The sequence below is a fragment of the Winogradskyella pacifica genome (assembly GCF_003386275.1).
Taxonomy (GTDB): Bacteria; Bacteroidota; Bacteroidia; order Flavobacteriales; family Flavobacteriaceae; genus Winogradskyella; species Winogradskyella pacifica.
This window is the reverse complement of sequence record NZ_QREI01000008.1, coordinates 1-57,671: the sequence shown is the minus strand read 5'-3', so window position 1 is coordinate 57,671 and position 57,671 is coordinate 1. Positions and strand designations below refer to the sequence as shown.

45 protein-coding genes and 3 tRNA genes (1 of these 48 running past the window's edge) are annotated in these 57,671 nt (G+C 33.5%); 21 read left to right on the top strand and 27 right to left on the bottom strand.

Annotation, left to right across the window (positions count from 1 at the left end; translation table 11 throughout):
• Positions 1-558 carry the start of a tetratricopeptide repeat protein gene (locus tag DFQ09_RS15050; protein ID WP_115811793.1) on the bottom strand. The gene continues 1,080 nt to the left of window position 1, outside the view, so the window shows 558 of its 1,638 coding nt (coding positions 1-558); its start codon is at positions 556-558; its stop codon lies off the left edge, out of view.
• Between the two features lie 751 nt (positions 559-1,309).
• Between DFQ09_RS15050 and DFQ09_RS15045 the strand changes: the two genes are divergently transcribed.
• Together DFQ09_RS15045 and tssD are read left to right on the top strand one after the other, a co-directional pair.
• On the top strand, positions 1,310-1,999 hold the full coding sequence (locus DFQ09_RS15045; protein WP_115811791.1) for a hypothetical protein: 690 nt from the start codon (positions 1,310-1,312) through the stop codon (positions 1,997-1,999).
• 17 nt (positions 2,000-2,016) lie between these two features.
• Positions 2,017-2,409 (top strand): type VI secretion system tube protein TssD, encoded by a 393-nt coding sequence (tssD, locus tag DFQ09_RS15040; RefSeq protein ID WP_115811789.1) that lies wholly within the window; start codon positions 2,017-2,019, stop codon positions 2,407-2,409.
• Between the two features lie 147 nt (positions 2,410-2,556).
• On the opposite strand, the gene DFQ09_RS15035 is transcribed toward tssD, so the two are convergent.
• Positions 2,557-2,952 carry a hypothetical protein gene (locus DFQ09_RS15035; protein WP_020894857.1) on the bottom strand — a complete coding sequence of 132 codons (396 nt, stop codon included), beginning with the start codon at positions 2,950-2,952 and terminating at the stop codon, positions 2,557-2,559.
• Between the two features lie 149 nt (positions 2,953-3,101).
• Here DFQ09_RS15035 and DFQ09_RS15030 point away from each other — a divergent pair, with 149 nt between their 5' ends.
• Positions 3,102-4,094, top strand: coding sequence for a hypothetical protein (locus DFQ09_RS15030; protein ID WP_115811787.1), 993 nt, complete (start codon positions 3,102-3,104; stop codon positions 4,092-4,094).
• A 72-nt stretch (positions 4,095-4,166) separates the two neighbouring features.
• Here the strand turns inward: DFQ09_RS15030 and DFQ09_RS15025 are convergent, their stop codons facing one another.
• The 10 genes from DFQ09_RS15025 to DFQ09_RS14980 form a co-directional block, all read right to left on the bottom strand.
• Positions 4,167-4,802, bottom strand: a complete 636-nt coding sequence (locus DFQ09_RS15025) for a response regulator transcription factor (protein WP_115811785.1) — start codon at positions 4,800-4,802, stop codon at positions 4,167-4,169.
• A 6-nt stretch (positions 4,803-4,808) separates the two neighbouring features.
• Positions 4,809-6,716, bottom strand: a complete 1,908-nt coding sequence (locus DFQ09_RS15020; RefSeq protein WP_245940370.1) for a tetratricopeptide repeat-containing sensor histidine kinase — start codon at positions 6,714-6,716, stop codon at positions 4,809-4,811.
• An 80-nt stretch (positions 6,717-6,796) separates the two neighbouring features.
• The gene (locus DFQ09_RS15015) at positions 6,797-9,040 is read right to left on the bottom strand and encodes a tetratricopeptide repeat protein (protein WP_115811781.1); all 2,244 of its coding nucleotides are present in this window, start codon (positions 9,038-9,040) and stop codon (positions 6,797-6,799) included.
• Entirely contained in the window at positions 9,037-9,696 is a 660-nt protein-coding gene (locus tag DFQ09_RS15010) for a DUF1266 domain-containing protein (RefSeq protein ID WP_181897195.1), read from the bottom strand. The genes DFQ09_RS15015 and DFQ09_RS15010 overlap by 4 nt, the downstream gene beginning before the upstream one ends.
• 4 nt (positions 9,697-9,700) lie before the next feature.
• Entirely contained in the window at positions 9,701-12,235 is a 2,535-nt protein-coding gene (locus tag DFQ09_RS15005; protein ID WP_115811777.1) for a hypothetical protein, read from the bottom strand.
• Between the two features lie 42 nt (positions 12,236-12,277).
• Positions 12,278-13,324 (bottom strand): SMI1/KNR4 family protein, encoded by a 1,047-nt coding sequence (locus DFQ09_RS15000; protein WP_115811775.1) that lies wholly within the window; start codon positions 13,322-13,324, stop codon positions 12,278-12,280.
• A gap of 91 nt (positions 13,325-13,415) precedes the next feature.
• A complete protein-coding gene (locus tag DFQ09_RS14995) occupies positions 13,416-13,832 on the bottom strand; it encodes a hypothetical protein (RefSeq protein ID WP_115811773.1) in 417 nt (138 codons plus the stop codon).
• A 60-nt stretch (positions 13,833-13,892) separates the two neighbouring features.
• The gene (locus DFQ09_RS14990) at positions 13,893-15,026 is read right to left on the bottom strand and encodes an adenylosuccinate synthetase (RefSeq protein ID WP_115811771.1); all 1,134 of its coding nucleotides are present in this window, start codon (positions 15,024-15,026) and stop codon (positions 13,893-13,895) included.
• A complete protein-coding gene (locus DFQ09_RS14985) occupies positions 15,027-15,893 on the bottom strand; it encodes a hypothetical protein (protein ID WP_115811769.1) in 867 nt (288 codons plus the stop codon).
• Between the two features lie 2 nt (positions 15,894-15,895).
• On the bottom strand, positions 15,896-16,246 hold the full coding sequence (locus DFQ09_RS14980; RefSeq protein ID WP_115811767.1) for a hypothetical protein: 351 nt from the start codon (positions 16,244-16,246) through the stop codon (positions 15,896-15,898).
• A gap of 162 nt (positions 16,247-16,408) precedes the next feature.
• Between DFQ09_RS14980 and DFQ09_RS14975 the strand changes: the two genes are divergently transcribed.
• The 10 genes from DFQ09_RS14975 (at position 16,409) to DFQ09_RS14930 (ending at position 24,654) form a co-directional block, all read left to right on the top strand.
• Positions 16,409-17,314, top strand: coding sequence for a DUF6892 domain-containing protein (locus tag DFQ09_RS14975; protein ID WP_115811765.1), 906 nt, complete (start codon positions 16,409-16,411; stop codon positions 17,312-17,314).
• 174 nt (positions 17,315-17,488) lie between these two features.
• Entirely contained in the window at positions 17,489-18,130 is a 642-nt protein-coding gene (locus DFQ09_RS14970; protein WP_115811763.1) for a hypothetical protein, read from the top strand.
• Between the two features lie 57 nt (positions 18,131-18,187).
• A complete protein-coding gene (locus tag DFQ09_RS14965; protein ID WP_115811761.1) occupies positions 18,188-19,444 on the top strand; it encodes a hypothetical protein in 1,257 nt (418 codons plus the stop codon).
• A gap of 242 nt (positions 19,445-19,686) precedes the next feature.
• Entirely contained in the window at positions 19,687-20,838 is a 1,152-nt protein-coding gene (locus DFQ09_RS14960) for a hypothetical protein (RefSeq protein ID WP_115811759.1), read from the top strand.
• A gap of 93 nt (positions 20,839-20,931) precedes the next feature.
• Entirely contained in the window at positions 20,932-21,681 is a 750-nt protein-coding gene (locus DFQ09_RS14955; RefSeq protein ID WP_115811757.1) for a DUF1963 domain-containing protein, read from the top strand.
• Between the two features lie 10 nt (positions 21,682-21,691).
• Positions 21,692-22,117 (top strand): DUF2262 domain-containing protein, encoded by a 426-nt coding sequence (locus tag DFQ09_RS14950; RefSeq protein ID WP_115811755.1) that lies wholly within the window; start codon positions 21,692-21,694, stop codon positions 22,115-22,117.
• A gap of 11 nt (positions 22,118-22,128) precedes the next feature.
• Positions 22,129-22,836, top strand: coding sequence for a DUF1963 domain-containing protein (locus DFQ09_RS14945; protein WP_115811753.1), 708 nt, complete (start codon positions 22,129-22,131; stop codon positions 22,834-22,836).
• 66 nt (positions 22,837-22,902) lie between these two features.
• Positions 22,903-23,658 (top strand): DUF2314 domain-containing protein, encoded by a 756-nt coding sequence (locus tag DFQ09_RS14940; RefSeq protein WP_115811751.1) that lies wholly within the window; start codon positions 22,903-22,905, stop codon positions 23,656-23,658.
• Positions 23,659-23,695: 37 nt separating this feature from the next.
• Positions 23,696-24,205, top strand: a complete 510-nt coding sequence (locus tag DFQ09_RS14935; RefSeq protein WP_115811749.1) for an endonuclease V — start codon at positions 23,696-23,698, stop codon at positions 24,203-24,205.
• Positions 24,206-24,222: 17 nt separating this feature from the next.
• The gene (locus DFQ09_RS14930) at positions 24,223-24,654 is read left to right on the top strand and encodes a hypothetical protein (RefSeq protein WP_115811747.1); all 432 of its coding nucleotides are present in this window, start codon (positions 24,223-24,225) and stop codon (positions 24,652-24,654) included.
• A gap of 79 nt (positions 24,655-24,733) precedes the next feature.
• On the opposite strand, the gene DFQ09_RS14925 is transcribed toward DFQ09_RS14930, so the two are convergent.
• The 11 genes from DFQ09_RS14925 to DFQ09_RS14875 form a co-directional block, all read right to left on the bottom strand.
• Complete coding sequence (locus DFQ09_RS14925; protein ID WP_115811745.1) at positions 24,734-25,504, bottom strand: hypothetical protein; 771 nt, start codon at positions 25,502-25,504, stop codon at positions 24,734-24,736.
• A gap of 53 nt (positions 25,505-25,557) precedes the next feature.
• On the bottom strand, positions 25,558-25,932 hold the full coding sequence (locus DFQ09_RS14920; protein WP_245940369.1) for a hypothetical protein: 375 nt from the start codon (positions 25,930-25,932) through the stop codon (positions 25,558-25,560).
• Between the two features lie 76 nt (positions 25,933-26,008).
• The gene (locus tag DFQ09_RS14915; protein WP_115811742.1) at positions 26,009-26,632 is read right to left on the bottom strand and encodes a hypothetical protein; all 624 of its coding nucleotides are present in this window, start codon (positions 26,630-26,632) and stop codon (positions 26,009-26,011) included.
• Positions 26,633-26,845: 213 nt separating this feature from the next.
• The gene (locus DFQ09_RS14910; protein ID WP_115811740.1) at positions 26,846-27,481 is read right to left on the bottom strand and encodes a DUF1444 family protein; all 636 of its coding nucleotides are present in this window, start codon (positions 27,479-27,481) and stop codon (positions 26,846-26,848) included.
• Positions 27,482-27,663: 182 nt separating this feature from the next.
• Positions 27,664-28,278, bottom strand: coding sequence for a DUF1444 family protein (locus DFQ09_RS14905; RefSeq protein WP_115811738.1), 615 nt, complete (start codon positions 28,276-28,278; stop codon positions 27,664-27,666).
• Positions 28,279-28,477: 199 nt separating this feature from the next.
• Positions 28,478-29,179: a hypothetical protein gene (locus DFQ09_RS14900; protein ID WP_115811736.1), complete on the bottom strand. Its 702-nt coding sequence runs from the start codon at positions 29,177-29,179 to the stop codon at positions 28,478-28,480.
• Positions 29,180-29,269: 90 nt separating this feature from the next.
• A complete protein-coding gene (locus DFQ09_RS14895) occupies positions 29,270-29,887 on the bottom strand; it encodes a hypothetical protein (RefSeq protein ID WP_115811734.1) in 618 nt (205 codons plus the stop codon).
• Between the two features lie 179 nt (positions 29,888-30,066).
• Complete coding sequence (locus tag DFQ09_RS14890; RefSeq protein ID WP_115811732.1) at positions 30,067-30,582, bottom strand: GNAT family N-acetyltransferase; 516 nt, start codon at positions 30,580-30,582, stop codon at positions 30,067-30,069.
• A 78-nt stretch (positions 30,583-30,660) separates the two neighbouring features.
• Positions 30,661-30,981: a hypothetical protein gene (locus tag DFQ09_RS14885; protein ID WP_115811730.1), complete on the bottom strand. Its 321-nt coding sequence runs from the start codon at positions 30,979-30,981 to the stop codon at positions 30,661-30,663.
• A gap of 16 nt (positions 30,982-30,997) precedes the next feature.
• Positions 30,998-31,411 carry a hypothetical protein gene (locus tag DFQ09_RS14880; RefSeq protein WP_115811728.1) on the bottom strand — a complete coding sequence of 138 codons (414 nt, stop codon included), beginning with the start codon at positions 31,409-31,411 and terminating at the stop codon, positions 30,998-31,000.
• A gap of 119 nt (positions 31,412-31,530) precedes the next feature.
• Positions 31,531-36,534, bottom strand: coding sequence for a DUF4132 domain-containing protein (locus tag DFQ09_RS14875; RefSeq protein ID WP_115811726.1), 5,004 nt, complete (start codon positions 36,532-36,534; stop codon positions 31,531-31,533).
• Positions 36,535-36,753: 219 nt separating this feature from the next.
• Here DFQ09_RS14875 and DFQ09_RS14870 point away from each other — a divergent pair, with 219 nt between their 5' ends.
• Both DFQ09_RS14870 and DFQ09_RS14865 read left to right on the top strand, forming a co-directional pair.
• Positions 36,754-39,267, top strand: coding sequence for a leucine-rich repeat domain-containing protein (locus DFQ09_RS14870; RefSeq protein ID WP_115811724.1), 2,514 nt, complete (start codon positions 36,754-36,756; stop codon positions 39,265-39,267).
• A gap of 78 nt (positions 39,268-39,345) precedes the next feature.
• A complete protein-coding gene (locus DFQ09_RS14865) occupies positions 39,346-41,871 on the top strand; it encodes a leucine-rich repeat domain-containing protein (RefSeq protein WP_115811722.1) in 2,526 nt (841 codons plus the stop codon).
• Between the two features lie 54 nt (positions 41,872-41,925).
• On the opposite strand, the gene DFQ09_RS14860 is transcribed toward DFQ09_RS14865, so the two are convergent.
• The 4 genes from DFQ09_RS14860 to DFQ09_RS14845 all read right to left on the bottom strand — a co-directional run bounded on the left by DFQ09_RS14860 (position 41,926) and on the right by DFQ09_RS14845 (position 44,503).
• Positions 41,926-41,998 (bottom strand) — tRNA-Gly (locus DFQ09_RS14860).
• A 173-nt stretch (positions 41,999-42,171) separates the two neighbouring features.
• Positions 42,172-42,253, bottom strand: a tRNA-Tyr gene (locus DFQ09_RS14855).
• 57 nt (positions 42,254-42,310) lie between these two features.
• A tRNA-Gly gene (locus tag DFQ09_RS14850) sits at positions 42,311-42,383 on the bottom strand.
• Positions 42,384-42,751: 368 nt separating this feature from the next.
• Entirely contained in the window at positions 42,752-44,503 is a 1,752-nt protein-coding gene (locus DFQ09_RS14845; protein WP_115811720.1) for a hypothetical protein, read from the bottom strand.
• Positions 44,504-45,106: 603 nt separating this feature from the next.
• Between DFQ09_RS14845 and DFQ09_RS14840 the strand changes: the two genes are divergently transcribed.
• From DFQ09_RS14840 to DFQ09_RS14815, 6 genes are all read left to right on the top strand, one after another.
• The gene (locus tag DFQ09_RS14840; protein WP_115811718.1) at positions 45,107-48,172 is read left to right on the top strand and encodes a T9SS-dependent choice-of-anchor J family protein; all 3,066 of its coding nucleotides are present in this window, start codon (positions 45,107-45,109) and stop codon (positions 48,170-48,172) included.
• A 129-nt stretch (positions 48,173-48,301) separates the two neighbouring features.
• A complete protein-coding gene (locus DFQ09_RS14835; RefSeq protein ID WP_115811716.1) occupies positions 48,302-52,318 on the top strand; it encodes a choice-of-anchor L domain-containing protein in 4,017 nt (1,338 codons plus the stop codon).
• 29 nt (positions 52,319-52,347) lie between these two features.
• On the top strand, positions 52,348-53,253 hold the full coding sequence (locus DFQ09_RS14830) for a PorP/SprF family type IX secretion system membrane protein (RefSeq protein WP_115811714.1): 906 nt from the start codon (positions 52,348-52,350) through the stop codon (positions 53,251-53,253).
• A gap of 20 nt (positions 53,254-53,273) precedes the next feature.
• Positions 53,274-55,181, top strand: a complete 1,908-nt coding sequence (locus tag DFQ09_RS14825; protein ID WP_115811712.1) for an OmpA family protein — start codon at positions 53,274-53,276, stop codon at positions 55,179-55,181.
• A 15-nt stretch (positions 55,182-55,196) separates the two neighbouring features.
• Positions 55,197-55,391, top strand: coding sequence for an SAP domain-containing protein (locus tag DFQ09_RS14820; RefSeq protein ID WP_115811710.1), 195 nt, complete (start codon positions 55,197-55,199; stop codon positions 55,389-55,391).
• 171 nt (positions 55,392-55,562) lie between these two features.
• Positions 55,563-57,671: choice-of-anchor L domain-containing protein (locus DFQ09_RS14815; protein WP_245940368.1), on the top strand; the 2,109-nt coding region annotated here is incomplete at its 3' end.

Genomic DNA, 57,671 nt, shown 5'->3' with positions numbered 1-57,671 from the left:
AATATCACCAATAATAGCGATTGATGGCTTATGTTGTAGCATTTCATTTGCTTCCTTCAAATAATTCGTTGCCTCATCCAATCTGTTAAGTTGGTTGGCAACAATACCTAAGTTAACGGCATAAATACCAATTTTAATACTTTCATTATGTTCTTTTGCTTGTACATATGCTTTTAAAAAATATTCTTGAGCCTTAAGCAAATCACCTTCTTTACTATAAAGGATGGCAATATTGTTTAAAACTATCATCTCTTCATTATTATCCAAATGTTTTAACGCAATGGTATATGCTTCGAGATAATTGTCTAGCGCTTCGCCGTAATCCAACATAGCATAATAGTTGGTGCCAATATTATTTAAGGCCAAAAATTGCTGTTTATACCATTGGTTTTCCTCGGCAACAGTTCGTACATTAGTTAGTATCTCTAGCGATAGCGGATATTGCATTTCAATCCGAGCCTCAATCCCTTTCCTTAATAAACTGTCTAATTGTGCAGTGTTTTGGGAGGATAGTAAAGGGCAAAAAAATAATATAAAATAGTTGCTAAAAAAACGCATAGGATTTAGGATAGACCAACATTAGTAAAAGATAAATGTAAGGATAATATTAATTATACAATAAATCTATTTACTCTCCTCCGCTGATTATGTAGGGAAAACGAGATTATTATCAAATACAATTTTTGTTTAAAAACAAGAAGTAGTATGGATCATTAAAAACGAGCATCAAATTTTATTAAAAAAATAATTTGTGTGTGTAAAGTGTGTGTGATTCTGAAAACTTGCATGAAATAATTTTAATTATTAACTGATATTTGATCATAATTTGTGGGTGGGAGAGATCTGTTTTTAACGCGTATTAAAAAAGCGTACCTCTTTATTATTAAGGTTTATAGAACTATTTGTTAAAAACACAAAAGCCTCAACATTGCCATTAAGGCTTTTTGTGATCGCACCAGGATTAGAACTTAGGTCCGCCTGCTTAGAAGGCAAAAAAAAAAAGCAAGTCTATTGTTAACCGAACAGCATTGAAATTATGTATCCGTATGTTAATTAGGCTTATGGTTCTTTTATTTGCTTCATTACTCATTCAATTATTCGTTCTAAATTAAGCTTTAAAAAATTTCAACATTTAATTTCGCTTAACCTTTACACTACGATCCTTTAAAGCGTCTAAACCCAATTTTGTAGATGTTACTTGGTGTGATATGGTTTGTAAAAAAAATGATAATGATACAATATCCCTGAATACGGTTAGAAAAGTATGTGTTTAAATGTTCAATTTTGTAAGGAATAAAAATTTACAATTATGGATTTTAAAACAATGTTACAGTTACCTGTATTAGATACTAATGAGGTTTTAGCAATAGTACAAGAAATAGCAGATATAGAAAGAAAAGAAGAAAGACCGCGCATGCCTAAGGTTGCAATCTCTACACATTCTGATACTGCTTCTGGATTTTTTGTAAACTATGATGCAGAAAAAAAAGTAGTTTTATTATGTGATATTTATGATCGCGATGCACAATTTCAATATATAGAAGTCCATTCTATTTCTTCTATTTCTTTGAGCAACATAAATAAGCATGCCTACCTTTTATCGGATGGAAACATTCCTTTTACTCCAGATGCTGATGATATACCAACGGTACTTCAGCTTAAAAAAGATATTAAAAATTTAGAATTAGAAATTAAAGTCGCTTTAGATAAAGAAATTTCTATAGTTTATGTGCATGATGGAACTCCAGAAGATTTGGATAAGTTTTATGCTTCAAAAGTTGTACCGTTATTAAAAGATACACTTTTTAAAATAGCAACAGATCACTTAGCAAAAGCAGCGTTTACAGAGGCCATTTCCACTATTAACTTCTGTTTGGGGAGCGAGAATAACTTAATAAGGGATAAAGAGGTTGTTACTGTCACCATAGATACTTCTAAAGGTTTAAAGAGTTTTATTAAAGCGAAACAGCTGCAAGATCAAATCGAAAAATTTTTATAACACTAAAACAAAACAATATGCAAGACTCTAACGTGGTTAGCCGAATAGAATTATTAATAAGAAAAGATAATAATACAGAAAAAGCTTTTGTCTTAAGTCATTGTGACTATAGTTTTAATAATGATTATTATACTGAAGAAAAAAAACCGATAGACGTAAATTTTTCAGGGACAACAAAAATGGTTAATGATCCTTTATTTATGGCATGGATTTCTAACCAACCTGGAGAATGGTCTGGTAGCGCTAAGGTTTATCATAGAGATCAAGAAATAGCTTCTGTAGTTATAGAGTTTGATAAGGCGACTGTGGTCAGTTTTAGTCAGTCTTTTTCTGAATATAATGCGCATAGCGATGCATACTTTAGTATGGTTATGAAGGGTGTAACGTTTAATACTGTGAGATTAAACTAGTAAAAAGTTTCCCCATAAATACAGAAAAGCCTTTAAGAAATTAACTTAAAGGCTTTTCTGTATTCTACTAAGAGTCATTTATTACCTCATAAAAAAAGGAGAAAACCAATCTTAGCTTCTCCTTGTTTTCTGATCATAGCTTTAAAACTATAAATTATTTTCTAAATATTCACGGATTGTTAAATCTATAAAATAACCACTGTGGTGACCACCCCAACATGCTGTTAAAGAAAATACACCATCCTCTAATTTTAATTCTTTTTTAGCTTCAGCACCTTCATTTGGGATGCAGTATACTTCAATAGAAGTCACACTTTCTGCCATGGCCTCTTTACCCATATCGTCTTTACAAACCAATTTTATACCATCTGTAAGGCGCTGTAAACATACACTTGGCACAAACTTTATAAAATCTAATTCAAAGGTGTCCCAATTAATATGTATTGGCAATTCTTTACCCACGATTTCATTAATTTCTTGTTGGTAATCAGCTAAATATTGATCTTCTATAGATTTTGCTGCTCTTTTTTCTTGTAATCCCATAATCGTTATTTTAATTTAATTAATACTTCAAAGGTATTGGAAGTAATAGGTTGAAAAACACCCTGAATAAGGGAATAAAAAAACTCACTGAATTCCGTGAGTGCTTTGCTAATAGATTGCTCTACATTTAAGTTTCAAACTTAAAAGCAATGAAAATTACAATTATATCTATTATTTGTCTTCTAGTATTAGTACTCATTTTAGCGGGATGCTCCAAATATATTGGAATTCCTAAAAAAAAAGCAGCACGTAATTTAGAAGCATATTTACAAAACAAATACAAAGGAAAATTGGCTTATAGTGATTTAAGTCTATTTTTTAATGCCGCAACTATGGATCCTAATATGTATGGGATGCTAATTTATGATAAGGACATTCCGGAAATAGAATTTTATACGCATCTTAATCTTAAAAATATATTAGAAAACGACACTTTACCCATGTATCCTATTGCAGACGCAATGACTGTGGATGATTTATATAAACGTGCCCTAACACGTTATGAAACCAGACAAGCGGTGATTGCCGATTTTAAAGAAGAAATTCCTGAAATAAAGTTTTCTACAGAAATTATTGATTTAAATTTTAAGACAGATATAAAACCAAATGAACTGGAAGCTATCGTGGCACGTTTTATAGATAGGTTAAGTCAATCTATTGAAGAGTTAGAATCGGCCTATCAATTTAGTTTACGAATTAGAACAACTAGTCATCCAGAAGGTTTTATGATTATTCCGTTAGAAGTTGAAGACAGTAAATGGCATGCTAAACCAATGTTATTGTCCGAAAAAGCAGTTGGTTTTGAAACTTTAAAAACAATGATTCTAAAAAACATACAGGCTAAATTAGAAACACCATATCCTTATTATAAAACAACGGAGCACAGTAAAATATATATGGATAAATCGACTTTGTCTAGAGGGGCTTGGGTACAGTATTTAGAAGATAAACGGATTGTAAATAAAGGAAAAGGTAAATGGAGAAATCCACAAACAGGACTTTACGTTGTGTATTTTGATTTAGAAACTAAATTTATCTATCGTGGTGAATTATTAACTGATGAGAATGATACCATGTCTTACCGTGAAGAATTAAGACAAATCTTGGACACCGTTGAAGCGGAAGGGATTAGAATAAAATAACAGGGTTCTAATAAACGTTTTTAAGAGTACATCACATCGGCTTGAATTTTAGTATACAAGCCAATGTTTCTATTAATCAAACAGGCCAGATTCAATGGCATATTTTACAGCACCTGTTGTGGTTTTAGAGCCTGTTTTTAAGAGAATATTTTTCCGATGGGTTTCTACTGTATTGACAGAAATAAATAATTTTTCTGAAATTTCCTTTGAGGTCAGTTCATCTCCTAAAAGGGTTAAAACTTCTTTTTCACGCGGAGATAATTCTATGTTTTTATACTTTTTTCGCTCAAACACACTTTCCAAATAGCGTTGTTTTATAATCTCCGAAAAATACTGTTCATCATTTAATACTGTCCTAACCGCTTTTTGTAATTCTTCTTTACTGGTAAATTTCGGGACAAAACCATCCGCGCCTTTTTGTATCACTTTATGCACGGTTCTATGATTGTCTAACATACTCAACATTATAATTTTTACATTATTATGTTTTTTCTTTAGTTCTGTAAGTAGCTGTATGCCATCCATTTTTGGCATACTTATATCGCTAATAATTAAATCAATTTCAAACTGATTGAGTAATCTAAGTACTTGCTTTCCTTCGGTTGCTAAATGCACGTCACCTATTTCTTGCATATCGCTTAAAATGGTATTAATACCTTCAAGGAACATTAAGTGGTCGTCTGCTATTATTATATTTGCTTTTTTCACAATGTATTAGTTTATGGGAATGTCTATAGTTATTGAGGTGCCATGCCCAGAATTACTATCAATATCTAAAGTGCCCTTTACTTTTTGTAAACGTTCCTTAATATTTCGGAGTCCTATGCCTTGTTTTTTATTTTTTTGAAAGCCTATACCATCATCATTAACTACAATATTTAAATGATCTTTATGCTTGGTGAGTTGCACATCTACATGCGAGGCTTCTGCATGTTTTAAAATATTATTAATTAATTCTTGAACAATGCGATAAGCATCCGCCAAAAGTTCTTCTGATAACAAATCAATGTCTTCTTCAGGAAAGAAAAAGGTTTGAATTTTAATATCTGATCTTTTTGTGATCTGATCAATAAAATCACTTAAGAAACTTGTAAAACCTATTTTTGAAAAGGGCAGTGGGTGTAATTGATGCGACAGACTACGCACATCGATACATGCATTGTTTATGGCTGCTGCAATACGTTTAGATTTAGGATCTTCTTTCTGGTGCTCTGTATAATGCTCATAAGCAATTTTTATACTTGCCAAATCACTTCCAATGCCATCATGAATTTCGCGAGCTAAGCGCGATCGTTCCTCTTCTTGTCCTTCTTGGTACCGCTCTATAACAGATAATTTATGATCATTTATCATTTTTTTTAGCTGCTGTTTGGCATTTTCTTCTTGTTGTAAACTCAATTCTTTTTGCGCATGTAAACGCTGAATGTAGAAAAGTCTTAGTATTATTAAGGTGAGTAGTACAAATATAAATCCAGCAATAAGTGCATTTCTAATGAGTTTTTGTCGTTTTACAGTAAGTTCTACTTTTTGTAATTCGGCTTCACTTAGTTTTTGTTCTTTTTCTAAAAGTTGAATTCGGGCTTCTTTTAACTCTGCTTCATAGCGTTCTTGAATTGTTACGACGTATTTCTCCTTATCTAAGGAATTCTGATCAGCAACACTTGTAACTCCTTTTTTATAAAATTCTAATGCTTTTTTGTAATTGTTTTCTTTTTGATAGAGTTGCGCTAAATTTTTATAAATATCAGATTTATATTGTAATAATGATTGTTCTTCTCCAATGGCTAAGGCGCGTTGAAAATAATTTATAGCCGATTTGGTATTCCCTAATTTACTTTCACAAAGCCCCAAATCGTTTAATACAATAGCAATGTCTGAGTTGAATTTAACTTCTTCTAATAACCCCAATGTTTTCTTTAAAGCCATTATGGCTTCTGTACATTTACCTTCTACGACCAACATTTGGGATAAATTAATATTTACATAGGCAACAACCGCTTTATTTCCTTCTTTTAATCTGTAGTCTAAAACAGTTTGATAATGTTTTCGTGCCTGATCAAATTTACCTTCTTCTTTGAGGATATTTGCAAAGTTGAATAGGGTAGTGAGTACACCATCATCATCGCCAATAGTTCGATACAAATCTGCAGCTCTATCTAAATTTTCGGCAGATTTTTTATAATCCTTTTGGAGTAAATATAAAGTCGCAATATTTTGATAAGCGTTAGCCTCTTGTACTTGATTACTCGTTCGTCTTGCATACCGCAAACACTCCATATAGTTGTCGATGGATTTTGGGTATTCTCCCAAACTTTTATAGGCAGAGGCTAGTATATTATAACAAGCGGCTAAGCCTTTTTCTATACGTAATTCTTTAAGTAGCGCAATGGTTTCATAGGTGTACTTTATTGTGTTTTTGTAATCGCCAGTAATGTTACCCAAATTACCTAAGGCATATAGTGCTCTAGCTTCTTGAAGGTTTTCATTTAAACGCCTACTTTCTTTAAGCCATTGGAGTGCTGCTTCCTTTGCTATTTGCGGTTTAGTATGCACATGCTCACCATAGACATTAGATAATGAGTCTAATATAATGCTATCTGTATTTTGAGCAGAGGTCGACAAAGTTATGCCTAGAACAAGGCAGACAGAGACAATAAAAGATGTAGGGAACAACGTCATTAAATGGTGTAAACTTAATACCTTTAGGTGAAATAAGACGTGATAATGCTAGATTTGACATTTTTTAACAATTCCAATTCCTCTTCACCAAAATCTTCATCGTATTGTAAAAGTTGTTCTAATACATTGTGTAGCAAAAAATCGTCCGACGAGAAATGGGTTTTTATATGTGTTAGTTGATCATATAAGGCCTGAACTGATGGTTGGTCTTTACTTAAAAACATAGCGCTGTATTTGATATAACCTTCTATATCTTCTAATTGTTGAGAGAGTAATTTATGGCTCCTCAACATCATATTATATTCATCTTTCGGGAAATCAAAAAAGGTGTAATCGGGATAACTTTGTATGGAATGCTGAAGTGTTTCTAAGGCTTTTTTCGGCTCGTTTTCTTCATTGTAGAAATTGTAAAGCTTAAAAAACGTTTTGTAATCACTTGCTTCTGGGGCTTGTTCCTTTGCAGTTTTGTAAGCCGATAAGGCTTCTGCATTATCAAAACTATCTTCGGCACAACTCGCTACCATTTTAAGATAAAATGCTTTATTATTTGCCATATGTGCAGCTTGACTAAGATTGCCTATTGCGGCATCAAAATTCTTCAGAATCCAGTGGATTAAACCATTGTTTCTAAAGTCTATAAAAGTTGTTGGCATTTTAACCAAATCCGCTTCAGAGGCTGGTGCTAAATCTTCAGGTTTGGGTAAATAATCATAATAACAAATCCACTTAAAGACAGGATACAATTCTGGCGCTAATTGTCCTTGTTCATGATTATAAATGGCATATTTATGGCATTCTTTATAATCGTCCATTTCTAAAAGGGCTTCCACACATAAGTTCATAGTGCTGCAGTAATCTGAATCACCAATCTTGTAATAATTTATTTCAGATTGCATGTCTTCAAAAAACGCGGTATAGTTCTGATTATTCATATGAATAATCATCCTTAAGTTATACAACCAAGGCGCATAAGAATGTGGTGGTAAAGGAAAATCTTCAAGGGCTTCATTTATAACAACGAGTGCTTCATCAAACCGAGAAAATTTCACCAAAGCACGTGCTTTAAAAAATAAGGTTTTAAGCGTTGCTGGCTGTCTACTATGAAATTGTTCAACAATATCTAAAATCCCTTGCCAGCTTTCTATACGGCTATTCACTTCTAGTAAATAAAATAGATACTCACTCATTCTAAGGCCGTTTCTAAAGGCTTCGTGATAGGCTTCTCCGGTTTGCTTATAATTTTTAACAAAGAAAAAAGCACGTGCTTTTAAAACGAATAGGTTCGGGTTTTTAGGATTCAAAGTTAAACCTTGTTGTACACATTGATTTAAAACATTTCTATCTTTGGTATGATAGTAAGCCGAATCGCCATAGCGTAAGTAATAATGCTGCGCCAATTGCCATCCCGAGTTTGCAAAATCTTGCATATAGACTTTAAACTCTTCAAAATTACTATAGTCTTCTTCCGGTAATTGTGGTTCGCCAGGATCTTTTATAATTTGAGAAACCATATCGTATCTCATAAACGATTGAAAATAATCGACCAACAGCATACGGGTTCTATCTGTAATCTCTAAATGTTTCCATTCAGAATTCCACAAGGCTTTGTTATCTATAGATTTGTTTTCCCACATTGCCACGTGCATATGGGCTAGGGTTTGGCTAGGTAAATCTAAACGCTCATCAAGTTGTAAGCCTTTTAAAACGGATTTATTATGCGTTGCGGAAGCTAAATCTAACAATTCATTACAATCTGCCTCTTCATCAGAATCACGGATGTATTCTAACTGCGCAGCTTGGATATCCCAAAGTAAAAAACGAGCTTCTGTTAAGGCAGGATAGCACTCTAAAAGGTACTTTAAAACCAAAATGGCGTCTTGGTAGCGTTTTTCATTTTGCAATTTAAAAGCATAATGCAATTGTATGGTATCGTTATACGGATAACGAACTAAAGCATCCTCGTAGACACTTTGTTCACATGCTTCGTAAAAGCTACAGACGTATTCAAAATCTGATGCTTGTACTTGTCCGTAATCTATTAAACCTTGTAAATACGACTTTAAGACCGGCATATTCATTTCTTCGTAAACGCCTAGATACAACATATAAATGCGGTAATATCTAGCAAAATCCTCGGGTTCGCTGAGTAAAGTTACATATTCTTGAATATCACCAATTACTGATTGTAATGCCTGGTACTGATTATTTTTATAATGCGCTTCTGCGCGCTCTATGTAGCTGATGATGTCGTTTGATGATATAATCATTTGTTCCAGTTTTTAAACCAATCGGCGTGTTCAATATGTAAGCGTTGATAGTGGTCCCATAAGGTGGTCATATTTGGAAATACACTAACGTCTTGTTCTGTAGCTCCTAAAATGAATTCATCTCCTATACACACATTTCTATGGAATTCTCCCCAACTTGAAAATGTAGATTTTACGGTAGCATTAACTTCTTCTAAGCGTAAAATTATTTCTTCGGTAGTGATAAAACCTAACACCAATCCTAATCGCATTTGAAAAATAGACATTGCCATTTCGTACCCCGTTAGTTTTTGTTTTTTTAAACTAAAACGGTATTTCCACACCATTTTATAGGTGTTTTGTGTTTGCGGGTTATTTAACGCTTGGTATTTGGCTTCAAACGTTTTTGTGGTGTCATTTCTAAATTCAGAAGCTAATTTTTCAAAAGCTTGAGAAACCATTAATCCGCTTTCGTAACGCATTAAACTATTGCGCAAATGTAAGCCTGATTTTATACCTAAAATGGTTAATAATCTTTCGGCTTGCTTCACGTGCATTTTATCGTCTAAGTTAAAGCCAGACCAACTGCTTAAGTTAGCTTGCTTATGGTTTTTCTTTAAAATCAAGGCCGATAAATTTAATTGGTCTTGGATTTCGGGTGTGATATCTTGTGTCATTATATTAAGCATTTATTTGGTCTGCCACTTGCAATAGTGCGTTGGCTAATGGTTCTGAATACGCTCCAGATTTTGCAATCGTCTTTAATCCCATAGCATAAGAGGTGGCTAAATTGCTCCCTTTTACCAAGTGTACAAAAATGTTTTTGCTAAGGTTACCGTAAGTTTCTAATGCGGTTCCGGGTGCTAAATCGGTATCTAATAAAGTCATATATAATATTTGACCAAAACGCATTTCTAAACCAGTTTTGTCATTTGTTAACCAGGTTTTTAAATCGTCAATATGCGTGTTGAAAAAGTCTAACAATTCGCTTTCGCAACCTGCCGTTTTATAAGTTTCTAAATTGTTAAGTAGCGCCTCTACATAATGCTGATTCACTTCAATAGCATTTATATCAATTTTTGAAGTCGAAATAGTATTTATAGATTCCTCTGCGGATTCTGATTCTTGAGTGTCCTCAGCGTCTTGTTCTGTGGTTTCTTCAGTCTCGGTTGCTTCGGTTTCTAAAACAAACTGACTATAACTTTCAATTTGGTCGTATAATGCATCATTACTACTGAAACGAGAATCGTCGCTATTACTATATTCGTATAGTTGTGTGATGGTGTTTAGGTGAAGTTTTTCGTTATTCAATTTCCCTAGAAAATCGGTTAAAAAGACTTCAATATCTGCGGAAATAGATTTAAAAATAGGATTGGTGGTTTCCTTACTTTTACAACGTTTATGAAAACTAAGTACACGGTTTATCAGGCGGTGTATAAAGAAACCAACATCTTCATTATGAAGGTTAAAGTACTGCGCTATGCGTGTACCTTGTGTGGTTAAGGCTTCAGGAACCCAAACGGCTTCTTTTGTTAAGCTGTAATAATAATCGCCTAAATAATTAAACAAAGCTTGAATAGTATTTAGGGTTAGTGGACGATTTTCGTTGATGTAATGTTTGCGCGCAAATTGGTTACAAACATCAGTCGCATTAGCATCTAAATCTTTAAGTGCCCAAATTTCGTTAACGCGTGTAAAGTTTCCTGATTCTACACATAAAAACCCTAAAGTTTCTGCAATAAACGGAATGTTTTTTGCTTTAACAATAGCGCTCGCATCACGTGTAGCGTAAGCTAAGTTTAATAATAAACGTTGTAAATGTTCTTGCTCTTTCGCAGTAAATAATTCTAATAAAGCTTCGCCAGCATCGCAAAAGGCTCTAATTAAAAACTGATTTAAAGGGTTTTTTAGACCTTCATTTTGTAAACGTTCAAACCAAAGCAATACGTTTGAATGCGATTGTGCTATGCTGCGAATTACAAACGGTCCTGTAACCTGAACATCTTTTCCTTTTAATCGCATTGTGGGTAGTAAGTCGAAACTATCATCTTCTAAAAATAATTTAGAAAAAAGGGTGTTGAAGGTTTCAGAATGATTTTTAAATCCCGTTTGCGGATGCGCAATTTTAAACCAAAACGGAATACATTCTATAGGTAAATTGTTAGCGGTATTTTCGCTTAAAATTTTAATACCGTAATCTTTAAAAGCTTCCGAGTTTAAATTGGCACCACTATCGGCCATTAACCAGTCTAAAAAATTAATATAGCCTGCATCTTGTTGTTCCTTCGGAAGGCTTGTGCCTCGCGTATTGAATAATAACACATCTCCAGAATCCCACTTTTTGTTCGCCAATGTCTGCATTAACGGGTAATTCCCTTCAGCAGTTGTTAAATGTAACAGGGCGTCACTTTGAGCATCTGCCCAAATTAAACGCTCTTTTAAAGCTTCAATTGCAGTCAAAGCACTGTTTGGGTTAGCTTCGTAAAAAGCGGCCAAATCGTTACTGAACCAAGGGGTTATAATATCGTAAGCTGATTTCTCATACACACGACCAACCGGTAATAATTGATGGAATTTATAAATAAACAGTTCCCAATTCCCTTCAAAAAAACAATTAATAAAGTTGGAATCTATGGTGAAAGGAAACGTACTTATAGTCTCGTCGTCTTGTTTTACGGTATAAGTTCCGGAAAGTAAATTGTGCTTTAAGCAATTCTGAATGAGATAGTCAGAACTCAACACATCACGAATGTCAAAAATACGTTGCATTAAAAACTGAACGATAGGCAGTGCGGCTTCCGATGGACTTTCAACCAAAATCTTTATAACTTGAAAAAGTTGCTGTTCTATGGTTTCAGAAAAGGCTTCCGACTGAAAATACCCTAGATTAAAAGTCAGAAATTCAACTAGTTTTTTTGTGCTTTTTTCATCTGGATAAAAATCTTTTTCTAATAAAGGCAACCAAGCCGTTACAAAAGAAATCCCTTCTGTGGTGTTGGCATAACGTTTAGGATGAAAGTAAATTTGTTGCGCAACTTGCGTTGTGAAATCAGTAGTAATTCCGCTGAAATCACTATTATTTTTTATGTTTTTATAAACATCCGTGTCTGTAGCTTCTAATATTTCTAAAACCTGATGTAGGCCTTTTGTTTCTGAAGCTTCTAAAGTATCGAGCTTTAGATTTGGGATAATATGTGTTTTAAAAATGGCAGACATTTGCTAGAGATTGTTCAAAATTTATATTTTTTTACACGAGTGTTATTGAGCGATATAAAACCATTCGTTGTCTTCAATTTCGCTCTCAGGTCCTCTTAAGCTTTCAAAAAAGGAAACGAGGTCGTTGGCTTCGATATAGCCTATTTCTTGGTCGGCACCAAAACGAATAATTTGTCCGGCTTTTCCTTTGGTATTTGGCGCAAAATCGAAAGCTATAAAATTCCCGTTTTCTAAATCGAAAAACGGAATCCAGTACGGTGTGGTGTACATTAATAAGGCTTTCCCTTGGTTGGTAGAATAGGTGTCCAACAAGTCTTCTTGCGTCCAGTCGTCATAAATATCCTTCCACTGTTTCCATTCGTTATAAATATCTTCTGTTCCCATAATTGCGCAACGGTCTATGCCGTTATGAAGGCTTAAATAATCTTTAATGATTTGTGGAAACGGGTAGCCGGCTTCTTTTTCAAATGTTTCATAAATGGCCTCGTTATTTGTAGGCGGATGAAGCGTTAATTTTTTTTCTGAAATTAAACCGATAAAAGAGGCGACCAAGGCTTTCATATCTATTTCTGCATCAAGTTGAATATGTGGTGCTAGAAAATCAGATTTCTCTTTTGCCAATTGTTCTGCTATAAATTGATTGGGAATGAAGTAATTTATAAAAGCTCCTGTGTGTTCCAAAAACCTAATGTCTTTTAAGTTTGAAGTGGGGTGCGAACTAAAACCATTCTCTCTAAAATTATAAACTGTGGCGCTTTTGTAATGTTCATCATGAATAACGGTAAACCAAGCCTTAAATTCGGCAGTATGTTCTATTTCAACAGTAAAAACCGTTTTGTCTTCTAAATACCCAACGGCATAGAATTTATGGATGGTTTCATAATCTGGTGTAATAAAAATGAGCTTTAATAATGGCTTTCCAGACAATTTGGCTACAGCGTCTAAAAGTGTATCTCTAAACGTAAAAGAGTTACTATGATGTTTTGGATTTTCAAGGACTGGAAAGGTATCGATTTGAATGGTTTCAAAAATAAAATCTGTCCATTGTAAATCTTTAAACTCGTCTGAATATGCTGTATAATTGGTCATTTTACGCTTGTAAATTTAGAATGCTAAGGTACTTTGGAACATCGTGGTTTTTATCACTGAAACTAGTGATTTTGTAAAAGAAGCGACTTCTTTAATCGCTAATTTCACTTTTCAATGTGCTCTCTAATATGGGAAATTGCTTAGCTTCAATCTGACTAACAAGACATTTAATTTTCTTTTCTTTTCCGTCTGGATTCTCATACGTAATCACGATGACTTTTTTTTCAACCGCAAAAGATTTAAGTGCGCTATAAGGCACCGTTGTTTTACCTATAACTCCTGGTTGAAACACAAAATGGGTCTCAAAAAAATTGAAAACTTTACGCTTTTTATTAAAGGCATAGAGACCAAAAAATACGATAGCACCGACTAAAGGAATCACTGATTCTATAGATATATCTTGTAGGGAAATTAGGCAAAGCCCTATCATAAATAGTGCAAAAACTAAGGGTTTATATTTTGCTTTAGAACTTAATTCAATCCCAGAGTCGTTGTCTGTTTTGGTCATAATAAATTTTAGTGTTTTTTCCTGAAATCATTTAACGTTGTGCTGAATTCTTTAAACCCTTTAGTCTAACAGCTTCTGTATACATTCGCGTCTAGGGCCATAACTTCCATACACCGTGTTGAATTTGATATCTAATTTTTGAAGCAAATTAGCATAAGAAAAATGAGGTAATTGGTCTAAGCACGTTATTACAAGGTTTTTGTTGCTGATTAAATCTTGATGATGAATGGCATCGCAAGTTAAGGCATAATTCAGTAATTCGGCATCTAAAGCTTGTGTTCTAAACACGCCTTGAAACTCGTTAGTTACATTCGCTTCATTTTCATTGTTTTGAAGGCTTACAGCTTCGGTTTCTGCCATTGGGCCGTTGCCGTGACGCGTTTGGTAACAGCGCGTCACATAATAAATATCAATTTCTGAAATCGTTTTTAAATGTGATTTGATAAGCTGAATCGCATTTTTAGAGCTGGTATAACTCCACGTGGTATGCGGATGAAAACCGTGTTGGGTGTCGAGCAAAATGCCTTGGCTACCTTCAAAAATAAAATGCTCGAATTGGTCTTCTAAATCAGATAATGAGGCGATGCTATAAAACTTTTGTATGGCCGAACAACTGTCTATAAAATAATCTTCATTATAGTCTTTGAGTTCGTTTTTATAATACTCTTGTACTGCTGTTGGCTGACTTTCTAAACAGGTTTTGTAATAATTTTTGATACTATTTAGACGTCGTTTTACCACCCAATCAAACTGTAAATCGTTGGCGTAAAAGAAAATTTCAGCTTTATTTCTTGCAATGGTCGTTCCGAAACCCAAACCGCAAGAGCCGTGATGCTGTTGCTTTTCTAAAGCGCGATTATAAGCAATATCATAAATTGTGGTTATCATCGCTAATGGATGAATATACAATTTAGGCTGATAATTTTTTAAAAACTCACCTTCGTCTAAAATGGCTGTCGGAAATAGAGTAGTGTGTTCCGAGTAATAGGTTGGGACACCTAAAAACGTCCCTGAACCAAAATTACTAAAGGTATGCGTTAGTGCTTCCGTACTAACCGTATGCCCAATTTGATGGCCTCCAGAAAACCGAACCACTAAACTTTGTTCAGGATGTTGTGATGCCAAAAAATCGGTCGTTAACCCTTTTCCGGCATCACCAAATCCTAAATCTATAACTAAACTACACTTTGGCATTTATAACATATTTTCTACATCTACAGAAGCACTTCCTGTGGTTGTCTTTGTAGATGGTGTTGCACTAGGTTTATGGTTTTGAATCACCACGTCTGCAATACGTTTGGCAACGGTTTTATAATCTGCAATTTCTAGGAAATTATCTCCTAAAAGCGCTTTCCAATTCCCTTTGCGTTTTTCTTGTTTAGACCATTCGTTATGCTCTAAATGCATATGAAACACATTGTATTTTTCTTTCGCTTCCTCAATAATCGCTTCCGTAGTAATGGTTGCGGCTTCGTCTGCACTGGTATAACGTTTAATGATTTCTGCAGGAATGTTAGGAAATACAGGCTCGTCTCCAATAGTGAATAAAAAGCCTTTTTGTTGCCGCTTTTCCCAACAATCAATCGCTGTATGTCTCGCCGCGAATAAATGCGCTAAATTATACCCTTCTTGATTGTTTCCGCCACCGCCACCTTCAAGGTAAACACGGGTTAACCAACGGTCTAGTAATTCGGCAGACGATTCAAATTGTCCTACTTGTAAAGGCGCTCTGTCGTATATAAAATCGCCAATCCCTAAAAACAAGACTTGCGGATCTTCAATCCCAGCTTCCATTAAAGAGCCAATTAAATCGGGTAAGGCTTCTTTAACAATATGCTCGGGTACAAATCCCATACTACCCGTAACATCTAAAGCTACAATTATAGATACCGTTTCTGGATGTTCTTCAGAATCTCTAGACTCTCTAACAATCACCTCAGACGGATCCATTTCAGAATCTATTGCTCTAGATGTAAATATTTCTTCTCTAGACTTATTACTGTAGCCTTTAGATCGACGTAATTTTGCATACGCATCGTGACTAAATCTTCCTCCTCCCATAATTACAGTTCGTTTATTGTACCACCAAATAAGTGTGTGTAACGCTTTTTGGCTAATTCTAATTTAATTTCTAAGTTTCTAATCTTTACAGACATATCTAAATCTTTGGCCACATACTCTTTGGCGTCAAAATCGGATGCCAATACCAAACTATTCGCGTCAGTAGGACTCATATCTAGCATATTGTCTTGTTCGCGTTTTAAACGTTTTAATGCCAAGGCCAAATCTTCCGTTTCACGTTTGTACATCAATTGTGCATCTTCTGCAATAGCGTGAGCGCGGTCGTCTCTTATTTTATCGTTGTTGCGTTTTAAAGATTCTAAAAACGCAGCAGTTTTGGTGTTATCTTCCATAAAAAAGGTTTTTTACAAAGTTAGTGGGCGAGGGCTTGGTTTTTATCCCTGATAACAGTGATATTAATTTGTGAGCAATACTTCTGAAGAAAAAATCACGGAATACAGGCATTACTTATTTCAGTAAGCGACTTACTTTTGAAAACGCTTAAAACCAAGTTTATGATTGTATTACATTTATCGTCTAAAGGATTTCAAATTAATTCAGAAACCATCACATTTCCAGCATCTTTAACACAGTTAAAAGCATGTCTGAATGAAAATTACAGAACTATAGAAGGAAAAAACACGACGGTTTTTACTTGGGACGATTTAGGAATATTAGCCTACTCTAAAAATGGAGAGGTGGTAGAGTCGTTAACGGTCGCTTTAGAATTGGAAGCTTATGAATTTAGTCCGAAGCAGACTTTTGGAGGTATATTTTATTTTAACAATCAGGATATTGTACGTTATTATAAGTCGCATAAACAGCAACACGTTAAATTATTTAAAGGAGATAAAAGTGGTGCATTGGTGGTCAATGACATAAGTGCTTGGTTTTCTGTAAGAAGAGAAAATATTAACGCTATTGAAATTAGTGAATATACGCCTTATGTGCGTGGTGCAGGCATTCCTAAAGATAAATACAGCATTCAACCTTTAGATGAAGAAGTACTTACGTTTGTAGATTTCGGATTTAAATTATCGGTGATTGAAGAGTTGATGTATACGAAAGGTCTAATGGAACCCGTATTTGATTTGTATGAATTTGCAGATTGGTATCAAGGTCGTGAGATTGATATTGATGATGAAGGTTACGAAACTATTGCTGAAGTCACCCAATATTTTAAAGACCTACCCATACCAAAACGCTTGGCTTCCGAAATCACCGACTTTTACCAAGATGGCGGAAACGATATTTATATGAATTTATCTCCATTCTCAGGTGGTGCTGTCGACTATTGGGATATTGAAACCGCTATTGATGCCAAACAATTTCCGAACCTCAAAAAAGTAACTTTATGTTATGCTACAGATAAAGCTTATAATGAATTTGAAGAAATGGGCATTGAAACGGAATGGCTTTGACATAAAAGACAAAAACATTATAAAACAGGCTAGATGAGCGTGTTTTTTTATGAGTTAAGTTTAAGTGTTCTATAAAAACAAAAAAGATAGGGTTCTAAATTTTCACTAGTTTCAGGGATAAAATTATGAAAGCTAGATTCTAATTTTGTCGTGTAAAAATAAAACAACGATATCATGGGATTAACTATTTCAACAGGCATTTTAGCAGATTTTAAAGCCAACGAACCAGAAGGTTACGAAGCTTATAAAGTGATTTTTGATAATATAAATATAATATTGACAGAAAATAATGTAGAACCTTACCAAGAACCAGATGCAATGGAAACAGAGCCCTTGCAATTTGGTGGTTTTCCTTATCGTTTTCTACATCATTTAAGACGTTTTTTAGCACATGCTTGGGAGAATGAAGATAATGACAATTGGGTGCCAACACCTTTTTCTCCTGAAGAAGAGCCAGAAGGTGATGCTATTTTAGAAGATCATTACTCTTATATGTCTAGTCACCTGTTAACGCATTCAGATGCCGAAGGCTTTTATCTTCCTATAGAATTACCAGAGGTGCTTTTTGATACCGATGAAAATCCTGTTCCTGGTGCCATGATTGGATCGTCTTATAGTCTTTTAAAAGAGTTAAAAAGTTTGACACCACATTTAGGTATCGGATTAGACGAAAATAACAGCATTACTAATGTCGATGAATTGAACACAATTATTAAAAATGAAAGTGATTTTTGGATAGAAATATTAGTGTGTGTTACACTTATAGATGCTGCAAAATTTAGTATTAATAACCATACCGCTATCCTTTTTAATTAAAACTGAGTCCTTTTTTAGTTTCAAATTCTTCCCAATACAAACCTTTAAATAGCACTCATGAAATTAACAGATAACAATATAGAAAGCATTAAACAAGAATGGAATGCGTTGGGTAGCACCTATGCTACTGAAGTTAATACCATGGTGAAATTTGGTGATGCTTACGGTTGGGAAAACTGGAAAGGGGAGGAGCCTAAAGATGAAAGAAACCATTTGGCCGATGCTGTATATCAACTTTTAAAAGCAGCCAATATAAACCATACCGTTGACCAATTTAGAAACGATTTTCCACCTGCACACACGCCATTTATCAAGTTTATGCAAGATCACGGGCAAAGTATTGAGCAATTACACTTTATTGATGCACAGAAAATAGTATTTGTTGTGGGTACTGCTTATCAAAAACGACAAGCCTATGTATTAACAGAGGATATAACGCTTAAGTTAGATGAATCTATTACAGCTATAGGTAAATCTAAACAACAGAATGTTTTTGCTATAGCTTCAAACAATACCATTATAACGACACAAGGTTGGGAGGGTGATATTATTGCAACTTTTAATTTAGATAAGTCAAAGAATATAGGGATTACAGAAATGATTCCTTTTAACGATGGCTTAAAAGTTCTATTAGTGTCCTCTGATGGAATTTTTATTATTTCTAGCGATGCTGAAAATAGGATTCATCCTTTGCCAGATTTAGAAGATGACGAATGGGAACCTTACTTGGATATGGAAAATGCTACACTGTCTAACGATAATAAATATATCGTTGTTGGCGATCAGTGTTGCGATCATAGGATTTTAGATCATAATGGTAATGAAATTGGTGAAGTTGGTCCACAATCTTCTTATCCAGATTTCTGTTTGTTTTCTATAGACGATACACAGTTAATTACCAATTCGTGTCATTTTTATAATGGAGTAACCATTGGAGTAGATACTTCAAATGTAAAAGACATTAATATAGTGGCTTACAAAGAAAGTGAAGATTATACAACTATAGATGATGGCATGCGTGTGTATTGTGGTGTAGCAACTTCAAAATATTATATTTTAGGTGATGCCTTTGGGTATATAAAAGCGATTGACAAGCAAGGCCATTGCATTTGGAAATACTTTTTAGGATCTACAATTACAAGTATTACTATCTCTGAAGACGAAAATACTTTGTGGGTGGGTTCTGCTTCAGGCATGCTTCATAAACTACAATTAAATAAAGGTTTTAGAGACAGCCATTCTATAGGAACCGGTAACCATTATGAAGATTTTCGCCTGATTTTCTGGAAAGACGAGCCTATAATGAAATGGTAAAACAGCAATTCTTAAACTCTTTAATTTATTTATAGTAGAGTGAAATGATCTAATTAAAAATCATTTCACTCTGTATAATATTTAGTAATAAAAGCACGCCTATAAAAGCGTGTTTTTTTTTGTTGTTTTCTGCGGTGAAAACAAAACAACCTGAATTCAGTATGGGTCAATCTCACTAGTTTCAGGGATAAAATAGAGTGGTGTAAGTTCTAATTTTGAATTGTTAAAAAAACACATTCAATATGAAAAATACTTTACTTTTTTTAGTGCTAACCCTAGTCCTATGTTCTTCTTGTAACAAAAAAACGTATTCAGCATTGTATCATGATAATCTAGTTTTAGAACAAAATGACACGAGATATTATCTACCTAAAGATCTATTAAAATTTGAAATCATATATACACTTAATGAACCAAGATATCAAAAAGGAGACGTAGACAGAGTTTTGAAGTTACAACCAACAAAAATCACGATTGAAGATCCAATTGTAATAACAAAGCTTTCAGTTCCTGATACATCTAAAATGTTTGTAATTACTGGGAAACAACTATCCGAAACACGTTTTGTAAGTATGGATATAGATTCAGAAAACTCGGCTTTAGAAAAAACAACAAGTACATCTGTTAACCATAAGGATAGTAAAATGCATGATTATTCCGCATTGACAACCTCTCGTATGGAAACGAAAATGTATGATGCCGTAATAGAATTGAAGAACAATATACCTGAAATAGTATCTAAAAAAGAAGCAGAACGTTCTTTAAATACAATGTCATTTTATAAGAGTCAATTTAAAATCCTGAATGAAGATTTTCAACCTTATATTAAACAGTATAAAGTGAAATATACAGTTGTTATCGATCCGTTACAACTCTATTATAAGGACGGAAATTGGTCAAGTATTGAAGGCGATAATGTCTACCATTCTATTTTCCCAGAGCATATTTTTGTAGATAAAGGGGATTTAAATGATATTATAACAGTAAAAGTGACTCAACCTAAAGCGGCTTTATTAGACGAATTGGTAAGCGAAGAACCTGTAGAAGGCATTATTTACCGAAATACGTCACCACTAAACATAGAAGTAGCATTAAATGACAGCACTCTATTAACTGATACCCTAGCATTAACGCAATTAGAAACATTTAAAACCATCTCTGTTAAGGATTTTGAAGCAGCAGAACCAACATCTGTACTGTTGTTTAAATTTAAGACATCTAAAACTAGCACAGATATTATTCCTAACTTTTTAGAAAACACAGAACCTATAGATTTTAATTCATCGGAAACTATTGCAGAATCTCAAATAGCGATTAAAAAAGCTTATAAAGAAAAATTACAAAATATAGATTTACTTATTGAAAAACTTAAAGAGCGTAAAGCAGAACTGTAAAGTAGTTGTGATTATAATATCACTGAAAACCGTTACTTAAAAAACGAAGTAAAGCTTCATATTTGTAATGCACCAAGCGTAAAATGTAACCTTATGGACAAAGCTAAATTTGAAGAGATAGTTAAAATTGAAAAATACGATTTATATAAAAAAGAAGCGTATCTAAGATCTATGAGTTTACCTTCTATTAAAATAAAAGGAGAAAACCGCAGTAAAGAAAATGTAGGTTTAAGTAAACAAGGAGGCTATCCAGAAGTGCCTGAAGATTTTGAATGGCCTAAACACGAGTTTGGTGATTATCGTTTTGCATTACAAATTAATTTAAGTGAAATTAAATTTGAAACACCACTACCAAAAACAGGAATGTTAAGCTTTTTTATTGCCAATGATGATGATAAAAATGTATTTTATGGCGCAAAAAATTATGCGAAAGTCTATCATTTTGAAGAAGGAACGCCGTTAAAAACCTATGTAAACCCTAATTTAAATTACTACTATGTAGATCATTGTATACGCATTGATTTGGAAGAGAATGTAGATCTTCCTTATAGAGAAGAGTTATATAAAGACAAGGGATTAAATAAAAAGCAACTCGATTACGTATGCAGTAAAGTACCAGATATGGTAAGTAAAAAAACGTTTAGTTATTTATTTGGATACCCATATTACAATACGCTAGCTTATGATCCTCGTAAAACGGATGAATGGACGTCTTTACTTACTTTGCGATGGAATAATGTTTTTTCTTGGGACTGGGATATGGATGAATTTTTAATGTTTTTTATTGAAAAAGATAAACTTGCCAAAGGTGACTTCTCTAACATTAGAACTGATTTAGGGTAATATTACAAGTATGAATATAACGAAAGATCAACTCAAAAAAGATCCAAGAACCGACGATTGTTATAGAACAACCATTTTATCTGGACAGAATACAATTGATATCAGCCTAAATTTAGATGAAATCACTTTAGATAAAATGATTGCTTTAGGGAATTCATTTTTGGAAGATTTTGAAGATAAAGAGAAAAATGCAACCGATGAAATAGTAAGTGCATTTCACGAAAATTACAATGAAAACTGGGCAGATGAAGAAAATGGTTATCCTGTATTAAGCGCGAAAGAATTCAGACAGAAGTTAACAATAACAGCCATTGCTTTTTACGCAAAAGACTTGATAGACGTCGTTTATAATGAAGGTGGAATGTTTGGGAATCATTATTTAATCGCACAATCTTATGACGGTAAAACTTTTGATGACACCACGATGTTTGGATAAAAAACACAAGTATGACAGTAGAAGACCTAAAAAATAAAATTTCTAAACCGGTTACTAAATTTAGTACAGGCGGCTTTAGACCCAAGAATACCATTGAAGAAAGTTGGATAGGTAAAGTCTTTGCTTATAATGAAGATGAAGACATTCCGTTAGATAAAAACGGTAATGCGATGTTGCCTTTGGCACAATTTCACCTTCCCAACTTACCTTACGTACACCCTAATCTTAAACATACAAAACTAATTACGGTTTTTATATCGGCAGAACTTCCAGAATGTTTTGAAGAAATGGGAGAGCGTTGGCTAATTAGAGAATATGATAACCTAGAAAATATTCAGATTAAAAATATAGAAAATCCTAATTCATTTTTAAACGCCTTTCCGCTACAAGCAGAATTAGACGAGAAAGATTTCCCATTATGGGATGGTGGCGGTTTGTCTATGAAAGATGAAGCTGAAGTTTTAAAATTAGAAAACGAAGGGATTATTGATGATTATTTTGATATCACAGATCATATATACGACCATAAAATAGGCGGTTATCCTACTTTTTGTCAATCTGGAATTGGAGATGCAGAGGGCTTTGGAGAAGGTTTTCAGTTTGTGTTTCAAATTGTATCAGACTACAAAGCCAATTTCAACGTGGTAGATGGTGGGAGCTTAATGTTCGCCAAAAATAACGACACCAAACAGTGGAGTTTGTATTACGATTTTTATTAAAAGTACTACTTATCTAGGATGGAAATCCAATGCTAAAATATAACTAACATATCATATTCATAAACTATGAGTCAAGACAACAATATCATTTTTGCTAAACAAAATCAAAAAATGAAAGCGGCTTACCTAAAAGCACAAGAAACGTTTAACTATTTCTGGAGAGAAATTTATTGGGAAGCTAAACGTATGGTTCCTGCACATAATTTATCGCTGGTAAAGATTCCTTTTCAACAAATGGATGAAGCTGATGACGAACCTACTGTAGAACATATGTGGATTAGCGAAATAGCTTTTGATGGGGAAAATATTACGGGTGTTTTAATGAATTCACCTAACCTATTAACCAATGTTGCGGAAGGCGATACGGTAACGAGGAAAGTCTCTGAAATATCAGATTGGATGCTAGCCATAGACCGTAAAACTTATGGAGGATATACCATTCAAGTCTTACGTTCTGATATGACGGAGGAAGCAAGACAACAACACGATGAAGCTTGGGGATTAGATTTTGGTGACCCTAACCATATTCTAGTGGCTTATCAGCAGGAAGAAAATGAAGAAAACCTTATTGAGCACCCTATGAGCAAAGTAATGGAACAACCTGCTAGAGAATTTTTTGAAGCTAATCTAGATGTCGTAAAGGCTGCAGATGAAAACGGAGTAACCAGATTACATACCGAAACTATTGCGGGAAACAAAACAGCTGTAGAGATTTTATTAGAATTAGGTGCCGATAAAAATGCCAAAACCAATACAGGAAAAACAGCTTTAGACTTTGCGATCGCTTTAAATTGGTCACATATTATTCCGATGTTACGTTAGTCCTAATTTATTAATACCATCCTTAAACTAATTGCCAATGATACTCGCTTTTGATACTTATTATTACGACGGAAAAGCCAAAACCATTGCGGTAAGCTTTAATGATTGGGAAGATGACGAACCAATACAAATCTATACAGATATTATAGAAGGTGTAGAACCGTACGAACCAGGTTCCTTTTATAAACGCGAATTGCCGTGTATTTTAAGTTTACTAAAACAAGTGAATTTAGATGAGGTAGAATTAATTATTGTAGATGGTTACGTGATTCTAGAAGAAAAACACTTGGGTTTGGGAGGCTATTTGTACCAAGCTTTAGAGCATAAAATTCCTGTTGTAGGTATTGCAAAATCTGAGTTTGTGTCTAAAACAGCTGTATTTAAAGAAGTGTTTCGTGGCGAAAGTAAAAAACCATTGTATGTCACCGCTATTGGTACGGATAGAGATGAAGTTTGTAACGCCATACAGCGTATGCACGGTAAATACCGAATGCCAACATTACTACAGATCGTAGATACTAAAACAAAAGAAAATACTAAAAACTAATATTAAAAATCACAACTATGAATGACCATTTAATTATAACATCTGTAGATGACCTAAAACCAATGTTTAGAAAAAATTATAGAGAATTTATTGCAGAAAAACCAAGGACTGTTGTTTTTGAGGAAGAGGAATTTAAGTTATATAATTTTGAAAAGATGATGGAGCTTACCAACATAGATGGAATGGAAGTCAGTAAAATTCACGCATTAAATCCGTATGTTAAAACGTTAAGTGAATTTATGAATCCGTCATTTAAAGATTTAAATGGGTACAAGTGGAGTTTAGAAAAATTAGCTTTAGGTAAAGCTATTGGTGCTAATTCTGAAGGTGATTTATTGTTTTTTGGTTGCTATGATAATACTAAAGTACATTTATTTCGTCACGATGATGGCAGTATAAAGAGAACTAAATTAACCTTGTTTGAAATTATTAAACAATTTTCTGAGTAAATTTCAGGTATTCATCGTAAATAAAAAAAGCCCAATTATAAATGTATAATTGGGCTTTTTAGTATTTTTATGACTGAAATTATTCGGTGTATCTTAAAAATAAATGGTTTTTATTTTTAATGATGTCTGCTAATTTTTCAAATTCTGATGCTGTGGTGTTGTACAATTTTGCCAAGTCAGCTATCAATGCTTTTACTTTATTGTCTTCTAATTTTTCATTTTTAACAAATCCTAAAAAGGAAGCGCCTATACCAAAAAGTTCTAAATTATAAGTTTCAAATAAGTACTTCGATAACGCGTAATTTTCAAAAGGACTGAAATCGGCATCAAAATATCCATTCGGAAATCCTGTAAGTCCTTCGTATGGTTTTTCAACAGGAAGAATTTTCAGGATAACTTGTTGGTCTAAAAAGGCTAATGGAGATTCATTAATGTTTTCTAAATCTATTACATCGTCTTCAGAATTACTTATGCCTTTTTCACAAACCGTTTTAAAATCAATCCCTTTTGTGTGTTTTAAAAAGTTTTCTCTTATAATGAAATATTCTGATGGTGTAGACAAATGCCCCAAATGTTCGTTGTCTTCATCAAAACAGGCTTCATCAAGTCCAGATAAATCATAGCCATCTGTATCCAATAGAAAATTGGAGTCACAAGCGTGACCACTAGTATATTCGGCTTGACCTAAATCATCAAGAGTTAAGATTATGGTCTTGTCGGGATGATTTTGTTTATAGGTTTGGTAAACGTCCATAAGTTCCTCGTACGACTTTATATTTTCGATTAAGAAACTGTCGAATAACAATTCGTGATAAGGCGAACGATTATTAGTTAATTTTTCTATGTTCATAAGTTTTGTTTTGGGCTATCGGTATTATGTAGATCTAAAAATGTAATGAGCTATTAAGCTGACATACGGTTAATAGCTTCCATATGTTTTAAAATAATAGGCACAAATAGGGCAAATTTGGCATTAAATTCTTCTTGGGTTTTAGACGTGTTTAGATTAGCGCCCATAGTCATCCAAATGTTGAATAAAGCGTCTTCATTGGAAGCTTCATCAGTATCAATATTTAAGGCTTTAATCAATTTGAAGTTTTCATCTTCACTATAAAAACCAGAGGTTTTCACAATTTCAAAAACGAGTTCAAAGATGCTTCGGGTATCTAAAAGTTCACTGATTTTTATTTCGGCTTCTTTTTGGGTACTTATAGACTCAAAAATGTCTACCATTAAATTTTGTACTCTGCCGTTAATACTGAAGTCTAGATTTTTCAATTGTTGTGTATTTAAGTTTTAAAATAATTACCGATGCTTGCACACCGGTAATTATGTCTTTATTTTATTCTGAAAATTATAGAGGAATATGGCCTACAATGTCACAGTTTTTTACTGAATACACCAAGTCAGCGATACGCTCGTTAGGGTTGTCATCATCATTCCAATTGTACTTATGTAGGTAAGCAAACTTATCTTTAGTCTCTTTATCTGCGTGTTGTGAAATAATCATTAACTCGCCATATTTTGAGGTCGAGACGAATAAATCTTCTGAGTCTAGCATAGCGTGAGCTTTTTGCATTTCTACTTTGCTAAAAACACGTTCACTAGCAAAATAAGAATCTACAGAAATAAGCGCTTTATTGTTTAGTGCTTCAGCATATTCTAAAGTCGATTCTAAATCATCTAAGTTTTGGTACGCATCGTCAAGCAGTTTTGTACCGTCGTAAATTTCTAAATCGGCCATAGTTAAATACACGTAACCATCTGGTGTATCTATCCCATACACCGCAACTATTTTAGAAGGATCCCCTTCATTATCGCCTTTTATAGCGGTGGTTTGTAGAATTTCACCATCTAAACGGTCCCAAGTTCCTGCTTTTACGATAGGATATACTTTGTATTCGCCTTGGCTTGCTTTTGTTACGATAGCCTGAATGTCTTCTAAATTATCTGTTCTATTAAGTGGATTGACTTTCATCTTATTTGTTTTATTGTTTAGCACAAAATTAGAGAAGCATCTCAGTTTTTTTATCCCTGTATTCAGCCATTTGATGATTTAATTGTATCTCCATAAGATCAATTTTGTTCCGTTTAATACATAAAAAAAAGGTAATCACGTTTTTGTAAATACCTTTTTGTTGTTCTTATTTTTGTTCAGATTTAATATTGAATTTTATTGAAGCGTTATGTTTTATGCGTCTTCAGACAAATTATCCAAGGCGATATGTCCCGTAATACGGCCTGCTTTCATGGTAAAAAGAATATTCGCTATAGGCGCATTTCCGTAGCTATCGTCTTCCCAAGCATCCTTGTGTAAGTTTAAAAAGGTTCCGAGTAAAGCTTCGTCTGAGTCTCTTGAAATGACCATCATACAAGAACGCCTTGGTACGGAAACAAATAATTCCTCGGCTTCTAACATAGCATGAGCTTTTAACATATGTGCTTCATTGAGAATGCGTTCACTAGAAAAATCGTTTCCACTAGAAGTCAGAACCTTATTTTGTAATGCTTCAGAATAGGTGAATTCTGTTTCATAATTTCTTAAGTTTCTAAAAGCTTCATTTGTAATTTCCTTTTGATCCATAGTTTCTAAATGCTGTTGCGTAAGAAATACAAAATTATCTGGTGTATCCATTCCATAAGCAATAACGATTTTTGGCCCAGCTTCTGTTTGTATTAAATTAGAATTTAATGCTCCAGCTCTTAAACCCACCCAATTTCCTGGTTTTAAAATAGGATAGATTTTTTGATCACTATTTTTAGTCTGTTCAACTATTTTGTCTATTTCTTCTTGAGATTTTTCTTTTCCGTAAAGTGTACCGCTCATAGTGTTGTGTGTTTATTGTTTCCTGCAAAATTAGAGTAGCAATTGTCATTTTTTATCACGGTATTCCGCTATTTCTAAGTGTACTTAATTAGTTACAACGTTTAATTCTATAACATTGAAACCATAAAAAAGGCATCCTTAATTTTAAGAATGCCTTTTTTTTCTGTGTTTTTTTAATTGAATTATAATGGAATATGTCCTACAATACTACCATCTTTTACAATAAAAAATGAATTTGTAATAGGTGCGTTACCAAAACTATCATCCTCCCAAGTATGGTTGTGTAAAAATGCAAATTTATTAATCGTGTCTTCATCTGCTTGTCTTGAAATAATAGTCATACAAGTTCTTCTAGGGATAGATACTAATAATTCTTCAGCGTCTAACATGGCATGTGCTTTTAACATATGTGTTCTAGAAAGAATGGTTTCACTAGAAAAATCGTTTGCGTTAGCACCAACTGCTTTATTATCTAAAGCTTCAACAAATTCTAATCCCGTATCACAGTTTGCTAAATTTTCAAATGCTTCTTGTGTAATTTGTTTAGCATCCATAGTTTCTAAGTGTTTTTTAGTTAAAAACACAAAGTTGTCTGGCGTATCCATACCATAACCAATCACGACTTCAGCGCCATCTTCGGACGGAATTAAAGTAGAACTCAAAGCTCCTGCTTTTAATCCAACCCAATTTCCTGGTTTTAAAATAGGATAGATCTTTTGATCACTATTTTTAGTTTGCTCTATTATTTTTTCTATTTCTTCTTGAGATTTTTCTTTACCGTGAAGTGTACCGCTCATAATGTTGTTTTTTTATTATTTATTACAAAATTAAAGAAGCATCTCAGTTTTTTTATCACGGTTTTCAGCCATTATGAGATTTAATGGTTTACCTAAATAGGGTGTTTTTGTTTAATTTATTGAAAAATAAAAGTTGTTCTTATAGATAAGAACAGCTTGGTTATTGGTGATAATTAGCTTGTTTTTAGACAGAAGTTATTTACGGACAATCTAGTGATGCTATTAAAAACTGACCGTCTTTATTTTCAATAATTGCGATACTACGTGTGATGCCTATGCCTTTAAAAATGTATTGGTTGTCTTTCTTTTCTATAAATTCAGGCATTAAAATAAAATTTCCTTTTGAAGTGACATCAATTTTAGGATCATGCACTGGTAATTGGTGATAGACTTCATGTAATGTCATATACTTATATAGGTAAGTATTCTCAAAACAATCAACAAAATCAGTGTAGGTATGAATTACATTTTCATAGGTGGTTATATCTTCTTCAATTTCAAATGGCTTGTCGTTAAACTTTTCAATGCGCTTTTCTGTTGTTTTATGTATAAGTTTTCCTTTAAAATCAGGAATAAGAACGCCGTCGTATACCTGTTCTAATTGAGGTCTAAAAGTTGTCAAGTCTGAACTGTGAATAAACCCAGAACAGCCTTGGCCTTTTACTTCAACAAAATGTCCATGAAGTTGAAATCCTTCACCAATGTGTATGGATTGTTTTGTTTCAATAATTTTCTCTGCAACAATTTTCTCTCCAACTGTAATGCGCGTTATCAATTTTGAATCTAACGAAGGTTTTTCATAAAGTTGCGCTCCAAAAATAGTGATGACAAAGAACGTGTTTTGGGCACTCTTTTCTTTTGAAGAATTACCCGTTGTCCTTTTAAGACCTGCGCTTTTCATTGTTTCAATGTTTTGAATTGAACACCTTTTTTGTGAATTATTTCCTTAGAAATAGAAAACGTTGCTAAATCTATAACATAGCGTTTAGATTTATAGATATACGATACCTTCTCTATTACCACTTCTTATGTAATAAAGTATATTAGCGATATGAGTATTGTCGTTAGTTTTATCGTTCCAATTATGTCGATGCACGTATAAAAACATATCTAAGAGATCTTTATCTGAATCTTTAGGAATAATAAGTATATTACCACGTCTAGGTATAGATACATACAATTCTTCTGACTCTAAAAAATCATGAGCCATACGCATTTGTGTATAACTAAGAACTCTTTCATTAGAAAATCGAGTTCCATTTGAACTCAATACTTTATTATCAAATTCTTTTTCAAACTTAAATCCTTGTTCAAGCCCGTCTAAGTTGTCGTTAGCTTCTTGATATAAGTTTCTATTCCCAAAGAATTCTTTATGTTTCTTTCCTAGATACACTAAGCCATCTGGGGTTTCTACAGCGTAAGATTCAACAACTAAAGGAACATCTTTATTATTATCTTCAGTAACTTCTACATTATATAACGCACCATTTTTAACACCAGGCCAACTTGCTGGTTGTAGCACAGGATAAAGTTTATATTCTCCATCTACAGCTTTTTGTACGACTTGGTCTATTTCTGCTAAATAGTGTTCTTTTTCTTCAGGTGTCATAATTATAATTTTGATGTTTTGTTTTAGTCAAATTTACATGATGATTGTAGGTTGTTTATCACCGTATTCAGCCATTTTTAGGTATAATGGATTATGTAGGAAAATGTGATTTTAAAGCATAAAAAAAGGTGTTCTTTAGTATAAGAACACCTTGTTAAATTTATAGTTAAGTATTTATTTTAGTATTTTAAATACATAACATGATTAGGGTTTGTATGCGTCTCAGATATTTTAAAATCATAAGCTCCAGCAATCTCAAAGCACATTTTTGTATAAAAATTTATCGCCTTTTGGTTTTCTGTCCAAACGACTAACCAAATTCCGTTTTGGTGCTGTTTTTTAGATAGCGCAATATTAAAATCGAGTAATTTTACACCTAATTGTTTTCCTTGAAAGGCTTCTAAAAGATAGATGCGGTCTAATTTGGTAATGTTTTTATCGTTTATATTTATATTAGGACATTGCAATTCTATTTTTGAAAATCCAGCTATGGTTTTATTAAAATAGATGAGATGATAATCTACCTGTTTGTTTTCGAATTCTTTACGAATAGCTTCGGTATTGTAGGTTCTTAAAATGAAGTTATTTATATCCTCTTTAGAAGCACTATGGCCATGAGATTCGGAAAAGGTCTGTTGTGCTAGTTTTGCAATTAAGTCGGAATGCTCGGCATTTGCTTTTATAATGTCAACCATTTAAATACCTTTATTTTTTAGTTGGAACTTCTTTTTTTTGCGAAATTATAGTATTTATAAATACTGAAACTCTAAATTTTAGTTAAGAATTAATGTTTGTAGTTGAATAATTTTGGCGTCCACAAATAGAAATGTGCCGTGTCCGGAAACTTGTTTTGTAAAAAGCCTAATATCATCACCAGAAGAAATACCAATGTTTACATCAAATAAAAATTTTGCGTTTTTAAAAGCGAAAGAATTGTTTATACAATCTACAGAAATATGAATTGGTTGTAATGTAACAGTCCAATAACTAGAAGCTTCATTACCAAAATTTGTATTCGCTAATAAATTTCCCCAGGTTGTATTATGGTTAGAAATTTGTGTTGCTAATTGGTTTTGTATGTTTTCTGTTTTCATATTTGCTGATAAAAAACTACCAATACGTACCTACTAAAAACGTCATTCTTATAAAGGCAATTACACTTTCTGACGTTAAATCTAAAGGCGTTTTTAGATCTGTAATTTCATCTTCGTCTACAAATACTACAAACAATCCGTCTTTAAAAGCGAGTAAAACATTATCGATTGCTTTTTGCAGATTAGCTAAATCTGTGTTGGCTAATTCGCCAAATTCTACTTTACCGCTTTCTGCTTTTTCTTCTATTTCTGCCGGACTTAAAAAACCAATGACATTAACTTCTGTTCGTTTTTTATTAAAGGCTTCTACTTGATTTTTTACACAACCGATTAATAGTTCTTCTAAATTTTTCGGGTTTTCGTCTAGAGTAAAAGGTACTTTTTTTACTTTCTTTTTACCTAATCTTTTAAGTTGTAACGTTAATTCCATAATATGCTAAATGCTTTTTGCGTTAGGGATTGCCGTGAAAAGCCCACAGTGCGATAGCACGAGGACTTGCAACAGAAAGCCCGACCTCGCCTAAGCGAGGTAACGCCCTAATGATTGTATTAACTATTTATCTGTGCTAAAATTGTTGGATCTTGAATTTTATTATCTTCTGAAAGTAATTTCATTTTAGAAATAATCTCGGCAGATTTTGGATCGTCGTCTACAAAGGGTAAAAATAGTCGACCTCTATGCTGACTATGAACAGGAATTATAGATAATGCGAGTCCGTTTTTACTGACCTGGCCACTTCCTAAATGAATACTATATTCGCCAAAGGTTCCTTTAATAAACACAAAACGTTCTTTAACGGTAATGTTTTTAAGTTTAAATAATTTTGCAGATTCTTCTGCCAAAGCAGCACGCATTTGCATGGTACTATGACTTGCTTCTGGGTCTACACCACCAACGTGCGCAACGCTAACCACCAAATCGATATCGCGCATAATTTCGCTAAAAATTACTGGCGGAATCTCTGTAAGCGGAATGTTTTTATAGCTGTCTATGGAGTGAAACTGAATCACTTCTAAAGTTGGTGCCTCTATATCTGAGGGTGAAAACCAATCTGCCATTGCATACATCGTAGCAATAAAACCTTGCTTGTGATATACTTTTTGCAAGCCGTCTTCCATACTTACCGTCCAACCACGACCACGCAATAAAGCGACGGTTTTTTTAGGCTGAATTTGATGTCCTTGGTAACGCTCAGACCTATTACTATGCTCACGCTCGTCGTTCGTGATTAAATACAACTCTCTAAAAATTTGTTTAAAGGGTTGTGTAATGCGCTCTGCAAATACATATTTTTGATATAAGTCCCAAGCAATCGATTGGTATAAATGAGAGGCGTGTGCAATAAGCAACACATCATCTTCTGCCAATGCTTGCACTTTACCATCGGTATCTACCAGTGCACCATTGTTGTAAAATCCTGAAATTTCTTTTTCTGGAACATACAATACTAAGTTTTGCAACATGGCTTTTACAATAGGATGTTGCATTAACTCGTGAATTTCTTTAGCCGAAAATTCATCTTCATTAACCATTGCGTTTTCTAAAGATAAACGCGTTCTGCTGTATTGTTTAGACAGGTAATTTTTATTGTCTTTTAAAGCGACCACTTGCTTGTCTTTGCGTAGTTTTGCTGGTATGTTTTTTAGTGTTTTACCGGCTTTGGTGACTTTAATTGTGGTTTTACCTAACTCTGTAATGCCAAGTTCTATAACCGTGTCGTCTATGGTGACTACCGCATTTTCCATAATGGCTTGCGTAGCTTTGGCTTCCATTGCCCAACTAAAACGTACGCGGTCCTTATAACCCGCATTACGAGATAAGTTATCTAATGCAATCTCTACAGCGGTAGCTTCACTTTCTTGACGTTGTGCCCCAAATTGCTTACTTTCTTTTAAAAAGGTTTGCAAGAGGTTGTAACGTTTTAATAAATCTTTTTCTGGTACGGTTTTACTTAACGGAATTAATCCTAAAGCACGCACGTAATCTTTATCGCGTTTGTCTTTAATCTTCTTAAGCGTTTCGGTGATTTTAACTTCACCAAGCATTACGCTAGAATAAAGTTTTACTTGTCTATGTCCGTTTCCATCGGTAATATATTTAGCAGCATCGTGAAGCAGTTTCCAATTGGTTTTTCCTAAGTTTTTGTACACTTTGTTAAACCAATCGATATCTATAGCGCCAAGTGCAAAGTCGTTTTTAGGAATGTTAGAATAACGTGCAATAATGGTTTCTTTTTCACTATTCATATATTCTGAAGCGTGCGCTTGAAACCACCAAACGGCGTTTTCTAGGTTTTCAATTTTTAAATATTCACCCACAACATTGGCCCATTGTGTAGCGTAACAGGCTAACTCTATCAAGCGTTTTTTACTTACTTTAGAAGCATCGGCTAGTTTGGCGAAATCGGCATAAGATTCTGTGTCTTTAAAGGCCGTTCGTTTAAGAATAGTACTGAATTTAGATTTTTTACTATCGCCATAATAACTATAACCACGCTCAAACGTATCTTTTCCTAAACGTTCTAAAACGCGAAAAACATAATCTACACCTTCTACGCGGTGAATACTATTAATATAGCCAGAAGCTGGTGTTGCTAAATCACCACGTTCTAATTCTGTTTCCAGCAGGTTGGTTTTTAAAGGTAGAAATACGTGTTTTGGAATGCTGTTACGTTCTATTCCTTTTTTAAAGTTCATTCTGTAATTAAAACCACCATCCATAATACTCATTATAGAATGATTGTTTAGCGATTGGAATAGTAAATCGTCATCATTAATTAAACCGGCTTTGTATAATTTTAGGGTGATTTCTACCTCTGGAAACTTTAACGTTCTCTTATTGATATTCTCTTCTGTAAGCACTTTAATGGTAGTGGCCTCACTAGGATGTTCCATATTTTGAGCCGATAAATACATTTGAATCGCCCAATATTTATACAGTTGCTCGTTGGTTAGCTGATCTAGATGATTTAAGCCAAAATTTGGCGTGTATTCCTGAATTATGGTTGTCCAATTATGAGTTATCGTGCTGTAATAGGTTCTTTGCTCTTGAAATTGGGTGAGCTTGTGTTTATCAGGGAAATTAGCAATCATATCCTCATACATCTTAAACTTAAAATCGCCCACCATTTTATGGTCTGCAAAAGCCCAAAACAAACGTTTTAAAATTTTGTTATAGGTTTTAGATTTTGAGTAATAGCGTTCTACTTCTCCTAAGTTTAAGCCCGCCAAATCTGGGTAATATTGCTGTAAATACGGCTGAAGAATGGTATAGGTTCCAAAAGGTGCTTCTCGATTATTGATGTAGCGAATAACCGAATACATTTCAAAATCGTTAAGCTCGCTTTTTTCATACCAAGAAATCCAAAGGTCGGCGAGTGGTAAGTTATGCAGTTGCTCTAAAGCTGTGGCATCTTCACCTAACTTTTTCATATCGTGAACCCCTTTATTAAGATACGTGGTGTGCATTTCATCATCATAGGCTAACATCTGATATTCGTGATTGCGATGTTCTGTAACCAAATTAATTAACTGATTGACTTGAGTCACAATTTTCTTTACATCAATAAAATCTTTGAATTTAAACCCAGAAGCCTCTGAAGTTGAAATGCCTAGCTTATCAAAAATATTAGTCTTTGTTTTAAAATGCAATTGCGGAATATAAAGCGGTGATAAATTATTGTAATCTATAGCACCAAAACCATTACTGTAATTATATTCTTCTGTGTTATCAGAAAATTTATCTAGATAAACTTGCTCGTTTTTAGTGATTTTAGGACGTTGCTTATAAAGTGTTATCTGTTCTACTGTAAAATTAGATTGTCTATTATTATCGTGTAAAAGCGTCAAAATTTCTAAAGCTGCTAAACGTTGTTCTATATTTTTAGCTTGAATTAAATTGGTGGTGCTATGACGTAAAGTATCTATAGGTAAGTTTATTAATAACTGTATTAGCGAAGTCCGTAACATTTTACTTTTTCGTCTTAATAAATCTTCAATAATCTCTAATTCGGTATCGTACAAATGCATTTTAAGGAACAGGCTTAATCCTGTAGCCATTACCAGTTCGTTTCTGTTGTAAATGGCGCGTCTTGCTAAAGCTCTTTTCCAAGAATTTTTGTCGTAATTTAATTCTACTTTGTGCTTTATTTGTTCTTTGTTGTAGTATAACGAATAGCTGTAGTTTTTAGGGAACACCTTTCTAAAATAAGCTTCTCTAAATTCTGAAGGAAAATCTTCAAAATCAGGCGCCATTAATTCTAATTGTGCTTCTGTAGCACTATTCATTATAAAATTGAAGAAATAGTCTGATCCTGGGATAAAACTCCACCACGAGAATATTTTACTTTCGTAAACTTTTCCTTTTTCTGAAGCATTTTTAGCAACAGTAAGTAGTTTTTCGAAGGTGGTATTATTTAAAGACGTTTCTGGTAAGTTTACTGCCATCCAATGATCTAAGGCGTAATCTTTTCCAATATGCTCTATAAAATAAGGTACTAGCGCATCGTTTGTTTTATCGGTTTGACTCATAAAATACAGCGAGAGTATCTTTTTATTTCGGTCTTCGCTATCAAATACAATGTCTAGTGCTTTTCTATTGGCGGTATCCACATCTAAAATACCAATAGCCCAAAGGCCAACTAACACTTCAATATTATCTTTACTTTTTAAATAGGTATCTACTTCTTTTAAGTCGAAAATTAAAGAATGCGCGAGAGTCAATATGCGATTGATAACCGCTTTTTTAGGCATTTCCCAATTCAAACTAAACCAGGTACAAACCGCTCTAGTTACACTACTAAAACGGGCTAGGTCATTATCTATAATAACCTGTAACATATACTTAAACGCACCAAGACTACAACTATCTAAAGTTTCTAATATGGTTTGCCTTAAACCTTCTTGACGTTGTGCTGCAAGTAGCAATTTGGCAACCATTTCCCAGTGTTTTTCCTCTTCAGAATACAACAGCGCTTTGATAATATCTGAACTTACGCCACCAATCTCATCTTCTCCTTGAATAATATCGTCTAGCAACGCATCAAATGCACCTTCTGCATTGTGTAAAATAATGGCTAGAAAAAGATCTTGGTTACCTGAAAAGTAGGTGTTGTATTGAAACTGTTCTATTAAAGATAAGCCACCAAACCCCATTCTACTGGAATTCAGAAAACCTCTAAAAGCTACTATTTTTTTGTGTAAAACATCTTCTCCAGCTCGCGATCTAAAGGCTTGCCTGTTATAAGAATCTTGATAGGGTAAGGTGTTTATAAAATCCCACATTGCTGCTAAATACGGTGCTTGAATAACACCGTATAACTGCATCCCTAAACGCATCCCTTCTGGTGTGGTCCAAGGATTTATATTGAAAGGATCTTCAAAGGCATCAATAAAATCATACTGATTATAATAGACACGTTTATCTTTTTCTATACCAGCAAGCACTTTTGCTAAAACACGATAAGGCTCAGAATACGCACGAAATTCAAACCGGTCAACGGCTGGTTTTGCGTATTGCTCCAAGTATTTTCTAGCATCTTCTATAGGGATCATATCTCTTAAATATTTTTAACTATGGTCATTAACAATAATTTGTCTTTTTCTAAACAAACTGAATTACTGATGGCAAGGTAAAAGAAATCTGTTTGTTAAAACTCACGGTATTTAGTGATTTTTATAAGGGAATTTTTTTACGTTTTAAATATCACAGAATACAGTGACAAATGACACCGCGTTTTAAAATAGGTTTGTAATATAAAATTAAACAGCCTTATGATATTTGCTAAACACGAACTTGGTTTCAACTTTTATAAAGACGAAACATCTTTTGAAAAAATTAAAGGATGTGAAAATTATCCTGAAGATTTTTATTACGAGATTTTTGTACTCGCAAAATCTACTAAAAACAAGCAGATTAGAACCGAATGTACCAATATCATAAAAAAACAGGCACCAGAAGCTTTACAATTAGCTTTAAAGAGTCGAAAAAAAATAACGCTGATAGAAGATTCTTCTTCTTTTAAAAAGAAGCTGATTACTATATTAGAATACGGCGTACTCTCAGAAGACTTAGACCTTTTTAAACTATACACACTGGTTTGTAGGCGTTTAACGCTTTCGCTTGAATATGCAAAAAAAGAAGTCATTGAGCTTTTCATGGAAACACCACGTCTTTTAAGTCAGTTTAATGGTATTAAAGAATTAACAATTAGCACCTCTAGACAAGAAGAAGGTTTTAGAAACGTTGTAAACAACATAACGCAACTTACTTCATTAGAAAAACTTGAGCTTGAAATTGATTATAAATACATACCAGAAGAACTAGAACGATTAGTTAACTTAAAAGAGTTTATACTAGAAGCACCTAACTTAGTACGGGTTCCCGTAGGAATAACCAAGTTAAAAGCACTTAAAAAGTTGGAGTTTAGGGGGAGTTTTCCTTATGGTGAAGACGAGCCTAACCCTAACATAGTTAACTTTACTTGGCTTAAAGAATTGACAAGTTTAAAGGATTTAAAAATAGGCTCTTTTGCGGTACAAGATCTCTCTGATGTTGAGCTTCCGCTAAGTTTAAAAAAATTAGAGCTTTTTAGGTTTGAGAATTTAACCGCTTTACCAGAAACACTTGGTCACTTGCCCAAATTGAAAAAATTAAGGCTAAGTGGTATGAGGGAGCTAGAACAATTTCCTGCATCTGTTAGTGAATTTAAAACCTTAGAGGTTTTTGAAGCTATTCATTTATCTAAATTAAAAAAAGTTCCTGCATCTTTTATTTTTGGACCAAATATTAAACGTCTACTAGGTTTGTATACAGAGTTTATGCCTTATGGAGTAACACCTGTAACTAAACTAAAAAGAATCGTTTTCACCAATCCAGAGCTTCTTAGTTTTGTATTAGATAATGCCTTGTCTTTTACTAATTTAAAAGAGATAGAAATTAATTGTGATGCACCACAAAGAAGAAGTCCACATACGTTTTCTGCATTTAAAAAACTTAAAAACCTTAAGTATAAATTAGCACATCATTTAGAATGGGTTTTAGAGGGTATTCACAAATGTAAAAAGCTAGAAGACGTTTTTATTTCTGGTATATATAATGGAGCTGATGCTGAAATAACGAACGCTGACGTTACTAATTTCCCTCAAGCATTTTCTAGAGTAAAGCATTTACAAACCTTACGCATACAAAGTGCAAAAGCACTAGTTTTAAATACAGATTATTTACCTATAAAGACAGACAGTCTTACCATTACAGATATAAAAGTCATTGAGCCAGGTGTTGAAGATTTTGAGGTAACTACTATAAAAGTAATAGATACACCTATTACCGCATTGCAAAAATTTTATTCGGTCATACGTGCTAAAAAAATTAAGTTAGACGATGTAAACAGTGTTAAAAATGAGACTTTGGATTTTGATAATTTTAAAGACCCTGAAAGCTTTAAAGATTTTATATTTAATAGTAATGTAAAAGGCTTAGACAAAGCATTAAAAACACTTTGTAATTTACAATCACTAACCATTGATTTTAATAAAGATAATGCCGAACAAAACAATGGTTTAACCGCTTATACACACCATAATTTAAAAAACTTAACCATTAAAAATTTTAATGGTAACACTAATGTTATTAAGTTATTATTGGAGCATACGCCTCATCTAGAATTTTTAGAAATTTACGAGTGTGTAGGACTTGTAGATTTACCTAAGGTTACTTTAAACAAACTAAAAACACTGAAATTATTTTATAGCGATGATATACAGTCTATAGAAAACTTAACAGTGCCCAACATAGAACTTTTTAAAGTTTTATCGTGTGACAATTTTGGTTACGATGCTATGGTTACGGCATCGCATTGGAAAACGCTTAAATTTCTTTGGTTACAAAGCATTAGTAGAGATCTTGAAACCTACCCAGAGACCATTGCAGACTTAAATTTAGACACCTTTTTTATTGATGGATTTTTAACTAAAAGACAAATCCCGAAATGGATAGGAAGAATGAAATCCTTACGAGTTTTAGGCATAGAAAGCTTTAAGTATTCCCCATTACCGGAAGAATTAGCTGAATTAACCCAATTAAAAATAATGAGCATTAGAAGCTGTGATTTTACAGAACAAGTGTCTGATAAATTTAAGAATCTGAATTTAGAGGAATTAATTTATAGGTTTTCAAAATTTAATGGAAACAATATGAAGTGGTCTAAATTTTACGCATTAGCTGGAAATAAAATATTAAAAGAGGATTTTGATAACAGAGATGAAAAATATAATCTGTACTGTTAAAGAAATTAAAGCACAACGTACTGTATCTAAAAAAACTGTTTCCAAAAGAAATTTATACTTTAAAAATTAACGATTACTATGACAAAACCAACAGAAATCCCTGAATTCACCTATTATAAAATGGATGAATATTATGAAGAGATTAAAAAGTCTAAAAACTTTCCAGAAGATTTTTATTACGAAATTTTTACGATTGCAAAAGCAACAACAGATAAAGAAAATAGAGCAGAGTGTGCTAACATCATAAAAAAACAAGCCCCAGAAGCTTTGCAACTAGCCTTCAAAAGCCGAAAAAAAATAACACAAAAAGGAAAGCGTGTAGCCAGAATGATTTCTATTTTAGAATATGGATTGCTATCTGAAGACTTAGACCTTCTTAAATTATATAACCTAATTGGTGGAGCCTCAGAACTATGGCTTTTTCATTCTTCGACAGATTTTTTAGATCGCTTGTTAGAACATCCACATATATTAAGCCGATTTAACGGCATAAAAAGTTTAGAAATCCATTTAAAAGGACAAGGCAATACCTATGATAGTATAATTAAAGAGATATCAAAATTAACGTCTTTAGAAGAAATAGATCTCGAAGGTGATTATGAACAACTACCAGAGGATTTTGGTAATTTATCAAATTTAAAAAAATTAAAGCTTGTTGCGCCTTGTTTAAAAAGGTTTCCAAGTACAATGTCTCAGCTAACATCCTTAAAAAAAATACGCATTGAAGGTGATTATTGGATTGGAAGAATTATTCCTAATATGAATCTAACCGATTTTAATTGGCTTACAAACCTTACTAAATTAAAAGTATTCAAACTACGTTATGTAGGCGTGCAAGACCTGTCTCAAGTCGTGTTTCCCGCCTCTTTAAAACGTATAGAATTGTTTTACTTAAATGAATTAACAGCATTACCTAAAGATGTTAGTCATTTAAAGCAACTAAAAGAGTTTGAGATTTTATCTAAAAGCATAGATAACTTACCAAGTGGTTTTGAAGATTTACCAAAATTGGAACTTTTTAAACTTCATGCGCCTAAGATAGATTCCATATCGTCTACCTTGTTTTTTGGAGATGCGTCTAGATGTTTTGGAGATACACCTAGACCTAAATTAGAAACAAAAATTACATATAGCGAAGAAACTAATATTACACCAATGACGGAAGTTAGTCTGCGAGAGTCTATAGAAATAGATTCGCCTAAACTTCTGAACTTTGTGTTAGACAATGCTTCGTTTTTTCCTAATTTAAAGACGATAACTGTAGATTGTGAAGCACCAGAAATTCCGCATAAAACATCATTAGCTGCATTTAAAAATTTAGCAACGCTTCATTATAAACTAGAGCATAAATTAGATTGGCTTTTTGAAGGGATTGAGCAATGTACAAATCTTAAAAATGTAGAATTATACAGATTTCAAGAGTGGCATACTAAAGATATAAAATTAGCGGTTAGAATTTTTCCAAATGTATTTTCAAAAATAGCTCAGTTAGAAAACCTGACCATTAAAAATGCGAGTGCTTTAATTGTAAATACTGACTATTTACCTAAGCATATTACCAATTTGACTATTTCTGAAATTAAAGGCATAAATGCAGGAACAGAAACGTTTGATGTGTTTAATCTGGAAATTAAAGCCACACCAATTCTTAATTTACAGGAATTTTATACAGTAATTAGTGCAGCTAAATTTAATCTTGGACATAGAAATGATGACGTCAATAATGTTTTAAATTTTGAAACCTTTAGACATCCAGAAAAAATTGAATCGTTTGATTTTACCAGTGATGTGAGTCAGTTAGATAGCTTGCTTAAAAACTTCATCAATTTAAAAGAGCTTACCATTACATTTAAAAAAGCTAATCCAGAACATAACAATGCATTGACCGCTTTTAAACACCCAAATTTAAAAGTATTAAGAATTGATGATTATAACGGAACTACCGAAGCTTTAGAGCGTTTATTAACACATACACCAAACCTTGAGTTTTTAGGAATATTTGAAGCTAAAGGTTTTGATGATTTCCCTGCGGTAACCTTGCCTCAGCTTAAAAAATTAAGAATGCAGAGTGTCGCGCTTAAAACCATAGACAATTTAAACGTTGACACTATTGAAGCGGTAAAACTGATACATTGTGATCAGATTAACGATAAAAGTATTGAAGCCATATCGCGTTGGAGTTCTCTAAAACACCTTTGGTTAGAAGGCTTAGATGAAAAAGGAAGCATATATCCAGAATCGATTTCTGAGTTGAATTTAGAAACGTTTTTTATCAGTGCACATAACAGAGAAGAAAAAATACCAACTTGGATTGCGAATCTAAAAAACCTACGTGTTTTAGGGATAAATAACTTTAAACAGGTCATTTTACCTGTAGAATTAGCCACATTAACACAGCTGGAAGTATTAAGTATTAGTGGTTGTGAATTTTCTGAAAAAGTATCTGAAGAATTTAGAAACCTTAACCTACAAAAATTGGTGTATTGGACCTCTAAATTTAATGGTAGCAATATGAAATCTGAACTCTATGAGCCACTAGAACATAAATTAGTGTCTCAACGTAATTTTGATGATATAGATAGTGAAGTACCTTTTAGAATGTAATGGCATACACTTTATCGCAAAAAAAAAAGCTTCATATTTCTATGAAGCTCTTTGAGCGAGAGACCGGGTTCGAACCGGCGACATTCAGCTTGGAAGGCTGACGCTCTACCAACTGAGCTACTCTCGCATTTTGTAATTAAATTGCTTTAATTAATGGTATTTCAATATGTAAAATCGTCATGTTTATTTTAGATTACTTCGCTTCGCTTAGTATTCTGGATTGGTGACTCAATCCAAATGATTTTTAAATGCTGTTTTACAAAAGTTAACTTTTGATAACTTCTCTTTAAAAATCATTTGTGGGGAGAGCAGGATTCGAACCTGCGAAGACGTAGTCAGCAGATTTACAGTCTGCCCTCGTTGGCCGCTTGAGTATCTCCCCAAAACTTTAATTCAATATTTCAAACTAAAAAGACTCCACAATTCAGGATGTCTTTAGAGCGAGAGACCGGGTTCGAACCGGCGACATTCAGCTTGGAAGGCTGACGCTCTACCAACTGAGCTACTCTCGCAATTTTGGTAAGCGAGCGCAAATATATAAATATTTTTTAAAATTGCTTTGATTTCTGAACATTCTCAAAAAAAATCTGACTTTGGCTGAATTTTTTAATGGAAAGGCACAATTAAGAAGTCTCAAAACATAGAATTTTGCCTTAATGCTGTGTATAAAAAAGCACTTTTGGGAAAAAAAACAAGTAAAAAAACTAATTAGGTCTTACTAAAGTGCTCTTAGTTTCCATCAAGTACTAATCTGAATATAACTAAAGAAATTATTTTTTTTAATAATTCATTATTTATAATCAACTAATTATAAAGACCCTTTAAGCTTATTACGGTAATTATATATCATATCATTAGGTTATTCTTAAAAATGGTTGAGCTACTCTTTAGATAGTTGATCTAAGAATATTTTGATTGACACATCTGAGGGGATGTTTAGTTTCTTTTTTAATCGGCTTCGGGCTACTTTTACCGTATCTGGTGTTACATTTAAGATTGTTGCAGTTTCTTTTATAGACAAATTCATTTTAGTTAATAAGCAGTAGCGAATTTGTGTATCTGATAGATTGGGATATTTGTTTAATAATTTAGCCGACATAGTTGGGTATTCAGATTCTATTCTTTTTGTAATAATAGACACGTCTGAAGCAGATTTGATAAGGTCGTTTACTTTTTGTTTGGCAGCTTCTAACTTTGGTATTATTGGTTTTTTTATTTCGTTTAGTTCGTTCTTAATTAATGTTAGTGTTTCTATACGCTGTGATAATGCCATAGCAGAAGCTTCAAGTTCGTTTTCACGAAGTATAATTTTTTCTTCGAGTAATTTTTTCTCATTACTCTTTAGAACTTCTATAGTTTTTTCTCCTTTTTTATATTTTCTAAATATAAGAATGCTACCTAATATTAAAATGATACTTACAAGTATGGCGCTAATACTTAAATAATAAAGTTTTTGCTTTTTGTTTTCTATCTCTAATAACTCAATGTCAAAACTTATTTGTTGGCTTTTTTGCTTTTCCTTAAGCAGCGTTATGTTAGAGTCAATATAATTAGAGAGGGCGTTTTTTTCATTAGATCTTAAACTATCTACCAATGCATCTTTCTTTTGATATATTTCAATAGCTTTTAAGTACTGCTTATTTTCTGTGTAATATTCAGCTAGTCTATCATAGGTGTCTTTTTTGTATTCAGATCCATTTGCTAGTTTAATGGCTTCTTTTCTATAAGCAATTGCTTTTTCAAGATTTCCTGCAGCATGATAAAATGTACTTAAGTAAGCCGTATTATTAAAAATAAGATGCTGATCTTTATTTTCTAAGCAATATTTTCTCACAGCTAAAGCAGAGTCAATGGCCTTTTGGTAATCACCTAAGTTAAAATAATCATTTGCTAACCTGTTCTTATACCACCAGATTTCTGAAATGTCATTATTTTTTAAGGCTAAGTTTAATAATTCTTTGTGCAAAGGATAACTTTTTTCAGGCATTTCCTTTTGGACATAATTTGCTGATATATTTTTTAATAAAAGCTTTTTTGTAAAAGATCCTATATTAACAGTATCTTTTAATAGCGGCGTGAGTACTTCTAGTGCTTTGTCGTATTGGAATTTATGGTAGTAAATTTCTGCAATTGAAATGTTGTAAGCTATAAACATTTTAGTGTCATCTTCTGAGATTAATGGGTAAGCCTTAAAATAACTTTCTAAACCTTGTTCGGGCAATCCAAATCCATTAGCTAATATCTGACCTTTATTAAAGTAATACTGAGGAAGTTCTAATGCTTTTATTAGTAAGGTATCAGCTTTAATACTTTTTGTTATAACTTTTGTTTCAAAAAGGTCTGCATAATGTAAAACACTATCAATATTTGCTTTTGCACTTACACCATAATACCACATTAATGATTTATAAGCGGAAAGTATGCCTTGGTCGTAAGAGAGTTTTTTTGATTGTCTTAAAAGTTTATTGTGAACAAAATAAGCTTCTTCAGAGGCTTGTCCGTAAAATTGATTGTGTAAACTGTCTAAATCACTAATTTTAATTAAAGACTCATTATTTTGAGCATAGCATGTATTACCAAGAAGGAGAGTGAAAAGGAATATACTAGATTTTTTTAAGGCATTTAAAAACATAATTGCTTTATGATTTTGTTAATTTGAGATGCTAATTCTTCTCAAAAATGGATTGTTACTTTTCTTTATAATTAAGAAATTCTTTAAAGCCTTTAATGATAATGAAAGTTTATAATATAATTAAGGCTTTTAAATTTATTTATAATTTTTTGTGATAATCATGATTTTGAGGTAGTTTTTTTATTAAAATCTATACGTTATTGGTCATTTATATTGAACTCTAATATTTTTTTATAGAGCAATTTAAATGTTAATTTTTTTGCTTGGAAATAGTATTATTGAGTGATCTTTGTTTTTGTTATCTCTGTTTTCTTTAAAATAAATTCAACTAAAGTTTAATAGTTTTAGTTAATTCTCATTTATTTGGTAATATTCCGGTGTTTTTTGTTGTAATCTATTCGTTTTGTTAATAGCTTGTTTTTTAGTGTTTTGTGTTGTTTTGTATCTTTTAATTTTAACATGATTACCTTTTGATAACCCTTAAAATTCAAGAATAAGGAAGATAATGTTCAATTTTAGCTTCATAAGTTTTAAAACACTTGACTCTTTAAAAAGAGCGATTTTTTTATTCCTAAAAAACACTAACCTTTAATAACTAACTTTATGAGAAAAATTACTTTACTATTTTTTGTGGTGATTGCTTTTTGTTGGCGATCTAATGCACAGTTTACTGAGAGCTTTGAAACGGAAATTCCTGCAACATGGACTATTTTAGACCTCGCTAGTACGAATGGATGGGTCTGGGATGATACACCAGAAGGTGATGGTGCACAAGATGGTTCTGCGGTTGCAAGGATTGAATCTGGGTTTGATGCTCCTAACGATGACTATTTAATTACCCCTCAAATTGCAGTGGTCTCTGGTTTAAACGATAGATTGACATTTTATACCAAATCAAGAAGTGGTTTGTTTTCAGAGCCTTACGAGGTGTTGTTGTCTACAGCCACAGCTACTGCTGCGGACTTTACTGTAATTCTACAGTCAGAAAGCGAAGCTCCTGAAGATTGGACTAAAGTGACTTTGGACCTGTCTTCTTATAATGGGCAATCAATTTACGTTGCAGTTAGAACAACATCTTACGGTAATTGGGAATTATTTGTTGATAATTTTGTAAACGACACATTTCCTGCATGTATGGAGCCTACAGATTTAACATTAGAAAATATATCTAATGCCTCTGCAGATTTCGCTTGGACAGAAAATGGTACGGCTACAGCTTGGAATATAGAGATTGTAGATGTAACAGCAGGTGAAGTTGCAACTGGTGCTGCAACGGTTAGTGGAGTTACTAATCCTTATACACTATCTAGTTTAGCTTCTAACAACGAATACGAGTTATATGTACAAGCAGATTGTGGTGTAGAAGGTCCATCTATCTGGGTAGGTCCATTAGCGTTTACGACGTTTTGTGACGCTTTTACGGCACCATATATACAAAGTTTTGAGAATGCAGGTAATATTCCTGATTGTTGGACAACGTTTAGCGATTCAGGAGAAGAAGATTGGTTTTTTAACGAATCCGGTCCAAATCATGTTGGAGATGGTGGAGACCTTTCAGGGAGTACATTATCAAATGGTTATTATGCTGTTTGTGATGCGTCGAGTAGTCATGGCCCTAGATATTTAATGAGTCCTTTTGTAGATGTTAGTGTATTAGCGACACCTGAACTTCGTTTTTATGAAATAAGTAATGCTGAGGATTCCGATAATGCACAATTAGATGTAGAAATTTGGGATGGATCTGCATGGAATCTTATGGGCACATATAACACAAATACAGATGGTTGGGAGTTAAAAATAATAGATATAAGTACTTTGACATTTACAGGACCTGCACAAGCTCGTTTTACCTTTTCTGAACCTAACGGGGGTGGTGATGATGATATTGCCATTGATGACGTCGTTTTTGATAACCCTATAGCTTGTATCTTTCCTGCAGATTTATTAGTTGCAAATGTTACTGCTACAACAGCCGATTTATCATGGACAGAAACAGGTACTGCTACAGCTTGGAATATTGAAATTGTAAATATAACTGCAGGTGAAACAGCAACAGGTGTAGCAACACTATCTGAAGTTACTAATCCATATACAATAACGGGTTTATTACCAAACACCAATTATGAATTTTATGTACAGTCAAATTGTGGTGTAGCCGACGGAAATTCATTTTGGATAGGACCTGTATCATTTCAAACAGATTGTAATGCACTTACGGCACCATATACAGAAGGTTTTGATAATGGTGGTGCAATACCAGACTGCTGGAGAATGTATAGTGATTCAGGAGAGGAAGATTGGATTTTTCAAGATTCAGGGTTAAGTCACGTTGGTGATCGTGGTGTACTATCCGGAAGTACAGCAACAGGAGGTTTCTATGCAGCAGCAGATGCTTCTCAAGATCACGGTCCTAGATATTTGTTGAGCCCTTTTGTAGATGTAAGTACACTGACAACACCTGCATTAAGTTTTTATGAAATAAGTAATTCAGAAGATTCTGAAAACGCACAATTAGATGTTGAAGTTTGGGATGGTTCTGCTTGGAATCTTTTGGCAACTTATAATACAAATACATTGGGTTGGGAATTGAAGACTTTAGATATTAGTGGTTTAACTTTTACGGGGCCAGCACAAGCGCGTTTTACATTTTCTGAAGTTATTGCTCCTGGTGATGTTGACGATGATATTGCTATTGATGATGTTACTTTTGGTGAAGCACCAGATTGTATGGCTCCTACAGTCCTATTCGTATCAAATACTACATTGACTACAGCAGACGTAACTTGGACAGCTAATGGTATTGGTACTAATTGGAATATTGAAGTTGTTAATATAACTGCAGGCGAAACAGCCACAGGGTTAGCAACGGTATTTGGGGTTACAAACCCATACACACTTACAGGTTTAGAAGATGATAACCATTATGAAGTTTATGTGCAAGCCGATTGTGGTGTTGACGGTGTTTCTACATGGACAGGTCCATACGCATTTGCTACAGCAATTGTTCCTCCAGCTTGCGAAGGTATTTTTGTTGATGGAGGTGGTAGTCATGGAAGTTATTCCGAATCTGAGTTTTCGTCTTCGACTATTCTTCCGAATTCAGCTGGAGAAGCTGTAACTATTACCTTTACATATGTTGATATAGAAGTTGATACTTTTGGTTCTGGAGTACAAGATGGTTGTTATGACTACTTAACTATTTATAATGGGCCAGATAATACATATCCTGTTTTAGCACAAACATTGTGTGGACAAGATAGTAGTAATGGAGATAATACCATCGTAGCCGATAGTGAACTTCATGTCGGTGATTCTTTTACATCTACAGATGTATCAGGAGCGTTAACTATTGAGTTTAGATCTGACCCTTTTACGAGTTTAACAGGTTGGGAAGCAACAGTTTCATGTGCTGTTTTAGGTGTTGAAGATGTGGTTAACGAGGCTACATTTACTTACTACCCTAATCCCGTTACAAACACATTAACATTAAATGCTCAAAAAAGTATTGAAAATATAACGGTGTATAATATGTTGGGTCAAAAGGTGTTAAGAACAGATCCTAATAATATTGCTAGTGAGTTAGATATGTCTAGCTTAAGTATTGGTACTTATTTTGTTAAGGTTACTATTGAAAATGTAACGCAAACGATACGAGTAATTAAACAATAAATTTATTATAGAACACAGAAGCCACTTAATTTTACTATGTGGCTTTTGTTGTTTTTATTGATTTAGGATTTAACAGGTGTCTGTTTAAAAATTGATTAATTTTTTTTACCGAATTAAATAAAAATTGAAATGAATAAGAATATCTTCAAACTGACCTTTTTAGCTTTCTGTTTGCTAGGGAGTTCAATAGCTTTATGTCAAACAATACCCTCGCCAGTTGGGGTGTCTTGTCCTTCTAATAACTCTACTTACGTATTTACAGAAGAATTTGATGATTCTGATGGATGGGTAGGGGACATAACAACCAATAATATTGGTGGTAATTGGGAAGTGCCAGGTAATTCAGATAGTAGCGGAACCGGTCCAAGTTCAGCATTTAGTGGTTCTAATTATATGAATTATGAAGCTTCAGGTAATGTTAACCAGCAGTCGTCATCAATAATTAGTCCTGTTATTGATCTTACTACAGCTACAGATGGGGCTGAATTATCTTTTTATATGCATGCTTACGGTGATAATATGGGAGAATTTGAAGTTGGGGTTTCTACTTCAATTTCGGGTCCCTTTACAAATGTATTTGCATGGACAGGTCAATTACAGACGTTTAGTTCTGACGCTTGGGTTCCGGTAGGTGTAAATTTAGATGCTTACCTCGGACAATCTATATATCTTGAATTTAAGAATACACGAGCAACTTTTAGTAGTAGAGCAGATATGTCTATAGATTTAGTACGTGTAGAAACCTGTGGAACATTTTGTATTTCTCCAACTCCTTCTCTCAACTACGTGAATTCTAATGCTTCAAATGCTTCTGCTAGTTTTTATTGGGTCGCTAATGATAGTGAAACGTCTTGGGAGTATGTTGTACAACCTTCAGGATCTGGTATTCCAGCTTCGGGTATAGTGTCTTCAGTTACAAATATTATTGTAAATGATTTATTGTTTGGAACGGAATATGAAGTATATGTAAGAGCAAATTGTACAAATGGTAATAGTATTTGGGCAGGCCCCTTAACGTTTACTACTCCCATACAAACAGATTTTATAGTAGATTGTAATGCCGGCCCCTTAGTTGAGTCTCTATGTTATGGTGATGATGGAGTGACTAATCCCGAAGTATTTACTTTTACAAGTACAGATGGTACCCCTTTAACATTAACTTTTCAGTCTGGTTATATTCAACAGGGATGGGATCCATTGGTGGTTATTGATACAAATGGCTCTTCTATAGTTGCTTTTGAGAATTATTTTTTCGGTGACGAAGGAGATTTAACAGGTGTTACCTATACGTCTACAGGAAATAGAATCTCATTTTATGTAGCTTCAGATGATTTTGTACCATCAAGTTGTGCTAATGGTGATGATCCAATGAGAGGAGGTATTACTTATACCGTTAATTGTGCTACCTGTACAAATTCAGAGTCAACCTTTACAATTGTAGATGATTGTGACAATGGCGATCAGTTTTTATTGGATGTTAATGTTACGTCTTTGGGTACTGCTTCATCTTTAACCTTATCTAATAACATAGATTTAAGTACAATAACTATAGATGCTATTGGAACTTATCAAATTGGTCCATTTCCTTTTTTTACAAATGTAATCTATACTTTAAATAATGACCAAGATCCTAATTGTGTGTATAATAGTTTGCCAATAGTGGTAAGAGCTTGTCTTCCTGAAAATGATGAGTGTGTAAATGCCGAAATTGCAGTAGTAAATACAGGTGATGATTGTACGCTATTAAATTATGGGACTATATTATCTGCAACTCCATCTAATGTATCTGGAATATCTTGCGAAGGAGATCCTGATGACGATGTGTGGTTTCAGTTTACCGCTATAAATGATATTCAAATAATAGAGTTTATAAATATTGTTGAAAACGAAATATCTTCAGGTCTTAATCATGCCGTTTATGAAGGTGCTTGTGGAAGTCTTAACGAGTTGTATTGTTCAGATTCAAACTCTAGTGTAACACCTCAATTAACTATTGGTGACACATACTATATTAGAGTATTCTCAGAAGGTTCTGAAGATGAAAACGTAACTTTTGATTTATGTATTAGAAAAGGTTTTAATAGTATAGAAGTAAGCGATAATGTGTATACCGTAGATGAATTGGTGCGCGATATCTTATTTAATAGTCCATGTGCTCAGGTATCTAATATTACTTATTCTACAGGTGTTAACTTTAATGATAGTCAGCCTAATGGTATAGGCTATTTCTCTATGGATGGTGAAGGGTTTCCTTTCGAACAAGGAATATTGCTAAGTACAGGTCATGTTGTGGAAGCAGGAGGACCAAATAATGAATTAATAAATTCGGGTGGAACATCGTGGCCTGGAGATTCTGATTTAGATAATTATTTAGGGGTGTCATCTAGAAATGCAACTATAATTGAATTTGATTTTGTACCATTATCAAACACTATCAGTTTCGACTTTATGATGGCTTCAGAAGAGTATACAGGAGCAATAGGTGGAACAGATGAGTGTACGTATTCTGATGCTTTTGCTTTTCTCTTAACGGATGCGGAAAACAACACAACTAATTTAGCCGTTATTCCAGGGACTACAACACCAATTTTAACAACAAATATTCATCCAGAAAATGAGGCTTGTCCAGCGATTAATGAGGAGTATTTTGGAGAATACATCACAGAAAACTTACCACCAATGAATTTCAATGGTAGAACAGTTGTTTTTACGGCTCAATCTGCTGTGACTATTGGAGAAACCTATCATATTAAATTGGTCGTTGCTGATGATTCAGATCCACAATATGATACTGGTATCTTTCTTAAGTCTGGTAGTTTTGATATTGGAGAGTTAGACTTAGGTGATGATATTACTATAAGTGCAGGTACGGCTTCATGCTTAAATGAACCAATTACTTTAGATACCAACTTACCTGATCTTGAGCATTATTGGTTTAAAGATGGGTTACTTGTTTCTGATGCTTCAGGATCTGTTATAACGGCATCTGAGCCAGGTGTATATACGGCACAAGTCATATTTTCTAGCGATTGTATTCTTAGTGATGAAATTATCGTTGAGTTTTTATCAGTCCCAGTCGCTAATCCAGCCATTGATTTATTAGAATGTTCTGCAACCAATCAAGCGCTATTTAATCTCATAGATAATGATAGTTATATTTTAGGATCTCAGAATGCTTCAGATTATGCTATTACATATCATGTCTCAGAACAAGATGCTATAGATAACATAAGTCCATTACCTGCTATTTATAGTAATATTTCAAATCCTCAAGTTGTTTATGCGAGAATAGAAAATAATAATTCGGGATGTTTTTCTACAACCTCATTTTCTCTAGCAACTACAGCTCCTTCGCATACAGCGTTGAGTATAGATTTTATAGAATGCGATTTTGATAATGATGGTTTGGCAAGTTTTAATTTAGAGGATCATGATTTAGAAATTCTTAATGGTCAGGAAACTTCTCAATTTAATGTGTCTTATTACACATCAGAAGCAGAGGCTATATCCGCTACCAATGCACTAGCAGGTTCTTATGACAGTGCTGGCGAAACTCTATTTGTTAGAGTAGAGTCTGTCGATTTCTCAGATTGTTATGTAACCAATAGCTTTGATTTAATAATTGGCAATCAACCTATAACCAATTTTTCTTCTGATGTAGATTATGAAGTCTGTTCTAATGCTTCATCTCCAATATATATTGAAGCAATTCCTGAAAATTATTCTTTATCTGAAGTGTCTATAAGCTGGTATCGAGATGGTGGGTTAATTGATGATGAAAATAGTTTGACTTTACCTGTTTTAGAAGCTGGATTATATGAGGTTGAAGTCATGTTTAATGATACAGGGTGTATTGGTGTTGATGAATTTACCATAATAGAGTTAGAGACTTGTGTATTCCCAGAGGGTATTTCACCTAATAACGATGGTAAGAATGATGCCTTTGATCTTGGAGCTTTTGATGTTACTAAGTTAGAAATCTTTAACAGGTACGGAACTAAAGTATACTCTAAAAACAACTATACCAACGAGTGGAAAGGTCAAACAGATGATGGTGATGAGTTACCAATTGGGACTTATTTCTACACCGTTATTTATGAAGGTGGAGCAAAGTCAAAAAGCTCTTGGGTATATATTAATAGATAATTAAATAACAGAATCAACTACTAATTATAATGAAAAAACTCACTATTATAGCGGTCTTGCTTTTAGCATTTAAAATGCACGGACAGCAAGACCCTCAGTACACACAGTACATGTATAATATGAACATAGTCAATCCTGCTTATGCAGGATCAAAAGAAAACCTTTCTTTTGGACTATTGTACAGAACTCAATGGACAAAAATTGATGGAGGCCCAGAAACAGGAACGTTTTTTGGGCACTCCCCAATTGGTAATAATTTAGGTTTAGGTGTTTCTGTTATAGCAGATAATATCGGACCCGTAAAGGAAACAAATGCTTATGTGGATCTTTCTTATACTTTAAATTTAGGAGGAGAACACAAACTCGCATTTGGTATTAAAGCTGGTGCAACGTTTCATGATATTGGATTAACAGATATAGACGTTATCGATCCTACTGATGATTTTTTCTCTCAAGGTATTAATTCAACGACGCCTAATTTTGGGGCAGGATTCTTTTACTACACTGATAAATATTATGTATCATTATCTGCGCCAAACTTATTATCATCGGTTCATTTAGATAATAATGGGACTAAAATTGGTTCAGAAACACAGCACTATTTTTTAACTGGTGGTTATGTCTTTGATCTTTCACCTAATACAGAACTTAAACCTTCTGTAATGGTGAAATCTGCATTTGATGCACCAACATCTTTTGATGTAAACCTTAATGCTAGATTCTTTAAGAAGTTTGAAATTGGAGCCTCTTATAGATTAGACGATTCGTTTTCTGGTTTAATAAACATAGCTGTTACACCTTCTGTTAGGGTAGGATATGCTTACGATGCTATAACTTCTGACATTAAAAAATATGCACCTGCATCGCATGAGGTCATGTTATTATTTGATCTTAATTTTCCGAAACGTGTTTCTCGTTCACCAAGATACTTTTAATCAGTTAAGCTAAAACAATTATGAAAAATTTTAATACACTATTACTTATTACGTTAATGAGTAGCTTTTGCTTAACTGCTCAAAACAGCGATACAAAAAAAGCAGATAAACATTTTGACCGATACGAGTTTGTAAAGGCTGTAGATGATTATAATAAACTTGTTGAAAAAGGTAAAGCGGACAGCTATGTTTACGGGCAATTAGCAGAAAGCTACTATAATATTTTCAATACCGTTGAAGCAGAACGTTGGTATGCCAAAGCTTTAGAGACTTCAAACGATCCAGAAATGGTTTTTAAATATTCACAAATGCTTAAGGCAAATGGTAAGTATGAAGCGTCGAATAACCAGATGGATAAGTTTACAACCATGCGTCCTGCTGACAATAGAGCAACAGCATATAGAGCCAATCCGGATTACTTACCTAAAATTTTAGATCAAGGTAAAAAATTCAACCTTCAAAATGCAGATTACAACTCTGAACAGTCTGACTTTGGAGGTATCCTAAATAATGGTAATTTATACATTACATCTGGTCGTAATAACAGTAGAAAAAATTACGGATGGAACGATCAACCATTTTTAGATATCTACACCGTTGCTAAAAATTCAGATGGATCTTCTCAAGAAGCAACATTAGCGAACAACAAAATTAATACAAAATACCACGAAGGATTAGTTTCCTTTTCTCCCAATGGTAAAACAATGTATTTTTCTAGAGAAAGTTACTTTGAAAAAGATTACCAAAAAGATTCTCTAAGCAGTGCAAGATTTAGTCAACTTTATTTGTTTAAAGCTACTAAATTAGGTGATGATTGGGATATTGTAGAAAGTTTATCTGTTAACAGTAAAAGCTATTCTGTTAAAAACCCTTCAGTTAGTGCAGACGGTAAAACTATTTACTTTGCGTCTAATATGCCAGGTGGTTATGGAAATTTTGATATTTACAAAGCATCAATTAATACAGACGGTACTTTAGGTGAACCTGTTAACATGGGACAAAAAATAAATACAGAAGCACAAGAAATGTTCCCATACATTAGTAGTAATAATACGTTGTACTTTTCATCTACTGGTCACTTAGGCTTAGGAGGTTTGGATGTCTTTTATACCAAAGAAATTGATGGAAAAATATCTACAGTTCGTAATGCAGGAATTCCGATAAATAGTAATGCAGATGATTTTGCTTTTATAATTGACGAAGAAACTAATCAAGGATTAGTGTCTTCTAATAGAGCTGGAGGAAAAGGAAGTGATGATATATATGAGTTTAAAAAACTAGAACCTCTTTGTGATGTATTAGTTATTGCAACTGTTTTAGATGATAAAACGCGTGAGCCTATTGCAGGTGCAACCGTAGCATTATTTGATACCGAAGGAAACAAGGTCGTTTCTAAAACAACGGATACAGAAGGTTTAGCTGAATTTATGATTGAGTGCGAACATGACACTGAATTAGAAGTTATAATGGCTGGCTTTGATAGCAGGAAAGTACAAGTAAAAGGTTCTAATGAAGAAGAAAACAATGTTCAAATTAATTTAGATCCTATCGAAAAATTAATTTTAGCTGAAACTATAGATTTAGCACCAATTTATTTCGATTTTGATAAGTCTAATATTACAACACAAGCAGCATTTGAATTAGATAAACTAGTTCAGATAATGAACAAATATCCTGAAATGAAAATTAATGCAATATCTCATACCGATTCTAGAGGTCTAGAATCATATAACATAAACCTTTCAGATCGTAGAGCTAAAACTACAGTACAGTATGTAATCTCAAAAGGTATTGATGAAGCTCGTATTTCTGGAGAAGGTAAAGGTGAAGCTGAACCTAAAGTAGATTGTTCTACAGGTTGTAATAAAGCACAGCATGCAGAAAATAGACGTTCTGAATTTATTATTGTAGATAGTCTACAGCAATAATTAAAACGATAAGTTTTGAAAGAAAAATTAGAACATCAGCATTGGTTAAAATTTGAATTAATTGAATTCTGTAAGAAAAATGAATTATGTACACAGGGAAATAAAATTCAACTTAATGAACGAATTGAAGCTTTTTTTTATAAAAGAGAAAAAAATGAGATGTCTAATGCTTTATTAAAAAACAAGCGCAGAACTATAAAAAAAATCTAAATAAGTCGAGGGGCCTTAGGCTTTTAACTTACTTTAATTCTAGGGTGCTTGAGCTTTCTAAGCTGAGCACCTTAAAATGATTTGCTTACAATCTGTCACATTATTTATGTTAAACTGTAAAAGTAACGATCTAATAAAAGACTTTACTATTTATTTTAAAATCAATTTAGAGTGAAAAAAATTATATACATATTCATGTTTTTAGTTATTAAAGTCGGATTCTCGCAAGATCTTTTAATGCAAGATGGCACCTTTAATCGCTGTGCTCCAGATTTGTTTTATGATTCGGGAGGAGAATTAGGTTCTTATTCAGATAATGAGAGTTATGTTACTACAATATGTGCTGAAAATAGTGGTGATCGTGTAAGTGTTAATTTTGTCGAATTTTTAACACAACTTAATCAAGATTTTTTAACCATTTATGATGGTGATGATGTGTCAGCTGATATTATAGGTGTGTATACAGGAGTTTCTTCGCCAGGTTTTGTTTCGGCATCAGAAAGTAACACTTCAGGCTGTTTAACTTTTGCGTTTACAAGTAATGAAAGTGGAAATATAGATGGTTGGGTGGCTGAAATAATATGTATCACACCTTGTCAGGACATTATACCGTCAATTAATAATACAATACCTATACCAAATGAATCTGGTGTGATTGGAATATTACCAGGGGAAACTGTAGATTTTTTTGGAAGTGCAATGTTTTCTTTAGATGGCTCAGGTGCAACTTATAATTGGGATTTTGGAGATGGAAATACAGGTACAGGAACAGAGGTTTCAAATACATTTTTAACAGATGGCACTTTTATAGTGACACTAACAGTTACGGATAATAATCCTTTAGGGTGTTCTGAAGTTACTACAATACCTGTTTTTGTAATGGGGCCTAATGTAATAATAGATCAAAATATATTTACGCCTGAAGAATTAATAACAGAAGTGCTTATTAATAGTCCTTGTGCGTCAGTCTCTGACATAACTTGGTCTACAGGATCAAGTATTACTAGCTCGCAACCTAACGGTATTGGTTACTTTTTTGGTGATGGATTAAATTTTCCTTTTAGTGATGGTATACTTTTAAGTTCAGGTGAGGCTAGTGATGCAAGAGGGCCTAATAATCTTAGTTTAGGTAATGGCTCTAATGTTTGGGGTGGAGACGATGACTTAAATGCAGCTTTAGGTGTGAATTCTCATAACGCTACATTTATTCAATTCAATTTCACACCGCTTTCAGATAAAATAAGTTTTGAATTTTTAATGGCTTCTGAAGAGTACAATATGGGCTCTTTTGAATGTGTTTATTCAGATGCTTTTGCTTTTTTATTAACAGATTCAGCGGGCAATGTTTCAAATTTAGCAGTGATTCCAAATACAAACTTACCTGTATTGGTTACTAATATTCACCCCGATAATGGTGAAAGTTGTGGTGGGGCTAATGAGGAATATTTCGGGGAATATATACCATATAATCAACCACCAATAGCATTTGATGGTAGAACAGCAGTATTTACAGCACAATCTGCTGTTATTCCTGGTGAAAATTATACTATAAAATTAGTAATTGCTGATGATAGAGATAATACATATGATTCAGGAGTATTTCTTAAAGCAGGAAGCTTTGATTTAGGGGGTGATTTGGGTGATGATATTACTATTGAGGCTGGTAACGCCCAATGTGGTGGTACAGAGATTGTATTGGATACAGCTGCACCTTTCGCTGATCATGTATGGTATTACGCTGCAGATCCTACACTACCAAATAATAGAATGGAGATTGAAGGAGAGACAGGTTCTATGCTTACGGTTACAGAAACGGGTATATACTCGGTAGATGTTGCGTTTGAAACAGTATGTCAATTTTCAGATACTATTTTAGTTGAATTTATAGGAAATCCAGTAGTAAATCTAGCTCCAGACTTAGTAATATGTAGTAGTACTGGGGAAGAAGAATTTAATTTGTCTGAAAATAATGATATTGTATTAGGTGATCAAAGTTCTGCAGAATATTCCGTTACCTATCATCTTACTGAAGACGATGCAATTGATAATTTAAATCCGTTACCAGACCTTTACACTAATGTGTCTAACCCGCAAATTCTATGGGTTCGTTTAGCGGATGTTTCTCAAGTATGTTCAGTAGTCACATCATTCCAATTGTCTGCGGCATCAGCTCCAACCATCAATGCCGTTCCAGATTTAGAAATATGTGATGATGTCGATAATGACGGTTTGGGTAGTTTTGATTTAAGCGACCAAACATTAGGTATATTAGGGTCACAA

Excerpts from the sequence above, each read along its gene's own strand:
- DFQ09_RS15045 (WP_115811791.1), top strand. The coding sequence starts at position 1,310 with ATGGATTTTAAAACAATGTTACAGTTACCTGTATTAGATACTAATGAG.
- tssD (WP_115811789.1), top strand. The coding sequence starts at position 2,017 with ATGCAAGACTCTAACGTGGTTAGCCGAATAGAATTATTAATAAGAAAA.
- DFQ09_RS15035 (WP_020894857.1), bottom strand. The coding sequence starts at position 2,952 with ATGGGATTACAAGAAAAAAGAGCAGCAAAATCTATAGAAGATCAATAT.
- DFQ09_RS15030 (WP_115811787.1), top strand. The coding sequence starts at position 3,102 with ATGAAAATTACAATTATATCTATTATTTGTCTTCTAGTATTAGTACTC.
- DFQ09_RS15015 (WP_115811781.1), bottom strand. The coding sequence starts at position 9,040 with ATGATTATATCATCAAACGACATCATCAGCTACATAGAGCGCGCAGAA.
- DFQ09_RS15010 (WP_181897195.1), bottom strand. The coding sequence starts at position 9,696 with ATGACACAAGATATCACACCCGAAATCCAAGACCAATTAAATTTATCG.
- DFQ09_RS15005 (WP_115811777.1), bottom strand. The coding sequence starts at position 12,235 with ATGTCTGCCATTTTTAAAACACATATTATCCCAAATCTAAAGCTCGAT.
- DFQ09_RS15000 (WP_115811775.1), bottom strand. The coding sequence starts at position 13,324 with ATGACCAATTATACAGCATATTCAGACGAGTTTAAAGATTTACAATGG.
- DFQ09_RS14995 (WP_115811773.1), bottom strand. The coding sequence starts at position 13,832 with ATGACCAAAACAGACAACGACTCTGGGATTGAATTAAGTTCTAAAGCA.
- DFQ09_RS14990 (WP_115811771.1), bottom strand. The coding sequence starts at position 15,026 with ATGCCAAAGTGTAGTTTAGTTATAGATTTAGGATTTGGTGATGCCGGA.
- DFQ09_RS14985 (WP_115811769.1), bottom strand. The coding sequence starts at position 15,893 with ATGGGAGGAGGAAGATTTAGTCACGATGCGTATGCAAAATTACGTCGA.
- DFQ09_RS14980 (WP_115811767.1), bottom strand. The coding sequence starts at position 16,246 with ATGGAAGATAACACCAAAACTGCTGCGTTTTTAGAATCTTTAAAACGC.
- DFQ09_RS14975 (WP_115811765.1), top strand. The coding sequence starts at position 16,409 with ATGATTGTATTACATTTATCGTCTAAAGGATTTCAAATTAATTCAGAA.
- DFQ09_RS14970 (WP_115811763.1), top strand. The coding sequence starts at position 17,489 with ATGGGATTAACTATTTCAACAGGCATTTTAGCAGATTTTAAAGCCAAC.
- DFQ09_RS14965 (WP_115811761.1), top strand. The coding sequence starts at position 18,188 with ATGAAATTAACAGATAACAATATAGAAAGCATTAAACAAGAATGGAAT.
- DFQ09_RS14960 (WP_115811759.1), top strand. The coding sequence starts at position 19,687 with ATGAAAAATACTTTACTTTTTTTAGTGCTAACCCTAGTCCTATGTTCT.
- DFQ09_RS14955 (WP_115811757.1), top strand. The coding sequence starts at position 20,932 with ATGGACAAAGCTAAATTTGAAGAGATAGTTAAAATTGAAAAATACGAT.
- DFQ09_RS14950 (WP_115811755.1), top strand. The coding sequence starts at position 21,692 with ATGAATATAACGAAAGATCAACTCAAAAAAGATCCAAGAACCGACGAT.
- DFQ09_RS14945 (WP_115811753.1), top strand. The coding sequence starts at position 22,129 with ATGACAGTAGAAGACCTAAAAAATAAAATTTCTAAACCGGTTACTAAA.
- DFQ09_RS14940 (WP_115811751.1), top strand. The coding sequence starts at position 22,903 with ATGAGTCAAGACAACAATATCATTTTTGCTAAACAAAATCAAAAAATG.
- DFQ09_RS14935 (WP_115811749.1), top strand. The coding sequence starts at position 23,696 with ATGATACTCGCTTTTGATACTTATTATTACGACGGAAAAGCCAAAACC.
- DFQ09_RS14930 (WP_115811747.1), top strand. The coding sequence starts at position 24,223 with ATGAATGACCATTTAATTATAACATCTGTAGATGACCTAAAACCAATG.
- DFQ09_RS14925 (WP_115811745.1), bottom strand. The coding sequence starts at position 25,504 with ATGAACATAGAAAAATTAACTAATAATCGTTCGCCTTATCACGAATTG.
- DFQ09_RS14915 (WP_115811742.1), bottom strand. The coding sequence starts at position 26,632 with ATGAAAGTCAATCCACTTAATAGAACAGATAATTTAGAAGACATTCAG.
- DFQ09_RS14910 (WP_115811740.1), bottom strand. The coding sequence starts at position 27,481 with ATGAGCGGTACACTTTACGGAAAAGAAAAATCTCAAGAAGAAATAGAC.
- DFQ09_RS14905 (WP_115811738.1), bottom strand. The coding sequence starts at position 28,278 with ATGAGCGGTACACTTCACGGTAAAGAAAAATCTCAAGAAGAAATAGAA.
- DFQ09_RS14900 (WP_115811736.1), bottom strand. The coding sequence starts at position 29,179 with ATGAAAAGCGCAGGTCTTAAAAGGACAACGGGTAATTCTTCAAAAGAA.
- DFQ09_RS14895 (WP_115811734.1), bottom strand. The coding sequence starts at position 29,887 with ATGACACCTGAAGAAAAAGAACACTATTTAGCAGAAATAGACCAAGTC.
- DFQ09_RS14890 (WP_115811732.1), bottom strand. The coding sequence starts at position 30,582 with ATGGTTGACATTATAAAAGCAAATGCCGAGCATTCCGACTTAATTGCA.
- DFQ09_RS14885 (WP_115811730.1), bottom strand. The coding sequence starts at position 30,981 with ATGAAAACAGAAAACATACAAAACCAATTAGCAACACAAATTTCTAAC.
- DFQ09_RS14880 (WP_115811728.1), bottom strand. The coding sequence starts at position 31,411 with ATGGAATTAACGTTACAACTTAAAAGATTAGGTAAAAAGAAAGTAAAA.
- DFQ09_RS14875 (WP_115811726.1), bottom strand. The coding sequence starts at position 36,534 with ATGATCCCTATAGAAGATGCTAGAAAATACTTGGAGCAATACGCAAAA.
- DFQ09_RS14870 (WP_115811724.1), top strand. The coding sequence starts at position 36,754 with ATGATATTTGCTAAACACGAACTTGGTTTCAACTTTTATAAAGACGAA.
- DFQ09_RS14865 (WP_115811722.1), top strand. The coding sequence starts at position 39,346 with ATGACAAAACCAACAGAAATCCCTGAATTCACCTATTATAAAATGGAT.
- DFQ09_RS14845 (WP_115811720.1), bottom strand. The coding sequence starts at position 44,503 with ATGTTTTTAAATGCCTTAAAAAAATCTAGTATATTCCTTTTCACTCTC.
- DFQ09_RS14840 (WP_115811718.1), top strand. The coding sequence starts at position 45,107 with ATGAGAAAAATTACTTTACTATTTTTTGTGGTGATTGCTTTTTGTTGG.
- DFQ09_RS14835 (WP_115811716.1), top strand. The coding sequence starts at position 48,302 with ATGAATAAGAATATCTTCAAACTGACCTTTTTAGCTTTCTGTTTGCTA.
- DFQ09_RS14830 (WP_115811714.1), top strand. The coding sequence starts at position 52,348 with ATGAAAAAACTCACTATTATAGCGGTCTTGCTTTTAGCATTTAAAATG.
- DFQ09_RS14825 (WP_115811712.1), top strand. The coding sequence starts at position 53,274 with ATGAAAAATTTTAATACACTATTACTTATTACGTTAATGAGTAGCTTT.